Raw genomic sequence first — 57,671 nt, forward strand, 5'->3', positions numbered from 1 at the left:
TCAGGGCCCTTGCCAGTGATTTTGCAATAGACGTCTTACCTGTTCCCGGCGGTCCTGCCAGACATAAGATCGGGCTTTCCCCCTTCTTCGTGAGAGATCTCACTGCAAGGAATTCCAGAATCCTCTCTTTTACCTGATTCAGCCCATAATGGTCCTCGTCCAGCACCTTCTGTGCAAACTCAATGTTATTACTGTCTTTTACTGCTTTATTCCAAGGCATTTCTAACAGCGTCTCGATATAGGTCCTGATCACACCGCTCTCGGCAGGGCTGTTCAGGGAGCTTTTGAAACGGCCGATCTCCTTCTCCAGCTTTTCCTTTACTTCCTTCGGCGCCTTCAGCGCTTTTGCCGCTTTTTCAAATTCTTCTGCATCGGATATCGTTGTATCCTCGCCGAGTTCCTCACGGATTAGTTTTAACTGTTCCCTCAGAATATATTCCCTCTGGTGTTTATCGACCCTTTCCTTTACTTTCATCTGGATCTCTTCTTTGATATCCATGATCTGGACTTCATTTACCAGTTTGAATGCAAGCGCCTCATACCGTTTCCAGAAATCCGTCTCGTTCAGGATTTCCTGCAGGTCTGTATAATAAAGGGGAGTGTTTGCAGCAATTTCATCTACAAGCTTCTTCAGTCCCTGTATCTCCAGCACCTGTGCCACAGCCTCCTTGGACATCTTTCCGTTCTTTGCCGCAAAGTCAACAAACATATCCTTCAGTCCGCGCTCCATCGCCTGTCCATTCAGGTCCTCGGGAATCGTGATGTCAGATTCATCAATGACATCCACCTCGGCACGCATATACGGATCCTCATACTCGATTGTGCTTAGTATGCCCCTTGTCTCTCCGGAAACAAGTACTCTTACAATATGCTTGGGCAGCTTGATGATCTGCTTGATCGTCCCCACTGTCCCCACTTCGAACAGGTCCTCCTTTTTGGGATTCTCTGTCTCTATATCCTTCTGTGTTACCATAAATATCTTCTGGTCTTCTACCATAGCCTCCTGAATAGCTGCTATGGAACGCTGGCGGCTCACATCAAAGTGAACAATCATCTCCGGCATAATTGTCATGCCGCGCAGCGCAACCATCGGAAGGCTTCGCCTCTCACTTTTCATTACGTCTCCTCCTGCCTGTATGTCTTTTCTTAATGTTTCAATAGCTTTCCGCCTTTTTATCAGACATGCTAAAAGGGCGGATACATGGTCATTCCATTGCACCCGCCCGAATCTTTACGCGCTCACTGAGTTCAGGAACGATCTGCGTTCTTCTCCATCGCATTCATACAATGGCCTTCCCGTTCCTTTTACTACTTCTTTTGTTATCCGGCATCCCTTGATCGTATCATCAGACGGCACCTTAAACATCGTATCCATCATGATGTTCTCCATAATCGCCCTGAGACCTCTGGCCCCGGTCTTTCTGGCAAGAGATGTCTCTGCGATTGCATACAGGGCTTCTTTATCAAATTCAAGTCTTACCCCGTCTAATTCAAGCAGTTTCTGATACTGCTTCACAATCGCACTCTTCGGTTCTGTCAGGATTCTGATCAATGCTTCCTCGTCGAGCATATCCAGTGAAACATTCACCGGCAGACGGCCTACAAGCTCCGGGATCAGGCCATATTTGACCAGATCCTGCGGAAGTACCTGATGAAGCAGTACATCTACATCATATTCATGTTTGGAAGCGATCTCCGCATTAAAACCGATTGACTTCTTGTCGAGACGTGTCTCGATGATCTTGTCAATCCCCTCAAAAGCACCACCGCAGATAAACAGGATATTCGTCGTGTCTATCTGGATCAGTTCCTGATGAGGATGCTTCCTGCCGCCCTGTGGCGGAACAGAAGCCACGGTTCCCTCAACAATCTTTAAAAGAGCCTGCTGTACACCTTCCCCTGATACATCACGGGTGATGGACGGGTTCTCTGATTTTCTCGTAATCTTATCAATCTCGTCTATATAAATGATTCCATGCTCCGCACGTTCAATGTCCCCGTCCGCAGCCTGAATCACCTTCAGCAGGATATTCTCAACATCCTCGCCTACATAGCCTGCTTCCGTAAGCGCCGTCGCATCTGCGATGGCAAACGGCACATTCAGAATCTTGGCCAGTGTCTGGGCAAGCAGCGTTTTACCGCAGCCGGTCGGTCCCAGCATCAATATATTACTCTTCTGCAGTTCAACCCCTAAGTCCTGTTCTGCCATAATCCGCTTGTAATGATTATATACAGCGACTGAAAGTACCTTTTTGGCTTCATCCTGTCCGATCACATATTCATCAAGGAATGTCTTCATCTCTTCCGGTGTCAGAAGATTGATGTCATCGAACTCTTTTCTTTCGTCATATTCGAATTCTTCCTCAATAATCTCAGCACACACATCGATGCATTCGTCGCAGATATATGCCCCGTTAGGGCCCGCAATCAGCTTGCGGACCTGTGACTGGGTCTTATTGCAGAAGGAACATCTTACTGTATCATCACTTACTTTTCCTGCCATATTACATTTCACCTCATATTGCCATTAGTGTCTGGCAAGTATTTCATCAATTAATCCATATTCCTTTGCCTCTTGGGCGGACATAAAGTTATCTCTCTCTGTATCGCGCCTGATCACTTCCAGGCTCTGTCCTGTATTCTCTGCCAGAATCGTGTTCAATTTTTCACGGGTCTTCAGGATATGCTCTGCAACAATCTTGATTTCTGTAGCCTGACCCTGTGCACCGCCTGAAGGCTGGTGGATCATAATCTCTGCATTCGGAAGTGCAAAGCGTTTGCCCTTCTGGCCGCCTGAAAGCAGGAATGCCCCCATGCTGGCCGCCATTCCGACACATACTGTAGATACATCGCACTTGATGTACTGCATTGTATCATAAATCCCCATGCCTGCTGTTACAGAACCTCCCGGACTGTTTATATACAGCTGTATATCCTTATCCGGATCATCTGCCTCGAGGAAAAGAAGCTGTGCAATAATGACACTTGCTGAAACATCATTCACTTCTTCTCCAAGGAATATAATTCTCTCTTTTAATAATCTTGAATAAATGTCGTAGGAGCGTTCTCCACGGCTCGTCTGTTCAATGACGTAAGGTACTAAACTCATCGATGTCCCTCCTAATTAATTTGAATCAAATCTGCCACACCTGTGCAGCAGTCTCACCGGGTTATCTCCCCTCAAACCTGAATTCCGTTAAAAGGATTATGCCTCAACTGCTGCCTCGGCAATCAGTGTAACTGCTTCCTGTACAGCGATGTCTTCCTTCATCTGGTTCTTCTCATTCTCTCCCATAAACTCTTTCAGTTTATCAACTTCCATCTGGTATGACTCAGCCATCTTCTGGAGTTCTTCTTCCAGACGTTCATCTGATACTTCAATGTTCTCAGCTTTTACAACAGCCTCAAGTACAAGTCTTGTCTTGATGCGTTTCTCAGCCTGTGGCTTCAGTTCTTCCATCATCTTCTCTTCTGTCATTCCTGTGAACTGGAAGTACTGCTCAACAGACAGGCCCTGCTGCTGGATACGGCGTGCAAAGTCATCTGCCATCTGTCTTACCTGCATATCAATCATAGCTTCCGGAATGTCCATCTGTGCATTCTCGATCGCTTTATCTACTGCCTGGTTCTCTTTTTGTTCTTTTCCTTCACGCTCTTTGCGCTCTTTGATGTTCTTCTTTACTTCTGCCTTGTAATCATCCAGTGTCTCGCACTCAGATACTTCAGATGCAAATTCATCATCTAATTCAGGCATCTCTTTTGCCTTAATAGAATGTACGGTACATTTGAAAACAGCTTCTTTCCCTGCCAGTTCTTTTGCCTGGTAATCTTCCGGGAATGTCACCTTTACTTCTGTTTCCTTGTCAATCTCAGCGCCGATCAGCTGCTCTTCGAATCCCGGGATAAAAGAACCGGAACCGATTGTCAGCGGGTAATCCTCACCCTTTCCGCCTTCGAATGCTTCTCCGTCAACGAATCCCTCAAAGTCCAGTGTTACCTGATCCTTGTCTTCAACTGCACGGTCTGTTACATCAACAGTTCTTGCATTGCGTTCGCGTTCTTTCTCGATCTCTTCGTCAACTTCTTTTGCTGTAACCCTTGTAGATACCTTATCTACTGTCAGTCCTTTATATTCACCAAGAGTCACTTCCGGCTTCACTGCTACTTCTGCTGTGAAGATAAACGGCTTGCCCTTCTCTAACTGGACAACGTCGATCTGAGGCTGGGAAACCAGCTCCAGTTCACACTCGTCATAAGCTTTTGAGTATGCTTCCGGGATCATCTTGTTGGCTGCTTCATCATAGAACACTTCCGGTCCGTACATCTTCTCAATCATCTGTCTCGGGACTTTCCCTTTACGGAAACCAGGCAAGTTAATCTGCTTGCGCTGTTTTAAGTATGCTGCCTGGAGTGCTTTCTCCACATCTTCTGCCGGAACTTCAATTGTAAGTTTCGCCATATTATGTTCTAAATTCTCTACCTGTAAACTCATTTTTTATTTTCCTCCTTGATTCGTACCATTCAAACGCTAATCCGTATCTTCCAGAATTTCTTCTTCTGAAAATATACCCTCGCAGTCATTGAAACAGTATAGCACATAAGTTCGTAAATTTCCAGTACTTTTTACGGGTTCTTGGGCTTTTTAAGGCTCCTTATGCTATTTTACTTTCATATCTGTCACTTTTTTGTCATGATTCTGCTGTTTTATACTGGCATCCGTCTTTTTTTACGGCAGATACCGGCGTCTTTATATGCTATGCCGTGCTTTTTTATGCATATATGACTGATTCACTTACTTCATCTGCTTTCTCCTGTCCGCATAGTATGGAGATCAGCGTGAGTGCAAAAGGAATGGCAGTCCCCATCCCACGGCTTGTTATAATATGACCATCCACTGCCACAGATTCTCTCACCACATCCGCACCTGTGAGTGTCCCCTCCATAGAAGGATAGGAGCATGCGGTACGGCCTTTCAGGAATCCCAATGCCCCAAGTATGCTCGGTGCGGCACAAATAGCTGCGATATATGCCTGTTTCTCATAAAATTCTTTCAGCAGCTCTTCGAGTCCTGCGTGTTCCTGCAGGTGAACCGTTCCCGGCATCCCGCCCGGAAGTACAAGCATATCCACGTCGGAAAAATCCATATTCCCAAACAGTACATCCGCATTCACACCAATCCCGTGGGCGCCATGTATAACGAGGCTGCCTGATACAGATACTGTATCCACATGCACTCCCGCCCTTCTCAGTAAATCAACAACCGTAAGACCTTCAATCTCTTCAAAACCATCTGCAAGAAAAACACTGACACGCTTCATTATAAAAACTCCTCCTTTGACGACCAAGATAAATGGGCTTTGATACCTACTGAACAACAGTGTAACAAAAGCAGGGAGAAAATGCAATTACCGGTGTTTAAAAATGCAGCGGGCCAATGATTTACTTTTAGACGGCAGTGTATTATGATGAAGCTGTATAAATCTGGAAACTACAGATAAAATAATTTTTAGGAAAGGATTATTATAATGGAAATTGAACGCAAGTATTTAATAGAAGAAAAGGACCTCCCCTCCGGATTTTCCTCATATCCCTGCCGGCACATTGAGCAGGGATATCTCTGCCGGGAACCTGTCGTGAGGGTACGGCGGGATAATGATCGTTATTTTCTCACTTACAAGTCCAAGGGGCACATGGTCCGGGAGGAGTATAATCTCCCCCTTACGGCTGAGGCTTATGAACATCTTAAGGAAAAGACCGACGGACGGCTGATCGTAAAGGACCGTTATATGATTCCACTGGAAGGAGATCTTACAATCGAATTGGATATCTTTGGCGGGGATCTGGCCCCCCTGATTCTGGCGGAAGTAGAATTTCCGGATACTGAATCAGCAGAAACCTTCCAACCGCCTTTGTGGTTCGGGGAGGATGTCACATTCTCTTCCCAGTATCATAACAGTACGCTTAGCATTTGCAACTAAACGTGGCATTGTGTCATTTTGATTCGTTTTGCGGCATAGAATATCCATTTACAGGGAAACGTTATATAATTTACAAAGAATTTTCAATCCCTGTAAATGGAGGTGCGGCTTTGGCAAACATACAGCTTGTGAAAAACATGAAGACACTGAGAAAAAAATACAATCTTACACAGCAGGAGCTTGCTGACCGCCTCAATATCTCCAGACAGGCGTACTCCAATTATGAAACGAATAAACGGGAACCTGAGATGAGTATCGTCATACGGTTTGCAGAACTTTTCCATGTTTCCTTAGATATGCTGTTCCTTCAGACGATCTCGCCTTACGATGACGATATTATCCGTGAGCGAAAAGGTCCCTACATAACGGCAACTGAAGCTGATACGAAGGATACACTCTATCTGACTTCCGGGGAAGTCGATGTGATACTGAAATACAGACAATTGACAAGCGATAACAAGAGGCTTGTAGATAAAATTCTGGAAAATTAGACTATTCCTGTATTCCTTTTACAAGTTCCAGAGTAAACCAGAATTCCACGCCGTCTTCCTTGTTCTGCGCCCCATATTCTCCGCCAAGTGTCTCCGTAATCGTCTTTACAATAGCCAGTCCTATTCCCGCATGGCCGGCATCCCGGGTGCGCGCCCTGTCCTGTTTGTAAAACTCAATCCAGATATCCTCTAATTCACTCTCCGGTATCCGGCTGCCGGTATTAAATATGGATACACGGATGAAATCTCCAGCATTTTCTGCCTGAATCCGGATTTCCTTCTCTCCTTCTGCATATTGGATTGCATTGGACAAATATTGCCGGACTACCTCTTCCACCTTATCCGGATCACTTCTCACATACACAGGCCCATCTGGAGCAAAAAGAATCTTTGCCTCCCTTATGGCAGCCTCCGGACCCTGTTCTGCTATCGCTTTATAGACAAGTCCTGCCACATCAAATGTCTCATATTTTATGTCATCATGTTCCAGCTGGTTCATCTGAAACAGACGTTTCAGTATACGGTCAGTCTTTTGCACCTCGTCTGCTATGATCTCACAGTACATATCACAGGCTTCCGGGTCCTCTTTTACAAGCGCTGAAATCCCTTCTGTATAACCCTGGATCAATGCCAGCGGAGTTTTCAATTCGTGGGAAATATCCGTGACCAGACGCCTCCTGCGCTCTTCTTCCTGCGTTTTAAACATCAGATATTCCTGAAGCTTAATATTTGATTCTCTCAGTTGTTCCAGCGTCTTCTTCAGGGTCCCCGTCATCCTGTTCAGATTCTCCCCGAGTACATCTAGTTCATTATTGCATTGTCCGAGGTACATCCGTTCAAAATCCAGAGATGCCGCATGCTGTGACACGTCAACAAGTTCCATAATCGGCTGTGTCTTAACCTTCAGAACTTTATTAATAAAGATTAGGCTGAGCAGGCAGATAACACCGCCCACAGCAATATAAAACCGGTTGGCAAGAGACACGCTTTCCCTCATACTCTCAAGCGGGCTCTGAATAATCACACCCAAAATCAGAAACAGAACCTGCCTCTTAAACCGCCCTCGTATCCGTCCCATACACTATCAACCCTTATCCTAAAAAATATAGAATCATATGCTGTTTTGACAGCATCACCAAGTTATCTGGTTTAACTATAGCAAAACATTGTGTTCAATCCATGTAAATTCTGTGACGGGGTTCCTGTACGCCGCTGCAATGCGCAAAAATCGCCGGGGTTCCCTTAAGTAGGTACTCCCGGCGATTCGCTCTTAACATTTTCCAATTAGTCAGCCAGACCAAATCCGTCATGTACTGCAATCATGGCTCTTTCTACATCTTTTTCATCGATCAGTACTGTAATACGTACTTCCGAGGTCGCAATCATATTGATATTCACACCCGCATTAAACAAGGCCTCAAACATTTTTGCAGCAACACCCGGATTGCTCATCATGCCTGCACCTACGATAGAAATTTTAGCGACTGTATCCTGATGCGTTATTTCCTTAATCGTCAGTGCCTCTTTGTTTTCCTCCAGAATCTCCATCGCATGTTTCAGGTCATCCTGGGCAACCGTAAATGAGATATCCTTCGTTCCTTCACGTCCGACAGACTGCAGGATAATATCCACATTGATTCCTTTTTTTGCCAGTGTATTGAATATTTTAAATGCAACGCCCGGTTTGTCATCCACACCGATCACAGAAACTCTGGATGTGTTTTTATCAGATGCAACCCCGCTGATCAACATTTTTTCCAATTTAACTACCTCCTTGACTACCGTTCCTTCTTCTCTGTTCAGGCTGGAGCGTACTACCAGCTGTACCCCGTATTTCTTTGCCATCTCCACGGAGCGGTTGTGCAGGACCCTTGCCCCCAGTGACGCAAGTTCCAGCATTTCGTCATAGCTGATGGCATCCAGTTTTCTCGCATTTGGTACGATTCTCGGATCGGCCGTATATACGCCGTCCACATCCGTGTATATTTCACAGGCGTCCGCATGAAGTGCCGCGGCAATTGCCACGGCCGTCGTGTCGGAGCCGCCCCTGCCCAGAGTCGCATAATCATCATATTTATTGATTCCCTGAAATCCGGTAACAATAACAATCTTTTTGTAGTCCAGTTCATGGCGGATACGCTCCGCATCCACCCGCTTAAAACGGGCGTTGCCATATGTGGATGTACAGTGCATTGCAACCTGAAAGGCATTCAGGGATACTGCGGGTACTCCCATCGAATTAATCGCCATCGCCATGAGTGATACGGAAACCTGTTCTCCGGTTGTGAGGAGCATATCCATCTCCCGTTTGGACGGTTCCGGCGTAATCATCTTCGCCTTCTCGATCAGTTCATCTGTTGTATCGCCCATTGCCGACAATACTACGATGATGTCATTTCCCTTTCTATAATCCTCAATGCAGCGTTCTGCCACCCGGAAAATACATTCCTTGTCAGCAACTGAACTGCCCCCAAATTTCTTAACTATCAGCATGTTATCCTCCTAGTTCCTATGTCTTCCAAGCTCAATGAAGATGTATTACCTTTTTTCAAAGAGATGGTCAATGAGCGTATATCCTTCGTCCTCACGGATTCCGGTTTCGGAAGCCTCTGCTTCATTATATGCATCTGCCGTATGTTCCGCCTTTCTGCTGTCATAAAGCATATAAGGCACCGGATCTGATGTATGGGTCCGCACCCTGATTGGCGTCGGGTGGTCCGGCAGGACGAGCATACGGAAGTCTTCTCCCGCATCTTCCAGCATACCGGCGGCCGGCCCTATGATATCATGATCTATCTTTTCAATGGAAAGAATCTTATTAGCCAGATTTCCCTGGTGACCCATCTCATCTGGTGCTTCTATATGAATATATGCAAAATCATAACCGTCCTGAATCAGCGCATCAGCCGCTGCCTTCGCCTTTCCTGCATAATTTGTGTTAAGGCCGCCATTGGCCCCTTCCACAGAAATATTGTGCATAGATGCCCCGACTGCGATGCCTTTCAGAAGGTCTACTGCCGATATCATAACACCCTTCTTCCCGTTTTTTTCCTCAAAAGAACGGAGCATCGGTCTTGTTCCGGCCCCCCAGAACCATGCGGAATTTGCCGGATTCAGCCCTTTTCGTTTTCTTTCCAGATTCAGCGGGTGGACGGAGAGAATCTCATAGCTTTTCTCCATCATTTCCCTCAGGACCTGATTCTGGGGCAGATAGTCCCCGATTCTCCTTGTCAGAATATCATGGGGCGGCGTCAGTTCCACTACCTGGCCATTTTTCCAGATGAGGAGATGCCGGTAGCTCGTTCCTGCATAGAATTCGTATCCTTCTCTTTTCAGGCCTTCCTTGAGCGCCTCAACAAGCACGGCTGCATCTTCCGTGCTGATTTCTCCTGAACTATGGTCAACAATCACTCTGTCCTCATAACGCTCCTGCTCTTCTGTCAGGGTCACGATATTACAGCGGAAAGAAACATCCGTCTGTTCCATATCCACACCGATGCTCAATGCCTCCAATGGAGACCTTCCGGTATAATATTCACGCGGATTGTATCCGATGACAGACAAATTCGCCGTGTCGCTTCCGGGAGACATTCCCTCAGGCACGGTCCGGACCATACCGATCTCGGACAAAGGCGCCAGTCTGTCCATATTAGGTGTTGCAGCTGTTTCAAGCGGAGTCTTTCCGCCCAGTTCTTCCATCGGCTCATCTGCCATGCCGTCACACAATACGATTACATATTTCATGTCTTTATTCAACCTTCTTTTTTAGCCCTCTACGCGTATCATATGCAGAATACTCGGAAACTCTCCCGCATTTCTTTCATAAGTACCTTCTGTCATCGTCTCAGTCAGGAAGCCGAATTCACCTTCCAGCCCTTCTGCCTTTACGATTTCTATAGGTCCGAATTTACTCTCCAGATGTGCCTTCATCGCATCGGCATCACCCTTTATTCTTACGAAATAACGCTTGCTTGTATCTGCGATCGGCTGCAGTTTTAACTTGTCACTCTTCCACATAGTCATGATATTGCGGTTCAGGTGCTTTGCCTCGTCTACCACATCCGCAACGACTGCACTGGCTGTCGGCAGTTTTCCTGCCCCACTTCCGTAAAACATGGCATCCCCCAGTACATTCCCATGTACGAAAATTGCGTTGAATACATCATTTACATTGTAAAGAGGATGTTCTTTCTGGAGCATATACGGCGCAACAATTGCATGAAGATTATCCCCGTCACGTTTGCTGGAGGCTAAAAGTTTAATCGTCATGCCGAGTGATTTGGCATACATCATATCTTCTTTTGTAATCTTTGTGATACCTTCTGTATAAATGTCCTCGAAATCAACCTGCTGCCCCGAGATCAGGGAGGATAGGATCGCGATCTTCCTGCATGCGTCAAATCCTTCCACATCCGCCTCCGGATTGCGCTCCGCATACCCTTTGTCCTGCGCCTCTTTGAGCACCTCATCATAATCGGCGCCTTCATAGAACATCTTACTAAGCATATAGTTGGTCGTTCCATTTAAAATTCCTGTGATTTCCTCGATCTCATCTGCTGTCATGGAAGAATTCAGAGGCCTGATAATCGGTATCCCGCCTCCCACACTTGCTTCAAACAGGAAATTGATATTATTGTCTCTTGCGATGGACAAAAGCTCTGCCCCGTGTTTTGCCACGAGGGCCTTGTTGGATGTAGCCACACTCTTTCCAGCCTGAAGGCAGCGCTTCACAAATGTGTATGCAGGCTCGATGCCCCCCATGACTTCCACGACGATCTGCACGTCCGGGTCATTTACGATTGTATCAAAATCATGGACCAGCTTCTCCTGGACTGGGTCTCCCGGGAACTCTCTCAAATCCAATACATATTTAATATTTAATTCGTCCCCGATTCTCTGGTTGATGCGCTCACCGTTCGTATTAATAACCTCAACGACTCCCGAACCAACTGTACCGTATCCCATAACCGCTATATTTACCATGTCTTCCTCCTTTTCCCTCCTGAACACTCACTCAGATATGCATTGATAAACGGGTCTATATTCCCGTCAAGCACACCGCTTACATTGCTGATTTCTGTATTTGTACGGTGGTCTTTTACCAGCGTATACGGCTGCATAACATAGGACCTGATCTGGCTCCCGAAGCCAATCTCCTTCATCTCACCGCGGATATCAGAAACCTTTTCCGCCTGCTCCTGCTCTTTTAAAAGATACAGCTTTGCCTTTAACATCTGCATTGCCTTATCCTTGTTCATGTGCTGGGAGCGCTCGTTCTGGCACTGTACTACAATCCCGGTCGGCAGATGTGTAATCCTGACGGCAGATGATGTCTTATTGACATGCTGTCCGCCCGCACCGCCGGAACGGTATGTGTCAATCCGCAGATCCTCGTCATTGATCTCGATATCAATCTCATCCTCTATATCCGGAATCACATCACAAGACGCAAACGACGTCTGGCGCTTTCCGGCCGCATTAAACGGGGAAATCCGTACCAGACGGTGCACACCCTTCTCAGAGCGCAGATACCCATATGCATTCTCTCCCTCTACCTCAAAGGTTACGCCTTTGATGCCTGCCACGTCACCGTCCAGATAGTCAAGTACTTCAAGAGAAAATCCCTTTTTCTCGGCCCACCTGCTGTACATCCGGTACAGCATGCCTGCCCAGTCGCATGACTCCGTCCCGCCTGCCCCGGCATGAAGCGTCACAATTGCACTGCTTTTATCATACTCACCGGTAAGAAGTGTCTGGATACGCAGCTCCTCGAACTCTTCTTCAAACTGCCCGAGTTCCTCCTCGATCCCTTTCACGGTCTCATTGTCCGCATCCTCTTCACTCATCTCGATGAGCAGCCCAAGATCCTCATAATCCGCATACAGCTTTTCTATCTGTTTGACTGAATCCTGAAGCCCCTTTAAATGCTTCATTGTATGGCTTGATTTCTCAGGGTTATCCCAGAATCCAGGTTCTTCAATCTTTCGTTCCAGTTCTTCGATCCGCTCTTTCTTTGACGCTAAGTCAAAGTGAATCCCTCAAATCTTTCAGCGGTTCTTCATAAGCACTCAGTCTTGTTTTCAGTTCGTCTAACAAAACCACCTTTATCACCTCTTTCTTACTTAAATGAGAATCTGTAAACACAGATTCTCTTATATTAACTGATTCATAAATTGATTTTCTTATTACCTTCGTCCGCAGCACTGTTTGTACTTTTTACCGCTTCCGCACGGGCATGGGTCATTCGGGTAAATCTTCTTCTCTTCCCTCTTCTTCGGGGCACGTACAGCGCTTTCGTCCTTGTTCGTGCCTGTTGCCTTGGCAACCTGTTCTCTCTCAACCTTCTGCTCGACACGGATGTGGAACAGGGTACGTATCGTTGTCTCGGCGATGGAATTCGTCATCTCACCGAACATATCATATCCCATCATCTTATACTCTACAAGGGGGTCCCTCTGCCCGTAAGCCTGGAGTCCAATTCCCTGACGGAGCTGGTCCATATCATCAATATGGTCCATCCACCTTCCGTCAATAACTTTCAGAAGAACCACACGCTCGATCTCACGCAGATGCTCTGCCTCCGGGAATTCTGCCTCTTTTGCCTCGTAAGCTTTGACAGCTCTTTCCTTCAGAAGGTGCTTCAATTCCTTCTGCTGCATCTCGTGGGCTTCCTCTGCTGAAGGCAGCTGAAGCTGCGGGATCACATCGTGGAGCACAACATCAAGTTCTTTCAAATCCCATTCTTCCGGATCTACATCGGGCGAGATAAAACGGTCAACAGAATTCTCAACATATTCCGTGATCATATTATAGATTGTATCCCGCATGCTTTCCCCATCCAGTACACGGCGTCTCTCACTGTAAATGATCTCACGCTGCTCGTTCATAACCTGGTCATATTCCAACAGGTTTTTACGGATACCAAAGTTGTTATTCTCTATCTTCTTCTGTGCCTTTTCGATAGCACTGGAAAGCATCTTATGTTCGATCTGCTCCCCTTCTTCCACGCCGAGGGTGCTGAACACACTCATCAGCTTCTCCGAACCAAACAGGCGCATGAGGTCGTCCTGCAGGGAAATATAGAAACGGGATTCTCCCGGGTCTCCCTGACGTCCGGAACGTCCGCGCAGCTGGTTGTCAATACGTCTGGACTCATGGCGTTCCGTTCCGATGATCTTCAGTCCACCCGCTTCCCTCGCTTTGTCGTCCAGCTTAATATCGGTACCACGTCCTGCCATGTTTGTCGCAATGGTCACCGCACCGTGTACACCGGCATCTGCCACGATCTCAGCCTCGAGTTCATGGTATTTGGCGTTCAGAACTTTATGCTGGATGCCTTCTTTTTTCAGCATCTTGCTGAGCAGTTCCGAAATCTCAATTGTAATTGTACCGACCAGTACCGGCTGTCCTGTCGCATGTGCTTTTTTCACTTCTTCGACAACTGCCTTGAATTTCTCTTTCTCCGTACTATAAACGGCATCTTCCAGATCCACTCTCTGAACAGGTTCGTTGGTCGGGATTTCGATAACATCCATCCCGTAAATATCACGGAACTCCTTCTCCTCTGTGAGGGCCGTACCTGTCATACCGCTCTTCTTTTCATACTTATTAAACAGATTCTGGAATGTAATAGTTGCAAGGGTCTTGCTCTCTCTTCTTACCTTCACATGTTCCTTTGCCTCAATTGCCTGATGCAGTCCGTCTGAGTAACGGCGTCCCGGCATAATACGTCCGGTAAACTCATCAACAATCATAACCTCGCCCTCAGGTGTCACAACATAGTCCTGATCACGGAACATCAGGTTATGTGCGCGCAGTGCAAGGATGATGTTATGCTGGATCTCAAGGTTGTCCGGGTCTGCCAGGTTCTCAATGTGGAAGAAATTCTCTACCTTCTTCACACCGTCTTCTGTCAGGTTCACGGCTTTTTCTTTTTCATTAACAATGAAATCCCCAGTCTCTTCGATGTCCTCTCCCATGATGGCATTCATCTTGGAAAATTCACCGCTTGCCTCACCACGTTCAAGCTGGCGTGCCAGAATATCGCATGCCTCATACAGTTTGGTAGACTTGCTGCTCTGGCCCGATATAATCAGAGGTGTTCTGGCCTCATCAATCAGAACCGAGTCGACCTCATCGATGATGGCAAAATGAAGGCCGCGCTGAACGAGCTGTTCCTTATAAATAACCATGTTATCACGCAGATAGTCGAAACCAAGTTCATTATTCGTTACGTAAGTGATATCGCAGTTGTATGCCGCACGGCGCTCATCATTATCCATAGAATTCAGGACAACTCCCACCGTCAGTCCAAGGAATTCATGAACCTTTCCCATCCATTCAGCATCACGTTTTGCAAGATAGTCATTGACTGTTACGATATGCACGCCTTTCCCAACCAGGGCGTTCAGATATGCAGGAAGCGTTGAAACCAGTGTCTTACCTTCACCGGTCTTCATCTCAGAAATACGCCCCTGATGCAGAATGATACCGCCGATAAGCTGTACGCGGTAATGACGCATTCCGAGGCTTCTCTTTGCAGCTTCTCTTACAACCGCATAAGCCTCCGGGAGGATATCATCGGTTGTCTCTCCATCTTCAAGACGTTTCTTGAATTCTCTGGTCTTATCTTTTAATTCTGCATCGGACAGTGCCTCCATCTCTGGCTCTAATGACTCTATCCGGTCCACAATCGGGTAAACACGCTTTAATTCATTTTCGCTGTGTGTTCCGAAAATTTTCTCTATTAAGCTCATAATCCGTAATTTACTCCTTGTCTAAATTTACTCTAAGCTTCATTCTAACACTATCTTCCAGTGAATTCAACAAATTAATGATTTGTTCAATTTGTTCATAACTTATTCATACCTTTACCAGTGTATCGTACGGAATCTTTCCGCCGAACAGGTCCAGCGCGCTTCCGATCGTAAAATCAAGTTTTCCCCCGCAGGCTGAGCGGAATTGCCCAAGATCCTCCATACTGCCGATGCCCCCTGCGTAGGTAACCGGTATTTTCGCCCATTGTCCAAGCATACGTACGAGATTCATCTCGACCCCCGATGATTTTCCCTCCACATCGACGCCGTGTACAAGAAACTCATCACAGTATTCAGACAGTTCTTCCAGAACCTCAGGCGTCAGGCACACATCCGTGAATGTCTGCCAGCGGTTTGTCACTATATAATAGGAAGTATCTTTCCTGCGGCAGCTTACATCCAGAACAACATGTTCCTTTCCCACTGCCGATACCAGTTTTTTCAGATTCTCCCTGTGGAACTGCCCGTCCTGGAATACATAAGATGTCACGATCACATGGCTGGCACCGGCACGGAGATACTCCGCCGCATTCTCAGCCGTAATCCCCCCGCCGATCTGCATCCCTCCCGGATACGCTTCCAACGCACTAAGCGCCTGTTTCTTCGTCGCCTCGTAATACTCGGAAGACGCAGGATTCAGCAGAATAATATGTCCGCCTTTCAGTCCGTCCTTCTCATAAAGCTTTGCATACCATGCCGCATCCAGTTCAGAAGCAAAATTCGTCACGGCCCGGTCCCCCTGGTCCTTCAGGCTGCCCCCTACAATCTGTTTTACTTTCCCATTGTGAATGTCAATACAAGGTCTGAATTTCATAACAATCCTTTCATTTCTTCAAAGGGGTCAGACCCCTTTGAAGCTGCTTGTTAAGTATTTATCAATATCTGTTGTCGAATATCCTCGTGGATTTCTTTTCACTCCGCGGCAGGTCCCCGATCGATACCGGCATGACGTTGACCGTGATTCCGATTTTGGCCTTGAACGCCTTTTTCACAGCGTCCTCTGCCTGCTTTTTATCTACGTTTTTGTTGATCTCTACAAACAGGGTACAGACATCTTTTCCATTCATATGATCCAGCATAAACTGGTACTCGCTGGACGCCTCCGGAACATCCTTTAACATCTCTTCGATCTGGCTCGGGAATATATTGACACCCTTGACTTTTACCATATCATCTGTTCTTCCGATCAGGGTATCGATCCTCGGGAATCTGGAACCGCATTTGCAGTCTCCCGGAATGAAGCGGGTCAGGTCATGGGTACGGTAGCGCACAAGCGGGGCGCCCTGCTTGCGCAGTGTTGTAATCGCCAGTTCTCCAATTTCCCCATCAGGCACATTTTTCCCAGTCTTTGGGTCCACGATTTCAAAGTAAAGGTAATCATCCCAGTAATGCATCCCGCATTCGTAATCACAGCTCATGGCGATTCCCGGTCCATAGACCTCAGTCAGGCCGTAAATGTCATACAGTTGTACACCCAGCTCTGCCGCGATGCGTTTTCTCATCTTCTCGCCCCAGCGTTCGGAACCGATCACACCTTTTTTCAAGTGTATTTTATCCGAAATCCCTTTTTTTGCGATCTCTTCCGCAAGAAGCAGTGCATAGGAGGATGTGGCACATAAGACGGTCGCCTTCATATCCTTCATCATCCGGAGCTGCTTTTCTGTGTTGCCCGGGCCCATTGGGATCGTCATGGCTCCCAGATATTCCGCACCTGCCTGAAACCCGATCCCTGCCGTCCACAAACCATACCCCGGTGTAATCTGGATTCTGTCGAGTGCCGTAATCCCAGCCATCTCATAACAGCGTGCAAACATTTTTGCCCAGTCTTCTACGTCCTTTTTTGTATAAGGAATGATAACCGGTGTGCCGGTTGTTCCTGAAGAAGAATGTATCCGCACGATTTCCTCATCCGGCACCGCCTGGAGCCCAAGCGGGTATGCCTCACGAAGATCTCCCTTCCATGTAAAAGGCAGTGTTTCAAAATCCTCCTGTGTCTGGATTTTGGAAATGTCGATCTCCTTAAACTTTTCTTTATAAAAGCAGTCCTTCGATGTCAGCTGCTTCAGATTCTCTCTAATCAGCTCAAGCTGTAATTCTGTCATTCTCATGTCTGTTCTCCTTTATAGCCTGTCAGCATGTTCGTACGCCGCTTTTCCAAGTGCCAGTGCCTTTTTGTTCATCTCCAGGAAACGCTCCTTAACATTGCTGGTGACCGCCTTTTCCATTTCTTCCGAAGAAATATCTAATGCCCCGCTTGCAGCAGCGGCCCCAAGCAGCGCGACATTCAGTACCTTTGCGGAACCTGCCTGAAGGCAGAGTTCTTCCCCATCCAGTATCGCCAGATTACTTACGTTTTTCTTCAGATACTGAATCATGTCTTCCCCTTCATATGTACTTCCGCCCAGTGTATCTGTAACCGGCTTTACTGCCTTACTGCTTACAATCACTGTGCCGCCTTCTTTCAGGTAAGGAAGGCAGCGCACCGCTTCTGCAGGTTCAAAAGCCAGCAGTATATCCGCAGTTTTCATTGGGATCAGGGGAGAGTGGATTTCCCCGCCCATCCGCACATGGCTTACGACTGAGCCCCCGCGCTGTGCCATTCCGATCGTCTCGGTTGTACGCACGAACTTTCCCTGCTCCATAGCCGCAAAGGCAATCAGTTTGGAAGCCAGAACAACGCCCTGTCCTCCGACTCCGCATAATAAACAGCTTTTATTCATCACATTCTACCTCCCCAATCGCACCAGACGGACATACCTGACTGCACAGGCCGCATCCATAGCACAGTGACGGTTCAATCACGACCACGCCATCATTCACTGCAATTGCCGGGCAGCCCAGCTGTGTGATACAAACCTTGCATTTCGTACAGGCATCCTGTTTCACTTCATATAACGTTCCGGGCCTTGACACGGCAATGCACGGTGACTTGAATATGATGGCACGCACACCTTTTTCTCCGGCAGAACGTTTCACGGCATCCACCGCTTTATCCAGATCAAGCGGATCAACCGTCTCGATCCATGTCAGTCCGATACCTCTTAAAATATTTTCAATGCTGATCTTCGCCGCAACGTCTCCCATCATCGTCACTCCGGTTCCCGGATGGGGCTGGTGTCCGGTCATGGCCGTTGTGGAATTATCCAGTACAACCAGCACGATATCTGTCTGGTTATAAACCGCATTCACGACTCCTGTGATTCCGGAGGCAAAGAATGTAGAGTCCCCGATAAACGAGAAATTCACTGCATCCGGTTCTATAATGTGCAGCCCTTGGGCGATCGTCACATCTGCACCCATGCACAGGCATGTATCTACCATATCAAGGGGCTTCGCATTTCCAAGCGTATAGCAGCCGATATCTCCACTGAATACGGCCTTTTTGCCCCGCATCGCTTTCTTAACGGCATAGAAAGAGGCTCTGTGGGGACACCCTGCACACAATACAGGCGGTCTCACCGGCAGTGCCGGGGCCCTGTCAAGTTCCTCGCCCCCCTCTGTCTTATCATCCTCAATCCCCAGAAAACGATTCAGGTCACCGCGGATACTTTCTACACTGTTTTCCCCTGCATTCTTCGTATCATGGGTGAGTTTTCCACATATTTTTACATCCAGATGGTACTTACCCGCAATCTGGAGAAGTTCTTTCTCGATTACCGGGTCCAGTTCTTCCAGTACAAGCACTTCATCCAAATCCTCCAGAAACTCCTTCGCGAGCCGTTCCGGGAACGGATGAGGTGTACCGATCTTCAAAAACGGAATATTCCCGTCTATCACTTCACTCGTATAAGCATATGACACACCGCCTGATACAACGCCCTTTCTTCCGCTTCCTTTTCTCAGCCGGTTCATCGGATAGGAAGAGAATACTTCTGACAGTTCCACGTTCCTTGCTTCTATTTTAATATGGTTCTGATAAGAAAGCCGCGGGAAGATGACCCAGCGCATCGTATCCTTGATAAACCCTTCGGGCTTTGGCACTTCTATTTTCGGAAGAAGTTCAATACTCACACAGGCATGGCAGATTCTCGTTGTCGGGCGGAACAGAACCGGTGTCTGGTACTTCTCGGAATACTCGAAAGCATCCGCTATCATCAGATAGGCCTCCTCCGGTGAAGATGGGTCGAATACAGGCAGTTTTGAAAACTGTGCAAAATGTCTCGTATCCTGTTCCGTCTGGGAGGAAATCGGTCCCGGATCATCGGCAGACACGATGACCATGCCGCCCTTAACCCCCACATAGGCGAGGCTCATCAGTGGATCAGATGCTACATTTAAGCCGACCTGCTTCATCGTAACAAGAGTCCTCGCACCCGCATATGCGGCCCCTGCCCCGACTTCCATCGCCGCCTTTTCATTCGTAGACCATTCTACATGGATACTTCCGTCATTCTGCTTTGCGATCGTCTCCAGAATCTCGGTGGAAGGCGTTCCCGGATAACCGGTTACCATCCTGACACCGGCCCGGACAGCACCCAGACCGATCGCCTCATTGCCCATAACAAGCTTTTTCTCAGTACTCATACTATGTATTACTCCTTTGCTTTATCAAACGTCTCATTTTGATATTTTACCACATTAAAGTTGAAAAATCCATATGTAAGTAGTTCGGGTATAAACTAACAGCAGGACTTACGCCCTGCTGTTAACCCTGCAGACTCATTCCGTCCCTGCGGGACAGGGGTCTGCTTTCTCTATCGGTTATTTGTTGTATCGTCTGCTTTGTTGTCGTCATTTACATTTTTGTCGTTTGTGTTTCTGTCATTTAAGTTATCCTTTTCAGGACCGTTGTTATCTGTCAGATCATCTGCTGCATTGTCAACGCCGTCTGTGATATCGTCTACTGCATCATCAACAACTCCATCACCGTTTTTATCCCTTGTTCCAGTACCATCGGTAGCATCATTTGTGTCACTGCTGTTTGTTGTATTGTTTGCGCCATCATTTGTATTCTTGTCTGTACCACATGCAGTAACACCGCAGAGAACTCCTGCACACATCATTAATAATAAAAACTTTTTAATTTTTTTCATTTTGTTTCTCCCTTTCCACAAATATTCTTGTGTTAGTAATATTTGCAATTTCGGGATCTTTATGTGTGGGAAAAATTTCTATATTTTTATTTTCTTCTGATAAATTCATAAAATGCAAAGATGATTGATACTACAGTCAGCACAGATACAATCAGTTCTGACATATTATTTGCATAATCAGTCATTTGGGGCTGCACAGCTCCTAGAATAAAAAAGTATACGGTCCAGATCAGTCCCAATACTAAGATCAGCAGTGTGAAAAATGTTAAAAAACGTGAGCCTGCTTTCCATAATTTCTGATATAATAATTTCTGCTTCTCCGTATATTCCTTTTTCCTTATCCGGCTCTTAATTGCACCACATATGACTCCTGCTATTGTACCGACAGACAGGCAGACACATAATAAATATATTTTATGCATTATTTCCTGCCGCCTCCCGCAGTTTCTGCATGGCGCGCTCTTCTATCTGGCGGATGCGTTCTCTGGTAACATTCATCATTCCGCCGACATCCTCCAGTGTATGGGCCTTTCCGTCCTCAAGACCGAATCTCAGGCGGATGACTTTCTGCTCTTTTTCACTGAGTTTTTCCAAAAGCTGTGCCACTTCTTCCTTGCGGATCAGGGATGCGACCGCATCCTCGGGCGTATTTTCTTCCTCATCCTCTATGAAATCCTCAAGGCTGGATTCACCATCCTCGCCGACCGGAGTTTCCAGAGACAGGGGGTTTTTAAGCAGTGCCTGTATATTCTCTACTTCTTCTGCCGTCCTATCCCCAAGTCTTTTAGCGATCTCTCCTGAAGTCGCATCTCTTCCAAGTTCCTGCTTTAATAACTGAGCCGTCTTCTGGACTTTTCTCATATTTTCTGCCACATGGACCGGAACCCGGATCTCATGGGACTGTTCATCTATCGCACGCATAATGGCTTCCTTGATCCACCACGACGCATAGGTGGAGAAACGGTTCCCCTTCGTGTAGTCAAACTTCTCGACCGCACGCATCAAACCGATATTACCTTCCTGGATCAGGTCCATAAACTGCATGCCTCTCCCAGAATAATGTCTGGCTATGGATACGACAAGACGCAGATTCGCCTCCTCCAGCTGCCGTCTCGCATCCGGGTCGCCTTTTGCGATCCGTTTTCCCAGTTCCTGCTCCTGTCCGGCATCCAGAAGTGGTATCTGCCCGATCTCTTTTAAATAAATCTTCAGCGGCTCTGTTGCCTCCACATCTTCCGGAATGGATAAATCATCTGTCAAAAATTCTTCGTTATTCTCCATACTGTCCCTAATACCTTTCGCCTATATCTTTTCGATAATCTCACCGCTTCGGTAAGCAGCCAGAAGACGTTCCAGATCTTCCACCTGTTCTTTTAAATCTTTTCCGATATCCGTATCTCCTACAAGCCGCCGTTCCATAACTCTTTTGACAACCATATATTCCGAATGAATATCACTTTCCTTCTGGATCGCCGCCTCCGTTGATTCAAACGGCTCATGCGCAACTAAAAGCAGTCCATAGGAATTGTAAATCAGAGTGTAGCCGGCAATGCCGGTCTCCTGCTGGTATGCCTTGGAAAATCCGCCGTCAATTACCAGCACCTTGCCGTCACATTTGATCGGACTTTCACCGTTCTTGCGCTTCACCGGGACATGTCCGTTCACGATGTGGCCGCCGTCCGGGTCAAGGCCAAATTCTTTCATAATATTATCCACAACCTCTTCCTTCTCCAGAAGGAAGTAGTAAGGATTTTTTTTCTCTATATGTGTCTCTTTCTCCGCAAGGAAGTATCTCTCAAAAGTCGCCATCTTATCCTTCCCAAACAGTGGTGAATTGGGATGGAGCCAGATGTACCACATCATATCCCTGCCGTTATCCCTGTCCTCCTCGTCAAGTGCAAAAAATCCTTTTCTGAGGTAACGGTCCAGGGCATCATAAAGCGTACGCCCTTTAAACTTTCTTCCGAACAATTCTACTTCCTTTAAGCTGCCGTCATCGTTCAGCGGCACGCATCCATGATACAGGAGGTTATTATTATATACCTTGTAAAGGCCGCCCTTGGCAAGCAGAAAACGCATGTGCTCCTGAAGCTTTTCGCACCCAAGGAAGGCGCGTTCCAGACGTTCCATGACTTCTTCCTCTTCCGCCGAAAGTTTATATGGGTCCTTCGGGTCTATCGTCGGAAAATTCGTATCAAGAAGCTGGTATTCCTTCCCGTTCAGGGTGATGGTTCCCTTTTCATAATCGATCCGGTGCAGAAGCGCCCGGTCATCCAGATGGAAATCCTTCTGCCTCTTAATAATCTGTCCTTCCACCTTGAACTGCAGGATAGAAATTGCCTTGTGCATGCGCAGGTCCATCTCCATCTCGGCCTTGTTCGCCTTCTCCTGTCCCTTCAAAGTAAAGCAGGTACACGGGTCATCACCATAGGTACGGATTGCAAACGTGGCCAGTGGCAGAAGGTTAATCCCGTAACCATCCTCCAGAATATCCAGATTCCCATATCTGGCACAGATCCGGATGACATTGGCGATACATCCGCGCTGTCCTGTCGCAGCCCCCATCCAGAGTACATCGTGGTTCCCCCACTGGATATCAATAGAATGATAACTCATCAGTTTATCCATGATAATATGGGGGCCCGGCCCTCTGTCATAAATGTCTCCCACGATATGTAAGTGGTCCACGACAAGCCGCTGGATTAGTTCAGATATTGCAACGATAAATTCTTCCGCACGTCCGATTCTTATGATGGTCATAATAATTTCATTATAGTAAGATTCCTTATCACTGAGTTCCCCCTTCTCCGTGATCAGTTCCTCGATGACATAGGCAAAATCTTTCGGCAGGGCCTTACGCACTTTCGAACGGGTATACTTGCTCGCCGCACGCTTGCTCACCTCGATAAGACGGTACAGATTGATCTTGTACCAGTCCTCCATATTGCTCTCCACCTTCTTTACCTGTGCCATCTTATCCTTCGGATAATAGATCAGCGTAGCCAGAGACTGCTTGTCCCTTGAACTTAAGGTATTGCCGAACACGTCGTCAATCTTTCTTCTTACAGAACCTGAACCGTTCTTCAGCACATGGGAAAATGCCTCGTATTCCCCGTGGATATCCGTCAGGAAATGCTCGGTCCCCTTTGGCAGGTTCAGGATCGCCTGCAGATTAATAATCTCCGTCGATGCCGCAGCGATCGTCGGATACAAATCAGAAAGACGCTCCAGATATCTTGTCTCCAGATTTTTCATAATACTTCCTCCTAAATCCCCCGTGTGATTAAAACTGAATCACATCACTCATATCATACATGCCAGCCGGCTGCCCTGCCAGGAATTTAGCCGCCTCAACAGCACCTTTTCCGAAAACACTTCTGGAATATGCGGTATGTCTGAACTCGATCACCTCATCCGGTCCGGCAAAAATCACTTCATGATCCCCGACAATGGTTCCTCCGCGTACCGCCGAGATTCCCATCTCTTTTGCATCTCTTTTTCTGCGTACCTGGCTGCGGTCATATACATAAGTATACTCCCCGTTTAATGCTTCATTCATGGAATCTGCCAGAGCCAGGGCTGTTCCGCTCGGTGCGTCGAGTTTCTGGTTGTGGTGCCGCTCCACCAGTTCGATGTCATACCCTGCGGGTCCGAGCACCTTGGCCGCATCTTTCAGCAGTTTCAAAAGGAGGTTGATTCCCACCGACATATTTGCAGACTTCAGAACCGCTACTTTTTTAGAAACTTCTTCCACTTTCCTGAGCTGCTCTTCTGAAAGGCCCGTTGTACAGAGTACGACCGGCACCTGCTTTTCCACGCAGTAATCAAGCAGGGCATCGACTGCCCCTGCGTTTGAAAAGTCAATTGCAACATCCACATCCACGTCACACGCACTGATACTTTCGAAAACCGGATAGTCATTGGCAGTCCCGGTATACGCATCCACACCCGCGGCAATCTCCAGCTTCTCGTCCTCTTTGACCAGCCCTGTGATCATCCGCCCCATTTTCCCATTACATCCATGCATTAAAACTTTAATCATTTTTAACTCCTCCTGTGTATTTTCATGTTTTTTTCACATTAGATTGCTTCTGATATAAAAAAGGATACCACATTTGAGTACTTTACTCAACTTATGATATCCCTTTAACAAACATAAATTTCCTTTAATTAAGCAAGCTTCAGTCCGAAATCAGCCATTGCTTTTGCAAGTTTTGCTGCATTGGCTTCTGTCATTTCTGTGAGAGGCATTCTCACACCTCCGACTTCCATTCCCATCAGGTTCGCAGCCTTTTTAACCGGAATCGGATTCACTTCGCTGAACAGCTGGTTGATGAGCGGCAATGCTTTCAACTGTAAAGCCCGGCTTCCCTCAATATCCCCTTTGAAGAACATCTCACAGATATCATGTGTCTCCTGAGGTGCGACATTAGATAATACAGAGATTACACCTTTTCCACCAAGGGAAAGCAGTGGCACAATCTGGTCATCATTGCCTGAGTACAGGTCAATGTTACCGTCTGTCATCTGCATAATCTTTGCAATCTGTCCGATATCCCCGGAAGCTTCCTTGATACCGACGATATTGTCAACTTCGCTTACCAGCTGTGCCACAGTAGCCGGTTCGATGTTCATCCCGGTCCTGCTCTTAACACTGTATAAGATAATCGGAGCCTTCGCCTCAGCCGCAATCGCCTTATAATGTGCCACCAGGCCTGCCTGAGTTGCTTTATTATAATAAGGAGTCACAAGGAGCAGTCCGTCCGCACCTGCTTTAGCTGCATCTTTTGACATCTCAATTGCTGTGCGCGTACAGTTGGAACCTGTTCCGGCAATTACCGGAATACGCTTCTTTGTGCGCTCTATTGTAAACTTAATACATTCCATATGTTCTTCTTCTGTTAACGTAGAAGATTCACCTGTCGTGCCACAAATGACAATACTGTCTGTGCCGTTCTCGCAGTGAAAATCAATCAGTTCATCAAGCTTATCGTAGTTAACGCTTCCATCCTCGTGAAATGGTGTGATGATCGCCACTCCGGCTCCTTTAAAAATTGACATATACATCCTCCTAATCTTAAACACTTATCTTTCCAAAGTTTAACATTAAATGCACCTAATGTCAACGTACAGAATGTGCAAAGAGGATTTCCAGAACATACATTTTACTTATTCTTCCATACACTCCAGCTTGCTCACAGAAACCTCATAAGCAATCCGTGTCTGCGTTTCTGTCTCGGATAATTTTTTTACATATTCCCGGCTCTGGATTCTTCCAAGGATCTGTACATGTTCACCTACCTCAAATCCGGATGCATAGCGGGCATTTCTCCCCCAGCAGATGCATGGGATATAATCGGACTTTCCATAGGGCCTGTTCACTGCCAGCAAAAGATCTGCGATTTCTCTTCCAAGCGGCGTTTTGCGGTAAACGGGTCTCTTACAGATATAGCCTTCCAGAAGGATATGGTTCGTTTTTGCCCCGTCCAACTCCTCATCAATAAATTCAACCTCACGTACAAAAACAGATAAAACAAGCCTGTTCTTCTGCTCTTCATGACGGTTGTAAGAACGGAACTGTCCGGAAACCATGATGAATTCCCCTGTGTAATCCTGAGTCACATCAATCAGTCTCTCTGATATCATAAGGGGGATCCGGTCATCGGAATTGCTGAGCCTCTTTACCAGCACATCTACCATATAGAATCCTTCTCCAAAAACCTCGTGGCTGTATGTAAACTTAGATGCCACCTCTCCCATGATTGTTACCTGATTGTTTTCAATAATCTTATCTGACATAATTTTTAGTACTCCCTTCCTCTGAGTGGTATTTTTGAGTCAATACTAAGTCTATGAACATGATATAGGCATTAGACTAAAATTCCCACCTAATTCGTTCGACAAAATATGATAGCGCGGTACAGCGGTACAGCGGGTTTGCGAGTGAAAATGCCCTCCACAAAGAGCAGCTTTTAAAGGCAGGCATGACCTGTTTGCTTTTTCACTTCTGCAAGGCTTTTATGCAGATTAAAAAGACCGGATAAAGGGAATGAATCTGATACTTTTTTTCTGGTTTTTTTATTGTTTTAAACACTTCGAAAAGTGGCGATTCCTTTATATTACTGTAAGATTTTGTCGGGAAGTTTTTATATAAATCCAGGAATCCTGGGAATACTTTTTAAGCCGTGCCGCCTCCGAAGTCTGACATATCCCCTTCCCATATGGAAAGTTTTGTGATAGAATAAAAAAGTTGTAACCACATATTATAGTAGAAAGAGTGTTGAAATTATGAAAACAAAGCGTGAAGATGTTAGAAATATTGCGATTATCGCCCATGTTGACCACGGCAAAACCACACTGGTCGATGAACTTTTGAAACAAAGCGGTGTATTCCGTGAGAATCAGGAAGTGGCAGAACGTGTCATGGACTCCAATGATATCGAGAGGGAAAGAGGTATTACGATCCTTTCTAAAAATACTGCCGTATATTATAAAGGTACAAAGATCAATATCATCGATACACCGGGACATGCCGATTTCGGTGGTGAAGTAGAACGTGTTCTGAAGATGGTGAACGGGGTTATCCTCGTTGTCGATGCCTTTGAAGGCGCCATGCCACAGACTAAGTTCGTCCTGAGGAAAGCATTGGAGCTGGACCTGCCGGTTATCGTATGTATCAATAAGATTGACCGTCCGGAAGCAAGGCCGGATGAAGTCATTGACGAAGTGCTCGAGCTGTTCATGGATCTGGAGGCTTCCGACGACCAGTTAGACTGCCCGTTCGTATATGCCTCTGCAAAATCAGGTATCGCCGTACTCGACCTGACGGATGATGAGAGGGACATGCAGCCTTTATTTGAAACAATCCTGGATTATATCCCGGCGCCGGAAGGTGACCCGGAGGCCCCGACCCAGGTTCTGATCAGTACCATTGACTACAATGAGTATGTCGGACGTATCGGAGTCGGTAAAGTAGATAACGGCAGGATTGCCGTGAATCAGGAAATGGTGCTTCTGAATCACCATGATCCTGACAAGCAGCAGAAAGTTAAGATCAGCAAGTTATATGAGTTTGACGGGCTGAATAAAGTAGAAGTCAAGGAAGCTTCCATCGGTTCTATCGTTGCAATCTCCGGTATCTCTTCTATTTCAATCGGGGACACACTGTGCTCACCGGAAAACCCGACTGCTATCCCGTTCCAGAAGATTTCCGAGCCGACGATTTCGATGCAGTTTGTTGTAAATGACAGCCCGTTTGCAGGACAGGAAGGAAAGTTCGTGACTTCCCGCCATCTGCGTGACAGACTGTTCCGTGAACTCAACACCGATGTCAGCCTCCGTGTGGAGGAGACAGACAGCGCCGACAGCTTTAAGGTTTCCGGGCGCGGTGAGCTCCACCTTTCTGTTCTCGTTGAAAATATGAGGCGTGAAGGTTATGAATTTGCAGTCAGCAAGGCCGAGGTCCTCTATAAGACAGACGAAAACGGCAAGAAACTGGAACCTATGGAGATTGCGTATGTAGATGTTCCGGATGAATTCACCGGTACTGTCATCGACAAACTCAGCCAGCGTAAAGGGGAACTCCAGAACATGGGAACATCCAACGGCGGCTATACAAGACTCGAGTTTTCAATCCCGTCCAGAGGGCTGATCGGATACCGCGGCGAGTTCATGACAGATACGAAGGGCAACGGAATCCTCAACACAAGCTTCGACGGATTTGCTCCATATAAAGGTGATATCCAGTATAGAAAGCAGGGCTCACTGATTTCATTCGAGACAGGTGAATCTGTCACTTACGGATTATACGGCGCCCAGGAACGCGGAACATTATTCATCGGAGCCGGGGAAAAGGTATATGCCGGTATGGTTATCGGACAGAATGGAAAGGCCGAAGACATCGAGCTCAATGTCTGCAAGACAAAGCATCTGACGAATACCCGTTCTTCCGGTGCAGATGATGCACTGAAGCTTTCCACACCGCGCATTTTAAGTCTCGAAGAGGCACTGGATTTCATCGATACAGACGAACTTCTGGAAGTTACCCCGAAGTCACTGCGTATCCGCAAGAAAATTCTGGATGCAAGAATGCGTAAAAGAAGTAATTTAAAATAGTCAGCCACGATTCTGAACAGTTACAATTTGATAGACCACAGGTTCAAATAAGACAGTCCAATAGGAGAAGAACACATGAAAAAATATGCAAATGCGTTTCTAAAAAGCTTGACAACTGCCTTGGAATTAATCATTGCCGCACTGCTGGCCGCCGGTATTATTATCATGACCGTGCAGCTCATCATGTCTTTCGGCAATCTGACAGACCTGAATGCTTATCCAAATTATGATGATCTATTGACAACATGTTTTAACCTGATCATCGGCGTGGAGATGATCCGTATGTTATATCTCCATACGCCGATGACCGTTTTCGAAGTACTGCTGTTTGCCATTGCGAGGCAGGTCATAATCGACCACTCCTCCCCTATCAACAGCCTCCTCGGTGTCATCGCTATTGCAATTTTATTTGCAACAAGGAAATTTTTATTCGTAGCCTTCGATGAATCTGAGCGAATTATCTTCCGGTCCAGCCAGAAGGTCCGCCATGTAAACCGCCTCATCCATGCAAACATCCCATATGAGGACGATGAGACTCTTCTGGAGGTAATGATGAAGAAAATGAAAGCCGATGAAGTAGAAGCAGGTGTCGGCGCATGTATCTATTTCCAGAAATTCGGACTCCGCATTGCCAAAATCACAGATGGAAAAATTACCAGAATTGAAGTGATTCGTTCTATACAATAAAGTTTTTCCATGCTATAATATTTACATAATACAGGCGGGATATTATAATTCGTCTGTATAATATGAACAAAAGGAGTTGAGCACATGAATTTTATTATTAGTGGAAAGAACATCGACGTAACACCAGGCTTGAAGAACACTATCGAAGAAAAGTTAGGAAAACTCGAAAGGTATTTCACTCCTGAAACAGAAATCATCGTAACACTCAGCGTGGAGAAAGAAAGGCAGAAAATTGAAGTAACCATCCCGGTAAAGGGAAATATTATCCGTTCCGAACAGACAAGCACCGATATGTATGTATCCATCGACCTTGTTGAGGAAGTCATTGAACGTCAGCTTCGCAAGTATAAAAATAAACTGGTCGCAAAGAGCCAGGGGCACCCGACGGCAGCATCCAGCGGAAGCAACTTCAAGAAGGAGTTCTTCGAATCTGATGACGAAGGACAGGCAGACGACGATATCCGTATCGTAAGGACCAAGCGTTTCGGAATCAAACCAATGTATCCGGAAGATGCATGTATCCAGATGGATCTGGTTGGACATTCTTTCTTCGTATTCTGCAATGCAGAGACTGATGAAGTAAACGTAGTTTATAAGAGAAAAGACGGCTCTTTTGGATTGATCGAGCCAGAATTCGATTAAATGAATTGATAAGAACGCGAAGGTATCCGGCTGCAGCCGGGTACCTTCTTTATTCTTGTTTTCTTTTTTATTCCTGTTCCCAGACCTTGATTTCGTTATCTATTTCTGCAAACCAGCAGGTTCCTTCTCTCCGGATAATGCTTTTTCCATTTGTCCCTTCTGTGATTTTTGCAGCCACCATTTTCTCTTCCTTTTCCGGAACCAGTACCGTCAGCTCTACAGAATCTGTGTAGGCCGTGTCTGTAATATGCAGGCCTGCCTGTCCGAGTATATACTGGATTTTGCCAAGCCCTGTATAATCGGTCTGTATTTTCAGTTTAAAACCGTAAATTCTGGTTATAATCGTACTATGGGCAAGGCCTTCACGGGATGCGGACGTATATGCCCTGACAAGTCCTCCTGTGCCAAGCAGGGTGCCTCCGAAATAGCGTGTAACGATAATCAGCACATTTTCAAGCTTTGCACCCTTTATAACGTCTAAAATAGGCTTGCCAGCCGTGCCGCCCGGTTCTCCGTCGTCGCTTAAGCGTTCCAGTGTCCTGTCCGCCCGGATTACATAGGCCCAGCAGTGGTGTCTGGCATCCCAATACTGCTTTTTTATCTTTTCCAGATACTCCATTGCTTCTTCTTCCGAAGAAACAGGAAATATACTGGATATGAAACGGGACTTTTTTTCGACAATTTCCGCGCCGGCGCCCTGATATACTGTTTGATAATCCATAGTTTTCTACCTCTGTCAATGATTTTTCCGCAAAATAGTTATGCTTATGAATATAGGATATAACAAATCAGTAGAAAACCACAAGAAATTATTAAGATTTTTTTAGAAATATGAACTTTTACCGTTTTTTCTTTATTTAGAGAAGTAAATTTGATATAATGAGTGGAATGAATAAAGGAGGATATTATTCATGAATTACGGAAAAGAGAATCTCGATAAGAGAAAGAAGAATATTTCATCAAAAAAGAACATGAAAAAGAAGCGGGTCGGGGTCCGCTTTTTTAAGGCTCTCCTTATCTGTATACTACTTATTGCAGTTATCGGGGCCGGCGGGGTTGGCCTGTTTGTTAAGAAGATTGTCGACGACGCCCCTAAGGTTACTCCTGCAAATGTCAAGCCGTCCGATGAGACATCCTTTGCTTATACAGAGGACGGAAAGTTTCTGGACTCCTTTGTACAAAAAGGTTCTAACAGGGTTTACAAAAACTATGATGAGATACCTGTCAACCTGACTCATGCATTTGTTGCCATTGAGGACGAGCGTTTTTATAAGCATAACGGAATTGACCTTCAGGGAATCCTAAGGGCCGGTGTTGTCGGACTTACTTCCGGAGGTAACTTCTCAGAGGGTGCAAGTACCCTGACACAGCAATTGATTAAGAATAACGTGTTTCCTGAGTTTACTGAGGAAAAGACATTCTATGACAGGCTGAAGCGTAAACTTCAGGAGCAGTATCTGGCAGTAGAGATTGAAAAGCAGATGAGTAAGGAAGAGATTGTCGAGGCTTATATGAATACGATCAACCTCGGCCAGAACTGTCTCGGGGTACAGACAGCCGCACAGCGCTATTTTGGCAAGGACGTCTCAGACCTGTCACTTTCCGAAAGTGCTGTCATCGCCGGCATCACGCAGAGCCCGTCCGACTATGACCCGGTCCTGCATCCGGAGGCAAATGAAAAGAGACGGAACAAGGTTTTGAAAAACATGCTGGATCAGAACTATATTACACAGGCTGAGTATGAGGAAGCCAAGGCAGACAACGTTTATGAAAGAATCCAGCAGACCGTGGCTGCAACACCGGAGGACAAGCCGAACTCTTATTTCATAGACAGGCTCTCCCAACAGATCATAAAAGATCTGATTAACCGGAAGCAGTATACAGAGACGCAGGCATACAATGCACTGTACAGCGGCGGACTCACCATCACGGCAACACAGGACCTGAATATCCAGCAGATCTGTGACGAAGAGGTAGCGAATCCGAACAATTATCCATATAACGTGGAGTATGGTCTCGAATATGCATTGACCGTGACACATCCTGACGGCACGTCCGACAATTACAGCAAAGAGATGCTGGCTAAGTATATTAAAGATACACGCGGCGACCAGTACCCACTTGTATTCTCATCGGAAGATGCAGCCAATCAGGCGATCGCAGAGTACAAGAGCACTCTCGGCATTACGGAACAGGATACGATAGCGGAAAATATCGATATCACACCTCAGCCGCAGACATCTGTCGTTGTAATGGACCAGTATACAGGCAAGGTCAAGGCCATTGTCGGAGGACGCGGCGAGAAGAAGACAAGCCTTTCCCTGAACCGTGCAACAGACTCCCCGAGACAGCCGGGTTCCTGTTTCAAAATACTTTCCACTTATGCGCCCGCACTTGATTCTGCCGGATATACTCTGGCATCAACAATCGACGATGACGCGCCGTTCCAGTATGAGAACAGCACACAGTATGTGGAAAACTGGGACAAGAAATATATCGGCATGACACGTGTCCGTTACGCTATTGAGCATTCCATGAATGTATGCGCAGTCAAGACACTGACAGATATCGGTACACAGACCGGATATGATTCACTCATAAACTTCGGATTCACAACACTTGTTAACTTTGACGGCGACTTTCCTGAATATACAGATGTGGCACAGGCTACTGCTTTGGGTGGTATCACACAGGGTGTCTATAATCTGGAAATGACAGCTGCCTATGCAGCAATTGCAAACGGCGGTGTATACACAGAACCAATTCTGTACACAAAGGTTTTAGACCATGACGGCAATGTCCTTCTGGACAATACCGAACCGGCTACACACCAGGTGATTAAAGATTCCACTGCCGCCCTCCTTACAAGCGCAATGGAAGATGTTATAAACAAGGGAACCGGAACGGCTGCCAGACTGAACAACATGGCTGCGGCAGGTAAGACAGGTACGACAGAGAACAGTACCGACCTCTGGCTCTCCGCATATACTCCTTATTATACATGCAGTGTATGGGGCGGGTATGATTCCAACAAGCCGATGGACAATATGGACCAGGCATGGCATGAAGTCCTCTGGAAGAACATCATGGACCGTGTCCATGCAGACCTTCCTTATAAAGCATTTACAATGCCGACTTCCGTAGAACAGAAAACAATCTGCACACAGACCGGCCTGCTTGCAACTTCTACCTGTCCCCCGCTGACAGAATATTTTGCAAAGGGAACTGCACCGACGCAGAGCTGTCCCGGACATTATGTTCCGAAGAAGGAAGACGAAAAGAAAGACGATGAGAAGAAGGATGATGACAAGAAGGATAACACCGAGAATCCTGATGACGGTGGCAATACCGAAAATCCTGACAATGGAGGCGGTACCGAGAACCCAGACGAAGGCGGTGGAGAGGTTCCGACACCTGATCCGGGTACTGATGGAGGCGGCGGAGAGACCACTCCTCCGGCCTGATCGGCTTTAGAAATGAATACAGGCAGGTTAAGAACCTGCCTGTACAAGCAAAACAGCAGAGACGATAAGAGCAATTCCTTATCTTCTCTGCTGTTTTATAATTCATAAACACTTGTGAATAGATCTAAACGACTTTACAGTACAAGCTTGGCTGCCCCACATATCCCTGCATCATTTCCCAGTGTTGCCAGTGTAAATTTCACTTCTTTATTTGCAAATAGTGCAGACTCCATATAAGGCTTCTCAATATAAGGGATCAGAACTTCTCCCGCTTTGGACACTCCTCCACCGATTACAAATACAGCAGGATCCGTGACCGCTGCAAGATTTGCGAGTGCACGGCCAAGATAAATACCGAATTCCTCTGCCACCTCGGCGGCAACGAGATCTCCGGCTTTTACCGCATCAAACACGTCCTTCGCTGTCACAGTGTCCCTTACAAGCATCGTATCACGGGTCTCATTCTCAAGCTTTCTTTTAGCCAGACGAACAATCCCTGTCGCAGATGTATACTGCTCCAGACAACCGCGTTTTCCACATCCGCACACTTCCGTCTCGTCATAATTCACACAGATGTGGCCGATCTCTCCGCCGGCTCCATGCGCCCCTGTCACGACTCTGCCTGCAATGATCACGCCGCCGCCAACTCCGGTGCCAAGGGTAACCATGATCATATTCTTCTGGCCTGCCCCGCCGCCTTTCCACATCTCACCCAGAGCGGCTACATTCGCATCATTATTGATCTCTGCACGCAGTCCGGTCAATTCTTCCATCTCTTTTTTCACTTCTTTATAGTTCCATCCAAGATTAGCACTGCCATTGACAATTCCGTCTTCTGTCACTGGTGCAGGTACTCCGACTCCTGCCCCAAGCACATCTTCTTTGTGAATCTGCTTCTCCTCAAGCTTTGCAAGGATGGTTTGTGCGATATCCGGCAGGATCGCCTTTCCTTCCTCTTCCGTGTGGGTCTTGATCTCCCATTTGTCAAGAATCTCCCCTGTTTCCTCAAACAGACCCAGTTTTACTGTAGTTCCTCCGATATCAACGCCAAAACAATACTTCATGATTCTTCTCCTATCTGCCTTTTATGTTCGTTAAACCTATCTGTTCTTTGCCAGATTCTCCTGCACACGCTTATATAATTCCTGTGCAGCATTATATCCCATCTGTTTCTGTCTGTGGTTGACAGCCGCTGATTCTACGATAATCGCAAGATTACGTCCCGGACGGATCGGAATGCTGTGGCAGACAACACGGTTGCCCAGAAACTCTGTATAATTCTCTTCCAGCCCCAGTCTGTCATATTCCTTGTCCCGGTTCCAGTCTTCCAGAGTAATAACCAGATCGATATTCTGTGTCTCTCTGACGCTCTGCACACCGAACATCGACTTTACGTCAACAATGCCAATGCCCCGAAGCTCTATAAAATGTCTCGTAATATCTGGCGCAGCTCCCACTAATGTATCATCGCTTACTTTTCTGATCTCTACAACATCGTCCGTAACAAGACGGTGTCCTCTCTTAATCAGTTCAAGGGCCGCCTCACTCTTACCAATCCCGCTCTCGCCCATAATCAGAACACCAACACCATAAACATCCACCAGTACCCCGTGTATGGAAATGCACGGAGCCAGCTTCACATTCAGCCAGCGGATGATCTCACCCATAAATGAGGAGGTAGATTTCGATGTTGTAAAAATCGGCACCTGATGCTCTACGGCCTTGATAAGCAGTTCCGGGTCAGGCTCCATATCTCTGCTGAAAACAATACAGGGGACCTGATGGCTCAAAAGCTCATCATATATCTGGTGCTTTCTTTCCTCACTCAAAGTCTCAAGATATGCATACTCCACATATCCAATCATCTGTACCCTGTCCGAGTCAAAATGATCAAAAAACCCAGTCAGCTGAAGTGCAGGTCTGTTAATATCCGGCACATTCACCTCACGTCCGATCAGTTCAACATCAGGAGTCAGATTCTTTAAATCCATCTTTTCAACAATTTCGCTTAACTTTACTCCTTGTCCCATAATAATCTCCTTTATCATTATCACTTTCAACACAAATTCTTTATCCATTATACCATAAATACTAAACTCGTGAAATACCTCGTTAAGTATTTAGGTGTATGTCTTACTAGGCTCGGAAATACCTCGCCAAGTGCGGGCATTATACCATATCAGACCGCCTTATTCTCCGTGAAAAAACTTATACACTGCCTCCGCCGATTTTTCATTCATGGACGGAACGGCCGACAGTTCTTCCACCGTTGCAGCCTTGATCGCATCCAGGCTCAGATAATGGCGCATGAGTGCCTTTCTTCTGGCTGGCCCGATGCCGTCTATATCATCCAGAATTGAATGTACCTGTCCCTTTGACCGAAGCTGCCTGTGGTACTCTATGGCAAAGCGGTGGGCCTCGTCCTGAATCCTTGTAATCAGCCGGAAGGCCTCGGAGGATTTGTCGATCGCAATCTCCTCATTGTGGTAGTAAAGCCCCCTCGTCCTGTGGAAATCATCCTTTACCATGCCGCAGACAGGAATATTGAGACGCAGTTCATCCAGAACTTCCAGTGCGACATTCACCTGTCCTTTTCCGCCATCCATGAGGATCAGGTCCGGGAATGAAGTGAAACCGCCGAGTTCTTTACTCTCCTCACGCTCCCTGAGGCCATGTGTGAAACGTCTTGTCAGGACTTCCCTCATACTTCCGTAGTCATCCGCGCCCTGGATCCCTTTGATCTTAAACTTTCTGTAATCATTACGCTTTGGTTTCCCGCGCTCATATACGACCATCGAACCAACGGACTCAAATCCATTTGTATTCGAAATATCATATGCCTCCATGCGGCTGACGCCGTCCAGATCAAGCATTTTTGCGATTTCCCTGACCGCACCGATCGTCCTGCCCTCTTCCCTCTTTAAGCGCTCTTTATCCTTATTCAAAACGAGCGAAGCATTATTGGCAGCCAGTTCCACCAGCTTTTCTTTTGTTCCTTTTTTAGGGACCCTGATGCTTACTTTCCCGCCCCGTTTTGTACCCAGCCATTCTTCCAGCAGGTGCATGTCTTCCAGTTCTTCCGGAAGCATCAGCTCACCCGGGATAAACGGTGTTCCCGCATAATACTGCTTAATAAAGCTGTCCAACACCTCACTGTGCGGCTCGTCCTTTGAAATGCGCAGGTAAAAATGGTCCCGCCCGATCAGCCTTCCGCCGCGGATAAAGAAGACCTGCACCACAGCATCCTCTTCCTCTGAAGCCACCGCCAGCACGTCACGATCCTCGCCGCTGCTGTCTGTTATCTTCTGCTTCTGTGCGACCTTCTTCACACTGTTCAGCAATTCCCGGTATTCAATCGCCTTCTCGAACTCAAGTGCCTCAGAAGCGGCATCCATCTTTTCCTGCAGTTCCTTTAAGATTACGTCAAAATTCCCGTTCAGGAAGCGGATTACCTCTTGAACCGCTTTTGCATACTCTTCCTTGGAAATATACCCCTGGCAGGGAGCGTCACACTGCTTAATATGGTAATTCAGGCACGGACGTTCCTTCCCGATATCCTTCGGCAGGCTCCTGTTACAGCTGCGTATATGGTACAGCTTGTGGAGCAGGTCGATCGTATCGCGCACCGCCTGTGCACTCGTATACGGGCCGAAATACCGGGCCTTATCCTTGAGCATCTTTCTTGCAAGCATGACCCTCGGGAACGGCTCATTTGTCGTGACCTTAATGAAAGGATAGGCCTTGTCATCCATCAGCATGGTGTTATACTTCGGCCTGTGCTCCTTAATCAGGTTACACTCCAGAACAAGCGCCTCCAGTTCCGAATCTGTCACGATATACTCAAACCTCCGTATATGCGTAACCATCTGCTCGATCTTAACCCCCTTATTCCTGCTGCTCTGGAAATACTGCCGTACCCGGTTCTTCAGGCTGATGGCCTTGCCCACATATATGATATTGTCCTTCTCGTCATGCATAATATAAACTCCTGGCTTGCCCGGGAGCTTTTTCAATTCTTCCTGTATATCAAAATTATTATTTTCCATGACCTATATTATAATGCCTGTTCGGGTATTTGTGAAGGATTTTTACGAGAAAAGGAAGCGCTAAAGAAAAAAATATTACGGTTTACATGCGCGTACATAACGCACAAACTGAAAAGCCGGACTACGCTTAGCGTCTCCCGGCTTTTCCTGTATTCCTTCTTTATTCCTGGCTGTGATCTGCAGGATAATCCTCGTTCACATGTGCCTCTAAACCTTTTTGGCCGCCTTCTTCCGCCGGCTTCATTGTAACACGGACATCTTTTTTCGGCTCACTTCCCTCTTCCGGCTCCTCGATCCCTTTCACTTCACGGAAGATTCTCATGAATTCTTTTCCGGTGATCGTCTCCTTCTCAATGAGGAATGCGGAAATCTTATCGAGTGCTTCTCTGTTCTCGCTTAAGAGGCGCTTTGCCTCCTCATATGCATTCTTCAGCATAGTCATGACTTCGCCATCTATCTCGGCCGCTGTCGCTTCACCGCAGTTCATAACTGGACGGCCGTCAAGATAACGGTTCTGGATTGATTCCAGACCAATAAGGCCGAACTTCTCAGACATTCCATACTGGGTGATCATGGCTCTGGCAATCTTTGTTGCCTGCTCGATATCATTGGATGCCCCTGTAGTAACGGTGTCAAATACAATCTCCTCCGCAGCACGTCCTGCAAGTGCACCGACCAGCATAGCCTCCAGTTCCTTCTTCGTGTTCAGGAACTTCTCCTCTTCCGGTGTCTGCATGACATATCCAAGAGCCCCCATCGTTCTCGGGACGATCGTGATCTTCTGTACAGGCTCTGCATCCTTCTGGAGCGCGCTGACGAGCGCATGGCCGACCTCATGGTAGGATACGATCTTGCGTTCCTCCTCGCTCATGATGCGGTCTTTCTTCTCTTTACCGACCAGCACAACTTCCACTGCTTCAAATAAATCCTTCTGGCTGACAACCTGTCTGCCATTCTTGACTGCATTAATCGCAGCCTCATTGATCATATTGGCAAGATCTGAACCTACTGCACCTGAGGTAGCCAGTGCAATTGCCTCCAGATCGACTGTCTCATCCATCTTAACATCCTTGGAATGTACCTTCAGGACATCCACACGTCCCTTCAAATCCGGCTTATCCACGATAATACGCCTGTCAAAACGTCCCGGCCTTAAAAGCGCCGGATCCAGTACCTCCGGACGGTTCGTTGCCGCCAGAAGCAGAAGGCCCTTATTCGTGTCAAATCCATCCATCTCAGCCAGCAGCTGGTTCAGGGTCTGTTCACGTTCATCATTCCCGCCCATTGCGGTATCACGTGTCTTACCGATCGCATCAATCTCATCAATAAATACGATACATGGCGCCATCTGCTGTGCCTGCTTGAACAGGTCACGCACACGGGATGCCCCGACGCCGACATACATCTCTACAAACGCCGAACCGGACAAGGAAAAGAACGGCACCTTTGCTTCTCCTGCAACAGCCTTTGCCAACAGGGTCTTACCTGTACCCGGAGGGCCCACGAGCAGGGCTCCCTTCGGAAGCTTAGCACCGATTCCGGTGTATTTTCCCGGGTTATGCAGAAAATCAACAACCTCCTGAAGAGACTCCTTCGCCTCATCCTGGCCTGCCACATCCTGGAATGTGACCCCGGTCTCCTTCTCCACGTATACCTTTGCATTGCTCTTGCCGATTCCCATCATGCCGCCGCCCTTTGACATACGCTTCATGAGGAAATTAAACAGAATTACGAGCAGAAGTATCGGAAGTATCACTGTAATAAATATCTCAAATATCATGGAGGATGCCGTATCCGGTATGTTCTGCTCATACTCTACCCCGGCTTTGTAAAGCCGTTCGGACAGTGTATCATCCCTTACTGCGCCGGTATAGTAATCCGGTGCCTTTTCCTGATCCTCTTTCTTATCCTCCAGCTGGCTGACAATATCAGATGCCGTCTTTGTACCTTCCTTTTTCCTGGCATCATCCTTCAGCGTGATGTACAGCTTCGTTGAATCAATCGTAACTTTTTCAACTTCACCGTCATCCACCATCTTCAGGAATTTATCATAGCTGATCTCCTCAGGATTCTTATCCTGCATCATTGAAACCAGTCCCATTACTATAAAAACAGTCAACAGCGTTGTCACGAGGATGATTCCCCAGCCCTGGCGATTGTTTTTAGGATCTTTGTTATTTCTGTTATTCTGATTATCCATTCTTAAGCCTCCTAAAATCCACTATCCCCATTATAAGTACAGGCTCCCCATAAATCAATAAAAAGATTATGAAAATATTGTAAACACGGGGCATTTTATAGTATACTGGTTACGAAATATGTCATGAGTGAGGAAAGAGAAAATGAAAATAGGATTCGATAATGAAAAATATTTAACCATGCAGTCAGAACATATCCGCGAAAGGATAAACCAGTTTGATAACAAGCTGTATCTTGAATTCGGGGGAAAGTTATTCGACGATTACCATGCAGCCAGAGTCCTGCCGGGCTTTGCACCGGACAGCAAATTAAGGCTTTTGAAGCAGCTCAGCGACCAGGCCGAGATCGTCATCGTCATCAGTGCTCGTGATATTGAGAAAAATAAAGTCCGCGGTGATCTGGGTATTACATACGATTCAGACGTTCTGCGCCTGATGGATTCCTTTGGGGACAACGGCCTGTATGTAGGAAGTGTTGTCATTACCCAGTACTCCGGCCAGGAAAGCGCTCAGCTTTTCAAAAACCGCCTTGAGAATCTCGGCATCCGTGTCTACATCCATTATAATATCGCCGGCTATCCGTCAAATATCCCACTGATTGTAAGTGATGACGGATACGGTAAGAATGAATATATCGAAACGTCCCGCCCACTGGTTATCGTCACAGCCCCGGGACCTGGGAGCGGAAAAATGGCCACATGCCTTTCACAGTTATATCATGAACATAAACGCGGAATTCATGCAGGCTATGCCAAATTTGAAACATTTCCCATCTGGAACCTGCCGCTTAAGCATCCGGTTAATCTGGCATATGAAGCTGCCACGGCCGATTTGAATGATATCAATATGATCGATCCGTTCCACTTAGAAGCATATGGCAAGACAACGGTAAATTATAACCGCGACGTGGAGATTTTTCCGGTATTAAATACCATTTTTGAAAAAATTTACGGGAAAAGCCCGTACAAGTCTCCGACAGACATGGGTGTCAACATGGCCGGCAACTGTATCTGCAACGATGAAGCCTGCCGCGAAGCATCCCGTCAGGAGATTGTCCGCAGATATTTTGCCTCCCTGAACTCCCTTGTACAGGGTACAAGCTCAGAGGAAGAGGCCCAGAAGATCGAGATTCTCATGAATCAGGCCAACGTGACCGTACAGGACAGGAAGGTCGTGGAAAAGGCCCGTGAACGCTCCGAAGAGACACAGGGCCCTGCTGCTGCCCTCGAACTGGACGACGGCAGGCTCATAACCGGAAAGACAACGAACCTGCTCGGAGCTTCCGCAGCTCTCCTGCTGAATGTCATCAAAGAACTGGCCGGGATTGACCACGAACTGCATGTCATCTCTCCGGAATCCATTGAGCCTATCCAGAAGCTGAAGGTAGACTACTTAAAGAGCAAGAACCCTCGCCTCCACACCGACGAGGTGCTCATCGCCCTCTCCGCCAGCGCCGCCAACAGCAGCCTCGCAAGAAAAGCACTGGAACAGCTCCCCAAACTGGACGGCTGCCAGGCACATACCTCCGTCATGCTGTCAGACGTAGATATCAAAACATTCAAAAAACTAGGCGTACAACTCACCTGCGAGGCAGTTTATGAGACTGATCATATTTACCACTAGATAGGATGAGGGACGCTAAGTAAGAGGCGGGGGAGGGCGCCGTGTGGCTGTGTGGTGCCGGTTCAAAGCCTGTCCGCTTACTTAGCTGCGTTCATCCAGTCAGCAGTGACAAATATAATCAGGAAGCTCATTGCCAAATGAAGCGTATTGGTATCGGCAAAACAGAACTTTATTCCTCCCCTATACGAATCATAAAAATGTCCTCGCAGCCAACTCCAGTTGCGTATTGGCGAGAAACCCACCGGGGTATGAGTTTTTTGTGGGTGGATGCGCCTAGCTTGAAATGAGGATGGGACAGAGGACTGCGCGGGTGCATATGCCAGTTTAGGAGGTGTAAAGGGACCCTTAGCGGGACTTAATAAAAAACCGGCGTATACTCGGAATGAAATTTGTTCTCCAAAACAAATTTCAACAAGGGCCGAACTGCGTTTGCATCGGCAAACGGAGTGAGTCCCTTGGGTTTCCGAGCATACGCCGGGTTTTTATTTAGGCCTGCTTAGGGGAACGTCCAGCCTCAAAAACTGGCATATGCACCCGCGCAGTCCTCTGTCCCATCCTCATTTCAAGCGACCCCTTCCCCCACACAAACTCATTCCAAATTTCTCCTCTTGTAAAAAAAAGCTGTATTTTTTTTGGATTTTGGTATATACTCTTTAAGTATTTTTTTAATGATTCACACAAAGGAGGATTTTATGGCAGTAAAGTATGTATTTGTGACCGGAGGAGTTGTTTCAGGTTTGGGTAAGGGCATCACTGCCGCATCTCTCGGGCGCCTGCTTAAGGCACGGGGGTACACGGTAACGATGCAGAAGTTTGACCCGTACATCAATATTGACCCCGGAACGATGAACCCGGTACAGCACGGTGAAGTATTCGTAACAGACGACGGCGCGGAAACAGACTTGGATTTGGGACATTATGAACGTTTCATAGACGAAAGCCTGACGAAGAATTCCAATGTGACCACCGGTAAGATATACTGGTCGGTTCTGCAGAAGGAACGCCGCGGAGATTTCGGTGGCGGGACCGTACAGGTTATCCCGCATATCACAAACGAGATCAAAAGCAGATTTTACCGCAATCCTGCCGCTTTAGGCACGGAAATCGCAATCATAGAAGTTGGAGGGACCGTTGGCGATATCGAAAGCCAGCCTTTCTTAGAGTCCATCCGGCAGTTCCAGCACGAAAAAGGTCACGAAAACGTGATTCTGATACACGTCACTCTAATTCCCTATTTAAAAGCTTCACAGGAAATGAAAACAAAACCGACCCAGGCAAGTGTCAAGGAACTTCAGGGCATGGGAATCCAGCCGGATATTATTGTATGCCGTTCTGAATTTCCTCTGGATACTGGCATGAAAGACAAGATTTCTCTTTTCTGCAATATTCCGTCAAAACACGTCCTTCAGAATCTGGATGTGGAATACCTGTATGAAGCTCCGCTCGCTATGGAACGCGAGAATCTGGCACAGGTTGTATGCGAGTGCCTGCACCTTGACTGTCCAAAACCGGATCTAAAAGACTGGACCGAGATGGTGGATAACCTGCGTAATCCGACGCAGGAAATCAATATTGCCCTTGTCGGAAAATATATCCAGCTCCACGATGCCTATATCAGCGTGGTAGAGGCGCTGAAACACGGTGGAATCTACAGTCACACTACGGTCAATATTAAATGGGTTGACTCGGAAACCGTTACTGCTGAAAATACAGATGAAATTTTCAAGGATGTCAGCGGCATTTTAGTGCCGGGAGGATTCGGTGACCGCGGTATTGAAGGAAAAATAGAATCCATTAAATATGCACGTACAAATAACATCCCGTTCCTCGGGCTCTGTCTTGGTATGCAGCTCTCCATCGTCGAATTTGCCCGAGATGTACTCGGTTATCATGATGCACACAGTATGGAATTAAAACCGGACACTACGCATCCGGTCATCCATATCATGCCGGACCAGATTGGCGTGGAAGATATCGGCGGCACACTCAGACTTGGCTCTTATCCCTGTGTCCTGAAAAAAGATTCAAAGGCTTACAGCCTGTATGGAGCTGAGGAAATCAAGGAACGCCACCGCCACCGCTACGAAGTAAATAACGATTACCGCGAAGCGCTGGAAGAACACGGCATGATGCTTTCCGGCCTTTCCCCTGACGGGCGAATCATCGAGATGGTAGAAATTCCGGATCACCCGTGGTTCCTTGCGACACAGGCCCATCCCGAGCTGAAGTCGCGTCCCAACAGGCCGCATCCTCTTTTTAAAGGCTTTGTGGAAGCCGCACTCAAATATTCGAGTCAACGTAACGGCAGGCTGGAATAGAGGCCTGATAACAGAACAAGCCCTGAGATGGCAGCGCTATGCTGTCATTTCAGGGCTTGTTTTTCTATAACAACCGGAATCCCGGATTATCATCCTTCTTTTCCCTCTTTCCCGCACTCTTCTGTCCCCGCGGTCCGCTTCTGACTGATATAACCGGACAGCTTCAGGGCTGCCCATGCTGCAAATATGCCGATCAGGAGTCCGGCCAGCACATCCGACGGATAGTGGACCCCGACATAAAGACGTGAAAATGCGATCAGGGACGCCAGAATGACCGCAGGTATTCCCCATTTCCGCGGCGCCATTTTGTAATACACAAGGGCTGCGGCAAAGGAAGCACAAGTATGCCCCGACGGGAACGAATAATCACGCTGCCTTTCTATCAGGAGCCTCAGGCCGTCCACCACCTCATACGGCCGTATCCTCGCAACCAGGTTTTTCAGCGCCACATTCGTTATCAGGGCGCCTATCGCTAATGCTATAATAGCCGTAATCCCTATTTTCCTTGTTCTTTTAAACAGCAGCAGCACAATAGAGAGTACAATCCAAAACCATCCAGCATTCCCCAGAGATGTAATAAACTTCCAGAAAGGGGTCATCCAGTCATGCCGCAGATACTGCTGTATAAAAAGCAAAATATCACCATCTAACTGTAACAGATAACTCATCATTCATTTACCCGGACCTTTCATTTTAGTCAATATGTTTTATAGTATATCATATTACCAGGGCATTTTAAATGATAGACTATCTTTTCCAAACAAGATATACTATATACAGGTACACCATACCTGTACAGAGATTAAGACGGAGGGATACACATGAAAAAAATGCGTTCACTAATTATCATCATCGCTGCGGCCGCCCTGGTTGCGGTCGGGTTTCTCGGGGCAAAGCTTCTGAATAAAGAGCCCAAAGTTACAGTCAGCGCCGTTTCCATCGAGGAGCGTCTCAGCAAATGCAGTTCACTTACTACTGCCAGACTGGACTACAGAGGCATCATTAAATACTCGGAGGGTGAGATCGATTTTATCAACAAAAAGAGTTTCTCTATGATCTATGATGCACATATTAAAGCGGGCATTGACTTATCACAGGCTGTTGTCGAAGTCTCCGGGAAAAGTATCAGTATCCGGATACCGGCCCCTGAAATACAGGATATTACGATTGATTCCGATACACTCGAATTTTACGATGAAAAGTTTGCACTCTTTAACTGGACAAACAAAGAAGATACGACAAAGGCAATCGCATATGCAAAGAATGATGCCGAAGCGAAAGCGGGACAGACGGACATTCTTGAACAGGCCAGAGAACAGGCCGCAGCCGTCATCGAAACGCTGATACAGCCGATTACTGAAGACAATACCAATTCATATGAACTCACCGTTACTTATGCGGAATAAATGCACCGGGGGTAAAAGATCATTCCATGACATGCAGATATGTATGGAATGACCTTTTGCCCCCGTTATCATATAATAAAGAGACATCATAAACAGGAGTAACAACATGCCACTGAACAACATCGGAAATATTATCCGGTTTGGAAATATGATGCAGGCCAGTAATGCACTTGTGGAAGAAGTTTTCCTGCAGACCCGTACAACTGGATCTGTAACAATATCATACTCCTCCAAAACTCCGGACGGAATTACTTTTATCAATCTATTGCAGCTAAACGTGCACCGTAATACTGTGATTCTCAACTCGCTGGGCAGAACCATGTGTTTATGTGATATTCACAAGGGAATGTGGGTGGATGCTATCTTTTCGCCAATTACAACCAGAAGCATTCCGCCCCAGTCGAATGCCTTTCTGCTGTTGGTACGCAGCGGGAGCCGTCCTTCAAGCACCACGTCCACCGGCAGGATCGTCAGCGTAGATACCAGCAACCGTTCTATTACAACCGGCGTTCCAGGTGACATAAACAGGCAGACAGTATTTATCATCACGGATAATACCATTATAAGAAACCGCGCAGGCAGCCCGGTCAGACTTTCTAATCTGCGCCCCGGGCAAACGGTCCGGATCGTCCACTCAAATGCGCAGACAGCCAGTATACCCCCTCAGACTACGGCTTTTTACGTGCAGGTTATTTAAAAGATTGAATGCAGAGTTCACTTTACTGCGAAGGAACCCGGCTTATGCCGTACACTTCGCAGCAGAACCCTGCTGACAGCCCCTACCCATCGATTTCCAGTATTTCCTTTTTTGTCAGTGGATTTACATGCACCATGCAGTGTTTTACCTCTGGAAATTGTTCCTCCACTCTGGTATGTACTTCCTCTGCTATCCCGTGCGCCTCGCGCAGTGTCAGGTTCTCATCCGCGGCGATTTCAATATCCACATAGGCCCTTGCCCCGAACATTCTTGTACGGATAGTATCAATCTTTTCCACACCCCTGTTTTCCAACACCGCCTGGCGGATTTGCTGGATCGTCCGGTCATCACAGGACTTATCCACCATCTTATTCATCGCATCCTGAAAAATGTCCCACGCCGCCTTTCCTATGAATACACAGATAACAACACTTGCAAGCGGATCAAGTACAGGAAATCCAAGCCGCGCACCGAATATTCCGGCAAACGCCCCGATGGAAGACAGCGCGTCGGAACGATGGTGCCATGCGTCAGCCATCAGTGCCCCGGAATTTATTTTTTTAGCAGCCGCCCTAGTATACCAGTACATCCACTCCTTAACCAGAATGGATATGACTGCTGCAATCAGTGCCATCCGGCCCGGAACCGAAGCCGATTCCAGATTACCTGATGCTATCTTCTGTATCCCGCTTATTCCTATTCCTGCACCGGTCGCAAACAATACAACTGCCAGCAGGATCGATGCCACACACTCCATTCTTTCATGGCCGTAAGGATGTTCCTTGTCAGACTTTTTCCCCGAGATTGTAACCCCTATCATGACAATGACCGTACTGAATACATCCGACGCCGAATGTATCGCGTCTGACAGCATTGCCCCGGAATGTGCAATCAGCCCGGCAGCCAGTTTAAATGCCGACAGTGCTATATTCACCCCAATACTGACCTTGGATACGCGCATTGCAATCTTTGTTCCCTCTGTTTGTATGTTTTCTGTGTTTTGTGCCATTATGATGTCCTCCTTCTCATTTAGCTGTCTGAACAGTATTATCTGGTTCACTTCAATGCACATCCTGTCCGGAGGTTCCTGCAAGCGGATTTTTAACTCCGTTTACACAAAAAGAACCTGTGGAACATTCGTAGTAAACTGTCCCACAGATTCTTCCTGTTCATCTGCTGCCGCGTCCGCGGCCCGGCCCCATTCATACTGAGTATCACCCCTGTATGGATCGCCTGCTCAGTTTGTACTGTAGAATAAATATGCAGTGCAAAGAGTTTCCTTTTATAATATGCAATCCGCCCTTTTTTGTCAATCATTATTTTTCATAACGAGAATTTTTCTCTGTATGTAATCTTCCATAAATAGATGCGGCTGTTACAGAAATTAGATTTCGATAACAGCCGCATCTCTATGAGGGGGGGCAAATTCGTCAATTTGTCAAATCACATGTTTGCCTTGATCCTGGTCTTTTTTTCCTTCCTGATGTATTCTGTGTCCCTGCTTTTCCCTTCTTTGTCTGCTGCTTCCATGATACGGGGACCCCGCTGGCTCTCTGTCGGTACGCTTCCCATCTCTTCCTCCAGACGCATCCTCCGGAAATCTTTTTTATGGTTCACGCCTCCGCAGAAATCTTCAAAAGCGAATGCCATTCTATCCAGGATGCCAAGGCTGGATATCTTTTCTACTGAAAGCTTCCTAACAGAGCGGAGCCAGTACTCTGCGAGCATCCAGCAGACAATTAAAAGTGCCAGCGCCGAGATTAAAATAATAAATAATTTTTCTAACATAGGTTCCACTCCCTTCGTCTTTCTTGTTATCTTTATATTAGCTCGTACGCTTCGATTAGTCAATATTTTAATTATATTTTTATAATTATTTCTGTCTTTAATTTTAATTATCCATTATTTTTTATTTATTTTAGTTTTGTTCATTACTTTTTAGATATTTTTCTGCCGCCGGGTCCTTCATACTATATTTCCGGTACCACTCTTTGCTGGCATCATTTCTTACCACTTCTGAGCGGTTCTGTGAAAGGAACCTCACAAGAGGGTACACATCCACCCATATTTCATGATTTCCCTCCCTCTGGCTTTCATCGAAAATCAGCTGCAGTCCAAAATGAAGGTGGTAGGTGTCAATGTTATTTACATTTTCCGTTGTACTGTACCCGGTCCTGCCCATATAGCCGATTACATCCCCCGCCTGTACGACGTCGCCTTCTTCCAGTGATTCTGCAAACGGGATATTCTGCCGCAGATGTGCATAATAATAGTAGCGTTTCCCGTCAAAACTATTGATCCCGATGCGCCAGCCTCCGTACTGGTTCCATCCCATTACGGCCACATAGCCGGACTCGGAAGCAACAATCGGGGTTCCCACCTGTCCCATCATGTCATGCCCTAAGTGGTTGCGCCTGTAGCCATAGCTTCTGGACACCCCGAAATCATCATAATCTGTATAGGGAAATGTCTTTGCGATTGGAGAATATGCCTTCAGCCCGTAAAATTTCTTCCATACCTTTTTATCCGAATCTTCACTTTCCGGTTTCTCAATCTCATATTCCCCCACCATACCGTCCAGAACGGCACCATAAGCCTCACGGTAATAGCCGTAATACTCCATATCGGCCGTCATCTCCTCGATCGTCGACCCTCCCGTGAGAAGCTTTTCTGCCGCCTGGGTCATGTCAGCTTCCTGATATCTTGTAAAATCCCCGCCGTATCTGGCCCCAAGATACGCCAGCAGTTCCACCCAGTTTAAATGGACGTCCTCCTGATATGTTTCTACGTCATATGTATAGGCGCGGTTTAATGCTTCATAAGAAACATTAAATTCCACCCATTTGATATACTCTGCCTTCTCTCCACCGCCGCTGCCGGCTGCATCACTGTTTTCTTCCGCAATCCCGCGTGCACCGGCAGAAACAGCTGTTTCCTGATCTGCTGACTGATTCTGCCCGCTCCCCTGCCAGACACAAAACACAAGGAGAAGCAGCAGGATTTCGGCCGCAATTCCTGCCGGGAAAAATAATCGTTTTCGCATGTACATGCTCCTGCCATAAACTCTTAATAGTCTATGCGGCATGAACGCAACAAATTCTTCTGAATATACTGAATACAAACAACATTTATGGTGTCAGGAGCAGACCATGCATCTTATATCATCACTTTTATTCGCTCTTTCCGCTAATATAGACAGCTTCATTGTCGGAATGTCCTACGGGATTAAGAAATCGAACATTGATCTTTTAAAGAGCACCATTATCAGCCTCGTCACGCTGGCAGGTACTATCGTCGCGATCCTTATGGGCACAGAAATCTCACAGTTTCTTCCGGCTTCCTCTACCCAGGCCATCGGCTGCGCCCTTTTAATCGGGCTGGGGCTGTACTATATACTGAAGTCTCTCTTCGGCTTTCTCAGTAAGAAATGTAAAAAAACAGAAGTAAAATCAAATGAACTCTCAGCCAGTTCTTCTAAAAAAGAGCCAGCCGAAGCAACCCTGCTTACGCTAAAAGAAGGATTATTTCTGGGGCTCGCTCTCTCTATTAATAACTTCGGCATGGGGATCGGCGCCAGTATTACGGGACTGAAGCTCGTACCCACTGCAATCATGTCACTGATCGTATCCGTCGTCTTTCTGTATGCCGGAAACTTCATTGGAAAGACAAAGGTTCCCCGGATCTCAGACCAGCTGGCAGATGTGATCTCCGGACTGATACTGGTCGGGCTCGGGGCATATGAACTGTTTTTCTAACATGCTGTTTTTACAGCATGAAAAAAACAGCACCGGAATGGGTAATCATCCACATCCCGGTGCTGTTTTTCATACAATTTCCTGTTCGCTAAACAGTGCTTCTACCGCCTTTTCATAGACCGTAAGCTTCTCTGATTTTCTAATCTTCTTCGCATATTTCTCATAATTCGTAAACAAAGGCGCCATATAGAACCACAGCTCCTTCATTTTAAACAGGATTGTCCGGTCACCGCTTAAGACCTTCTGGTAATCTACATAGATCCGGTCATGAAAGGCCTTCAGGGTCGATTTCTCAAGTGGTGTATGATTTTTGATCTCACAGACCAGTCCCGGATTCGAAAGAATTCCACGGCCCAGCATCACACAGCCCACATCCGGGAAAGCCTCCTCAAACCGCCGGTAATCCTGAACGGAAAAAATATCCCCGTTATAGCAGATATTGCAGCCGCATGAGCCAACTGCCCTGCCAAACACTTCCCAGTCCGGTGTATTTTTATAAATATCCGTCTGGAGCCTTGGATGGATGATCAGCTCGGCTAACGGGTACTTCTGGTATATTTCCAGCAGATGGTCAAATTCTTCCGGGCTCTCTTTTCCAATTCTTGTCTTGATTGAGATACGGATATCCGCCGCCGAAAAGATTTCTTCCAGAAAATGGTCCAGTTTATCGGGGAATGCAAGAAACCCCGAGCCCCTTCCTTTTGTGACAACAGTTCTTGAAGGACAGCCCAGATTCAGGTTCACTTCTCTGTACCCGTATGTCTTAAGCTTCCTTGCCGTGCGGATGAAATCGTCTGCCGAATTCGTCAGTATCTGCGGGACGGCAGCCATCCCTTCATTGTGCTCAGGCAGGATATCATTCTTCTCTTTCGAACTGAGGTGCCCGAACTGGTTCGGCATAATAAACGGAATAAAATACTTGTCAATCTCTCCAAAATATGTATGGTATGCATTGCGGTATATGTAACCGCTGATCCCTTCAAGAGGGGCGAAATAAAATCTCATAGTGCAGACTCCCGTTCCTTTCTAAACTCTATCTTTCCTTCTGACAGAATCAGCCCCGCCAGTGTAAGTCCCGCGCCTAAAGCCGCTGTCCCTGTGATCTTCTCATGCAGGATCAGCACGGATGTAACAATCGTTACGACCGGGACGATGTAAATATAGACACTTGTGCGGACTGCACCCAGTATCTGTACGGCCATGTTCCATGTTACGAAGCAAAGTGCAGATGCCCCCGCCCCAAGGAAAAGGATATTCAGAAGATTCACAGGATCCGCCAGTCTTGACAGTCCCAGACGGAAGTCAAATGCTACTGCCGCCGGTATCATGAACAGAATCCCGTAGCCGAACATATGTCTTGTATTCTGAATTGTAGAATATCCATATCCGCTGATTTTCTTCGTCAGGACAGAATAGCATGCCCATACAAAAGCGGCAGCCAGAGCCAGAATGTCCCCCTTCGGATTCAGCTTCAAGGTTTCACTCCCGCTGAAACTCATCATACAGATTCCCACGATCGCTACCGCAAACCCCAGAAAAAATGATACACGCATATGTCCGTCTTCTTTTAAAAAAATCTTGCTTAAAATAGCCGTGAAAAACGGAGCCGCTGAAATAATCACTCCCACATTAGAGGCAAGTGTGTATGTCAGGGCAATATTTTCCAGAAGATAATACAGGCAGATCCCACAGAGTCCTGCCGCTGCAAATACCCATTCCTGCTTCCTGTCTGTCAGCCTTATGAGTCCCGGTTTTGCCAGAAAAAGCAGAATATAGCCGATCACAAAGCGGATAATCAGTATTTCCACAGGCTGGAAATTCCGAAGCAGAACCTTTGTAGAAATAAAAGTAGTACCCCACACTACAATCGTAAATAATGCCGCCAGATGTCCCATCCCGTTTTTATCCTTCATCACGTCTGCCCCCTGTCCATGTCTCTTTTTTCATAAATTTAATCACCTCACGGGCATTATTATACTATATCTGCACCTTTCAGGCTTGTAAAATATCTTCATTTATTCAGTTTCAAATAAAATTGAAGCCATTTTCTGCTGCCATGCACCTTCACGCAGGCTGTTAATTCCCCTCCCATATTTTCCGCCAGATATCTGGCAATCGGAAGCCCCAGCCCGGTACTGCCTTCGCTTCTGGAATGGTCAGCAGTATAAAACCTGTCAAACAGAGCATCCACCTCACCGGCATCCAGATGCTCCGTGTCATTTTCCATGAGAACCGTAATCCCGCTTTTCTCTTCCTTCAGGCTGACTCTGAGTATGCTAACCGCATATCTGAGTGCATTCTGAATCAGGTTTGAAAAAATCCTTTCCAGCGCGGCCTCATCCGCCAGTGCGAATACTGCTTCATCCGGTATATCAAGCCGGACATCCAGATTCTTACGGACAAGTTCCTGATAACTCTCCAGTGTGGTTTCCCTTAGGATTCTGCCGGCATCTGCTTTCCCGACTTCCAGCTCATAGTCTCCTGCCGTTAGTCTTGAAAGATCATAAAACTGGGCGGTCAGCCTTTTCATGGAGCGGGCTTTTTTCCTGACAATCTCTAAGGAATCCCTGTCCTCCACCTTAAGGGAACTCTCATCGATCAGGTCCAGAAACCCCAGAATCGATGTCAGCGGGGTCCGCAGGTCGTGGCTGATATTTTCGATCTGGCTTTGCAGCATCTGCTCTTTCTCCTGATAACCCACATGGATTCTTCGGATTTCCTCCAGATTCCGGTTCACTTCTTCCAAAAGTACTTCCATCTCGGCCTGCGGTGATGGCAACTTAACAATGCGGTTTTCTTCCAGATCTTCCGTAATCTCCCGCAGTTCCTGCGCCGCCTCCCCCAACGCCTTTTTCAGCAGGAAAAAGCGTATACAGAAATACATTGCTATAAAACATACTACTGCCAAAATGAGATAGATCATTTCCGCACACGCTCCTTTCCTTATGTCATATCCGCCATGCAATTACCAGCTTCATATCCTCTATGCAATATCCCGTTTTCTGAAGACAACATATCCCGCCACATAGAATACAGCAATTCCTATAACACCGGCGATCAGACATTTTGCCAGTCCCTCCGGCGTATCCCACAGGCACTCGTACTGCGTCATGTTTACAGTGGTTTCAAATTTCAGATAGTTCCAAGGCATCCATTCTGCGGCCCTGTTCAGCCACTCTATCTTGAATCCCACAATGAAGCTGAGCATAGGAATCACCCATATGACGGCCATCCAGCAGATCGTCATAAGGATTTCTTTTTTGATCATACACATGAGTGCCACTGTAAGGATGACGGCTGCAAATGCCATAGGCAGGTTCGCTGCAACACCCCTTAATCTGGCCATGACAGTGATTCCGCCGGGGTCATCTAAGAGCAGGTAGGCACTTCCATAGTAAACCGTCAGTACAACTGCCATACAGACAAGGGATGCCGCCGAGCATACGATACATTTTGCAGTGAAAAACTGCCCTCTTGAGATGCCGAAAGAGACTGCGTTTTTCAATGTCCCGTTTTTGTGCTCTTCTGAGAACACAAAGCTGGTAACAAGCAATCCGCCCAGCAGCAGGGTTGTCATACTGCTGGATAGTATATTTAATGAATATCTTATCGAACCATAGGGGAAATCGAATACAAACCGGTTGAACAGATATAAAATGACGTTCATCAGGACAGTCAGTCCGGATAAGACACCCGTCAGTACATACAGCTCTTTTCCGTGGATCACTCTGTAGCATTCACTCTTCATATAATTTAACATGACAATCTCCCCCTCTCCTTCAGATTCATATAGTATTCTTCCAGCATCATCTGCTTCTGCTCAAGACGCAGCACCCCGATTTTATGTTCCGCCGCCAGCAGGCTGTACGCATCTGCTGTCATCTCAGGGCTCTTGATCCTGAACGATGAATCCGGCAGTACCTTGTAGCTGATACCCTCCCACTTCTTTTCCAGAAGCGCCGCATATTGTTCCGGTTCCGTCACCGCTATATCCAGATAGACCGCGCACTGCTCATGGAGCTGTTCTGCCGTAATCTCATTCAGCAGCCATCCCTGGCTTAAGAATCCATATATGGTCGCGATCTGTTCCAGTTCTGAAAGAATGTGGCTGGAAATAATGATTGTTATGTTTTTTTCCCGATTTAGCTGTAGCAGCAGGTTCCTCATCTCGATGATTCCACTGGGGTCAAGGCCGTTGATAGGCTCGTCGAGTATTAAAAGCTCCGGTTCCCCGAGAAGTGCAATCCCCAGACCGAGCCTCTGCTTCATGCCCATCGAAAGTGTTCCGCCTTTTTTCCTGCGTTTTTCCCACAGACCTACGCTCTTTAAGATCTCTTCTACCTTTCCCTTCCCGGGTATTCCTTTCTGGATACGGTAATATTCCAGATTTCTTTCCACAGAGAGCTTTGGATAGAATCCCGGTGACTCCACAATGGCCCCACTGCGTTTCCTGTTCTTCTGAAGTTCCTTTTCCGGGTAGGCCCCGAAGAGGCGGACTTCCCCGCCTGACGGGTATATCTGCCCGGTCAGCATTTTTAAAAAAGTCGTTTTTCCGGCGCCGTTATCTCCTATCAGGCCGTAAATATCTCCTCTTTTGACAGTAATATCCACGTCCTTAAGTGCCGTTACACTGCCATATTTCTTAGTCAGGCTTCTGGCTTCAATAACATGTTCTCTCATCTTTTATTCCTCCGCATATTTCACTTTGCTGCTTACATGAATGATTGTAACCGGGAGGCTTTTAATAAGTCCTCAAGAAAGTTTAAAGAAATCATAAAGATGCTTTTATGCCATTTTAAAACCGACTCCCCATACGGTCCTGATATACTCTTCCCCTGCATCTGCGCTGGCAAGCTTCTTCCTCAGGTTACTGACATGTACGTTCACGGTGTTGTCCTCCCCGTAATAGCCGCCGTTCCAGACCTGTTCATAAAGCGTTTCCCGGGAATATACCTTCCCCGGGTCCTTGATCAGAAGGTACAGGATGTCATATTCATGCATGGTCAGGGAAATCTCTTTCCCTCCTACAGTCACTTTCCGGGATTTATGCAAAAGATGCAGTTTTTTGTATGTATACTCCTCTGTTTCATTTTCCTCTTTTCCTGAACCGCCTTTCTGCCTCGTCCCGGAGCGCCTCAGGGCGGCATATACTCTTGCCAGAACCTCATCCGCCTCGAATGGTTTTGTCAGGTAATCGTCCGCGCCGCCTCTTAATGCCCGGACTTTCGACTCCAGCGCCGCCTTTGCCGACAATACTATGACCGGGGTATCCAGTTCCATCTCTTCCCTGATCACCGAGATTAGTTCCTCCCCGCTCATTCCGGGGAGCATCAGGTCCAGTAAAATCAAATCAGGCGTTTCCATCTGAAGCAGAAGCTTTGCCTCTGTCCCTGAAAACGCCTGAACCGTATCGTATTCATTCTTTGCCAGAATTTTTTTCAGCAAATGATTGATATCTGTGTCATCCTCTACAATGAGAATCCTGCGTTTATCCATATCCGTTTACCTCCACACGAATATCATTGTACACGATTCCCAGAAAGAAAGGAAGCCCCCTATCCCTGATAATTTCTATATTTGTGGTAGCCTGTCGTTATACATACAACTGTGACTGTCAGTGCGATGAGCAGATGCATAACAGTTACATCCTCTGGAAATGAGAATCCCCAGCCCAGCGGCAGATAAACTGGCTGCGACAGCATGAAATGATTCACAAGCATGGTCCCTTTTCTCCCCAGTATCCACATGGGTGAAAAGATTTTTATCCATGCAACCGGGATTACAAATACGATCATGGAAACAACTACCGCCATAAACGAGTTCCGGCATATTGCTGAGACTGCCAGCACAACCGCCGAAAGCAGGATGATTCCCGCCACTCCCAAAACAAAAATAAATACAAAAAATGCCCCTATTTCTTTCGGGTAAGTCCCGTGGTAAGGCAGTGCCCCGCATAACACCGTGGAGGCATCCAGTCCCTGTGTGCCGAAAACATACCGGTAAGCCAGCCATATATAAAGAGAAGCCAGACAGTACACTGCCGCCGCAAAAAAGACTGCCGCTGATATTTTCATCCATATGGCACTCTTTTTGCCCCTCCTGGTTGTCAAAAGGATGTCTGCCGTCCGAAGTGTATACTCTTCCGCGAAAACAGGCGACAGGCCGATGATCAGAATGACGCTCAGCATCAGCATCATCGTAATCCCATATGTTTCCACCATATCATCCCATCCATAGACATAGTCAAACTGTACATCCCCCTTTAAAAGCGGCGCCGCATTGTTTTCCCACTCTTCGCCCTCCATAAACTGGATCTCATCGGGATTGTCACCCATGAGCTGCCTGTAGTTCGTCATTTTTTCCGTAATATATTTATTGCAGAAGTTCCCTCTAAAATTATCTATCTTTTCATCGTAATAGTAGAACCCAAACCGGTCATAGATTGCCCTGACCTTTTCTTCCGTCAAAGGTCCCGCATATTCTTTTGCCAGTTCCTGATCCTTCCTTATCGCAGTCTTCCCGTAATAGGTCTGCCCGTCAATGGTCACCGCATAATCCTGCTGGATCGTCCACAGCCGGAAAGTCAGGAACGCCAGCAGTACGAGTATACCGCACCAGATGATTTTGCGGGATGCGATTTTATAAATTTCTTCTTTCCAGATTTTCCACATTCTCTGCTGCCTCCTTAAAATGATACAGATATACGTCTTCCAGCCCCGGTTCCGCGTTTACTGCGCCTTCACACGGGCAGCTGTCCGCCACGATCCGTAAATAAACCTGATCCCCTTCATTCTTTAAATTACTAACCGCAAACTGCTCATTCAGCCTCTGCGCCTCTTCAGGTCCGGCCAGATATTCCCATACCCTGCCTTCTGCACTCTTTGTCACTTCCCGGGAAGTTCCCTGCTCCACGATCCGTCCCTGCTTCATCAGAAGGATCTGGTCCGCGATGAACTCTACATCAGACACAATATGCGTAGACAGGATGACGATCCTCCCCTTTGACATCGCGCTTATAATATTTCTAAAACGAATGCGTTCCTTCGGATCCAGCCCGGACGTGGGTTCATCCAGAATCAGGATCTCCGGATCATTGAGCAGTGCCTGCGCGATTCCAAGCCTGCGGATCATCCCGCCGGAAAAGGTTTTAATCTTGTGTTTCTGTTCCCCCGAAAGTCCTACGAGCTGAAGCACCTCCTGTACCTTATCCTTTGCCAGATCCTTCGGCACCGCCTTGCACGCAGCCAGATATTCCAGATATCTTTTTGCCGAAAAATCCGGGTAATACCCAAAATCCTGAGGCAGATATCCCAGCATATGCCGGTATTCTCCGTCCATCCCCCAGATTTGTGCCCCATTGCACAATATTTCTCCCGCTGAAGGCTTTAAAACACCACACAGCATCCGAAGCAGTGTCGTCTTCCCGGCTCCATTCGCACCAAGGAATCCATGTACCCCCTCGGTAAGACGCAGTGAAACCTGGTCCACTGCAATTTTATTCTGAAACTGTTTTGTAACCCTGTCTAATACTAATTCAGGCACAGTCCTTCACCTCCTTCTATTTTTCCAAACAGCCTGCGGATTTCAAGAATCAAGACTCCGACCCCCACCGCCGCTGCGATCCCCCATACCATCAGGTATTCCAAATGATATGATTCTTCCACAAACACAGGAAATACAGCAAGTATTCCACTGAGGACACCCGCGGAAAGCTGTCTGTATCCCCTCAAACCTCCCCTTAAGGCTGTCAGCATATGCAGATAAAGGATATCAGACCATAAAAACGGTACCAGCATATACAGCAGGTATGCCCCCGTCCCTGCCCCGCTCCTGCCGCCACAGAAGATCACGAGCAGGCCCAGCACTGCCAAATCTATCATCCCTGCCAGAAGCATCTGGATACTTACCATCTGCCTCAGGTTCAGGTACAGCGTCTGCTCCAGTTCCGCCATATGCCAGGAAAACAGCCTGCTGACCCCGCTTAAACATACATTGCCGGTCAGGACCATAAAAAGCGAGCATACAGTAATTGATGCCTCCCCATCGCCGCCCGGCAGGTTCAAATACCGGATCAGAACCAAAGCAAGCACCAGCATGCCGCCCTGCAAAACCCAGAAAGACCATGTCTGGTACCGGAGCTGTTCGATCAGACAGGCCAGAAAGGAAGGGTAATACCTGACCTTCTTTTCCTGCACCGCCCTTTTGATCTGAATGAGCCCCTCCTGTTTTCTTGTCTCATCTATTTCAAACCTCCATGATTTCTTTTTCCCGCTACTCATAAAAATCCTCCTTATCCAGCAGGTCCTTTAATTTGTCAATCCCCTGATTAATCCTCGACTTTACCGCAGCATAGGATGCCCCTGTCATACGGGCAATTTCCCGGTTCTTATAACCATAAAAAT

At 47.0% G+C, this 57,671-nt stretch carries 52 protein-coding genes and 1 riboswitch (2 of these 53 cut by a window edge); of the genes, 11 read left to right on the top strand and 41 right to left on the bottom strand.

What is annotated here, in order from left to right:
- The 5 genes from lon to DWX43_RS04925 all read right to left on the bottom strand — a co-directional run.
- Positions 1-1,117, bottom strand: partial view of an endopeptidase La gene (lon, locus tag DWX43_RS04905; protein ID WP_109729506.1) — the beginning only. It extends 1,232 nt beyond the left edge of the window; the window shows 1,117 of its 2,349 coding nt (coding positions 1-1,117); its start codon is at positions 1,115-1,117; the stop codon falls past the left edge of the window.
- A 114-nt stretch (positions 1,118-1,231) separates the two neighbouring features.
- Complete coding sequence (gene clpX / locus DWX43_RS04910) at positions 1,232-2,503, bottom strand: ATP-dependent Clp protease ATP-binding subunit ClpX (protein ID WP_109729507.1); 1,272 nt, start codon at positions 2,501-2,503, stop codon at positions 1,232-1,234.
- A 24-nt stretch (positions 2,504-2,527) separates the two neighbouring features.
- Positions 2,528-3,109, bottom strand: coding sequence for an ATP-dependent Clp endopeptidase proteolytic subunit ClpP (gene clpP, locus DWX43_RS04915; protein ID WP_109729508.1), 582 nt, complete (start codon positions 3,107-3,109; stop codon positions 2,528-2,530).
- 96 nt (positions 3,110-3,205) lie between these two features.
- Positions 3,206-4,492 (bottom strand): trigger factor, encoded by a 1,287-nt coding sequence (gene tig / locus DWX43_RS04920; protein ID WP_109729509.1) that lies wholly within the window; start codon positions 4,490-4,492, stop codon positions 3,206-3,208.
- A 277-nt stretch (positions 4,493-4,769) separates the two neighbouring features.
- The gene (locus tag DWX43_RS04925; protein ID WP_109729510.1) at positions 4,770-5,318 is read right to left on the bottom strand and encodes a DJ-1 family glyoxalase III; all 549 of its coding nucleotides are present in this window, start codon (positions 5,316-5,318) and stop codon (positions 4,770-4,772) included.
- Positions 5,319-5,525: 207 nt separating this feature from the next.
- On the opposite strand from DWX43_RS04925, the gene DWX43_RS04930 reads away from it, so the two are divergent.
- Together DWX43_RS04930 and DWX43_RS04935 are read left to right on the top strand one after the other, a co-directional pair.
- Positions 5,526-5,978 carry a CYTH domain-containing protein gene (locus DWX43_RS04930; protein ID WP_118619185.1) on the top strand — a complete coding sequence of 151 codons (453 nt, stop codon included), beginning with the start codon at positions 5,526-5,528 and terminating at the stop codon, positions 5,976-5,978.
- Between the two features lie 110 nt (positions 5,979-6,088).
- Positions 6,089-6,469 (top strand): helix-turn-helix transcriptional regulator, encoded by a 381-nt coding sequence (locus DWX43_RS04935; RefSeq protein WP_109729512.1) that lies wholly within the window; start codon positions 6,089-6,091, stop codon positions 6,467-6,469.
- A gap of 1 nt (position 6,470) precedes the next feature.
- Here DWX43_RS04935 and DWX43_RS04940 read toward each other — a convergent pair whose 3' ends face one another.
- From DWX43_RS04940 to DWX43_RS05020, 17 genes are all read right to left on the bottom strand, one after another.
- The gene (locus DWX43_RS04940) at positions 6,471-7,547 is read right to left on the bottom strand and encodes a HAMP domain-containing sensor histidine kinase (RefSeq protein ID WP_118619187.1); all 1,077 of its coding nucleotides are present in this window, start codon (positions 7,545-7,547) and stop codon (positions 6,471-6,473) included.
- Positions 7,548-7,753: 206 nt separating this feature from the next.
- Complete coding sequence (locus tag DWX43_RS04945) at positions 7,754-8,962, bottom strand: aspartate kinase (RefSeq protein ID WP_109729514.1); 1,209 nt, start codon at positions 8,960-8,962, stop codon at positions 7,754-7,756.
- A gap of 45 nt (positions 8,963-9,007) precedes the next feature.
- On the bottom strand, positions 9,008-10,213 hold the full coding sequence (locus tag DWX43_RS04950) for a cofactor-independent phosphoglycerate mutase (protein WP_118619189.1): 1,206 nt from the start codon (positions 10,211-10,213) through the stop codon (positions 9,008-9,010).
- A 21-nt stretch (positions 10,214-10,234) separates the two neighbouring features.
- Complete coding sequence (locus tag DWX43_RS04955; protein WP_118619192.1) at positions 10,235-11,452, bottom strand: homoserine dehydrogenase; 1,218 nt, start codon at positions 11,450-11,452, stop codon at positions 10,235-10,237.
- A protein-coding gene (gene prfB, locus DWX43_RS04960) for a peptide chain release factor 2 (protein WP_109729843.1) occupies positions 11,446-12,571 on the bottom strand; the annotation gives its coding sequence in 2 pieces (ribosomal slippage) (positions 11,446-12,495 and positions 12,497-12,571; 1,125 coding nt in all). Before prfB ends, DWX43_RS04955 begins: the two co-directional genes overlap by 7 nt.
- Positions 12,572-12,654: 83 nt before the next feature.
- Positions 12,655-15,225, bottom strand: a complete 2,571-nt coding sequence (gene secA / locus DWX43_RS04965; RefSeq protein WP_109729517.1) for a preprotein translocase subunit SecA — start codon at positions 15,223-15,225, stop codon at positions 12,655-12,657.
- A 106-nt stretch (positions 15,226-15,331) separates the two neighbouring features.
- Positions 15,332-16,099, bottom strand: a complete 768-nt coding sequence (gene hisA, locus DWX43_RS04970; protein WP_118619194.1) for a phosphoribosylformimino-5-aminoimidazole carboxamide ribotide isomerase — start codon at positions 16,097-16,099, stop codon at positions 15,332-15,334.
- A gap of 61 nt (positions 16,100-16,160) precedes the next feature.
- Positions 16,161-17,393 (bottom strand): phenylacetate--CoA ligase, encoded by a 1,233-nt coding sequence (locus DWX43_RS04975; protein WP_109729519.1) that lies wholly within the window; start codon positions 17,391-17,393, stop codon positions 16,161-16,163.
- A 12-nt stretch (positions 17,394-17,405) separates the two neighbouring features.
- Entirely contained in the window at positions 17,406-18,005 is a 600-nt protein-coding gene (locus tag DWX43_RS04980) for an indolepyruvate oxidoreductase subunit beta (RefSeq protein WP_109729520.1), read from the bottom strand.
- Positions 17,998-19,809, bottom strand: coding sequence for an indolepyruvate ferredoxin oxidoreductase subunit alpha (gene iorA / locus DWX43_RS04985; RefSeq protein ID WP_118619198.1), 1,812 nt, complete (start codon positions 19,807-19,809; stop codon positions 17,998-18,000). The genes DWX43_RS04980 and iorA overlap by 8 nt, the downstream gene beginning before the upstream one ends.
- Before the next feature lie 170 nt (positions 19,810-19,979).
- Complete coding sequence (locus DWX43_RS04990; RefSeq protein WP_109729522.1) at positions 19,980-20,318, bottom strand: hypothetical protein; 339 nt, start codon at positions 20,316-20,318, stop codon at positions 19,980-19,982.
- 86 nt (positions 20,319-20,404) lie between these two features.
- A complete protein-coding gene (locus DWX43_RS04995; protein ID WP_109729523.1) occupies positions 20,405-20,740 on the bottom strand; it encodes a transporter in 336 nt (111 codons plus the stop codon).
- Positions 20,733-21,599 (bottom strand): sigma-70 family RNA polymerase sigma factor, encoded by an 867-nt coding sequence (locus DWX43_RS05000; RefSeq protein ID WP_118619200.1) that lies wholly within the window; start codon positions 21,597-21,599, stop codon positions 20,733-20,735. Before DWX43_RS05000 ends, DWX43_RS04995 begins: the two co-directional genes overlap by 8 nt.
- Before the next feature lie 21 nt (positions 21,600-21,620).
- Positions 21,621-23,573, bottom strand: coding sequence for a fructose-1,6-bisphosphatase (locus DWX43_RS05005; protein ID WP_109729525.1), 1,953 nt, complete (start codon positions 23,571-23,573; stop codon positions 21,621-21,623).
- Positions 23,574-23,601: 28 nt separating this feature from the next.
- Positions 23,602-24,360 (bottom strand): 4-hydroxy-tetrahydrodipicolinate reductase, encoded by a 759-nt coding sequence (gene dapB, locus DWX43_RS05010; RefSeq protein WP_109729526.1) that lies wholly within the window; start codon positions 24,358-24,360, stop codon positions 23,602-23,604.
- Positions 24,361-24,488: 128 nt separating this feature from the next.
- The gene (gene dapA, locus DWX43_RS05015; RefSeq protein ID WP_109729527.1) at positions 24,489-25,379 is read right to left on the bottom strand and encodes a 4-hydroxy-tetrahydrodipicolinate synthase; all 891 of its coding nucleotides are present in this window, start codon (positions 25,377-25,379) and stop codon (positions 24,489-24,491) included.
- Between the two features lie 108 nt (positions 25,380-25,487).
- Positions 25,488-26,117 carry a single-stranded DNA-binding protein gene (locus DWX43_RS05020; protein ID WP_109729528.1) on the bottom strand — a complete coding sequence of 210 codons (630 nt, stop codon included), beginning with the start codon at positions 26,115-26,117 and terminating at the stop codon, positions 25,488-25,490.
- 489 nt (positions 26,118-26,606) lie between these two features.
- Between DWX43_RS05020 and typA the strand changes: the two genes are divergently transcribed.
- The 3 genes from typA to raiA all read left to right on the top strand — a co-directional run bounded on the left by typA (position 26,607) and on the right by raiA (position 29,762).
- Positions 26,607-28,433: a translational GTPase TypA gene (gene typA, locus DWX43_RS05025; protein ID WP_109729529.1), complete on the top strand. Its 1,827-nt coding sequence runs from the start codon at positions 26,607-26,609 to the stop codon at positions 28,431-28,433.
- Between the two features lie 75 nt (positions 28,434-28,508).
- Entirely contained in the window at positions 28,509-29,120 is a 612-nt protein-coding gene (locus tag DWX43_RS05030; RefSeq protein WP_109729530.1) for a transporter, read from the top strand.
- A gap of 84 nt (positions 29,121-29,204) precedes the next feature.
- The gene (raiA, locus tag DWX43_RS05035) at positions 29,205-29,762 is read left to right on the top strand and encodes a ribosome-associated translation inhibitor RaiA (RefSeq protein ID WP_109729531.1); all 558 of its coding nucleotides are present in this window, start codon (positions 29,205-29,207) and stop codon (positions 29,760-29,762) included.
- 67 nt (positions 29,763-29,829) lie between these two features.
- Here the strand turns inward: raiA and DWX43_RS05040 are convergent, their stop codons facing one another.
- Positions 29,830-30,483 carry a YigZ family protein gene (locus tag DWX43_RS05040; RefSeq protein ID WP_118619202.1) on the bottom strand — a complete coding sequence of 218 codons (654 nt, stop codon included), beginning with the start codon at positions 30,481-30,483 and terminating at the stop codon, positions 29,830-29,832.
- A gap of 190 nt (positions 30,484-30,673) precedes the next feature.
- On the opposite strand from DWX43_RS05040, the gene DWX43_RS05045 reads away from it, so the two are divergent.
- Positions 30,674-33,226 carry a transglycosylase domain-containing protein gene (locus DWX43_RS05045; protein WP_118619204.1) on the top strand — a complete coding sequence of 851 codons (2,553 nt, stop codon included), beginning with the start codon at positions 30,674-30,676 and terminating at the stop codon, positions 33,224-33,226.
- A 134-nt stretch (positions 33,227-33,360) separates the two neighbouring features.
- Here DWX43_RS05045 and DWX43_RS05050 read toward each other — a convergent pair whose 3' ends face one another.
- The 4 genes from DWX43_RS05050 to ftsH form a co-directional block, all read right to left on the bottom strand.
- Entirely contained in the window at positions 33,361-34,293 is a 933-nt protein-coding gene (locus DWX43_RS05050) for an ROK family glucokinase (RefSeq protein WP_347559298.1), read from the bottom strand.
- A 33-nt stretch (positions 34,294-34,326) separates the two neighbouring features.
- Positions 34,327-35,256: an HPr(Ser) kinase/phosphatase gene (hprK, locus tag DWX43_RS05055; RefSeq protein ID WP_118619206.1), complete on the bottom strand. Its 930-nt coding sequence runs from the start codon at positions 35,254-35,256 to the stop codon at positions 34,327-34,329.
- A 159-nt stretch (positions 35,257-35,415) separates the two neighbouring features.
- Positions 35,416-37,272 (bottom strand): excinuclease ABC subunit UvrC, encoded by a 1,857-nt coding sequence (uvrC, locus tag DWX43_RS05060; protein WP_109729536.1) that lies wholly within the window; start codon positions 37,270-37,272, stop codon positions 35,416-35,418.
- A 160-nt stretch (positions 37,273-37,432) separates the two neighbouring features.
- Positions 37,433-39,472 carry an ATP-dependent zinc metalloprotease FtsH gene (gene ftsH / locus DWX43_RS05065; protein WP_118619208.1) on the bottom strand — a complete coding sequence of 680 codons (2,040 nt, stop codon included), beginning with the start codon at positions 39,470-39,472 and terminating at the stop codon, positions 37,433-37,435.
- Positions 39,473-39,614: 142 nt separating this feature from the next.
- Between ftsH and DWX43_RS05070 the strand changes: the two genes are divergently transcribed.
- Entirely contained in the window at positions 39,615-41,093 is a 1,479-nt protein-coding gene (locus DWX43_RS05070; RefSeq protein ID WP_109729538.1) for a DUF1846 domain-containing protein, read from the top strand.
- A 692-nt stretch (positions 41,094-41,785) separates the two neighbouring features.
- Complete coding sequence (locus tag DWX43_RS05075; RefSeq protein WP_118619209.1) at positions 41,786-43,411, top strand: CTP synthase; 1,626 nt, start codon at positions 41,786-41,788, stop codon at positions 43,409-43,411.
- A gap of 89 nt (positions 43,412-43,500) precedes the next feature.
- Here DWX43_RS05075 and DWX43_RS05080 read toward each other — a convergent pair whose 3' ends face one another.
- Positions 43,501-44,082 (bottom strand): phosphatase PAP2 family protein, encoded by a 582-nt coding sequence (locus DWX43_RS05080; RefSeq protein ID WP_330405224.1) that lies wholly within the window; start codon positions 44,080-44,082, stop codon positions 43,501-43,503.
- A gap of 150 nt (positions 44,083-44,232) precedes the next feature.
- Between DWX43_RS05080 and DWX43_RS05085 the strand changes: the two genes are divergently transcribed.
- Together DWX43_RS05085 and DWX43_RS05090 are read left to right on the top strand one after the other, a co-directional pair.
- Positions 44,233-44,817, top strand: coding sequence for a DUF4230 domain-containing protein (locus tag DWX43_RS05085; RefSeq protein ID WP_207657839.1), 585 nt, complete (start codon positions 44,233-44,235; stop codon positions 44,815-44,817).
- Between the two features lie 106 nt (positions 44,818-44,923).
- Positions 44,924-45,514 carry a hypothetical protein gene (locus tag DWX43_RS05090; RefSeq protein ID WP_118619211.1) on the top strand — a complete coding sequence of 197 codons (591 nt, stop codon included), beginning with the start codon at positions 44,924-44,926 and terminating at the stop codon, positions 45,512-45,514.
- Positions 45,515-45,596: 82 nt separating this feature from the next.
- Here the strand turns inward: DWX43_RS05090 and DWX43_RS05095 are convergent, their stop codons facing one another.
- The 3 genes from DWX43_RS05095 to DWX43_RS05110 all read right to left on the bottom strand — a co-directional run bounded on the left by DWX43_RS05095 (position 45,597) and on the right by DWX43_RS05110 (position 48,557).
- The gene (locus DWX43_RS05095; protein WP_118619213.1) at positions 45,597-46,523 is read right to left on the bottom strand and encodes a cation diffusion facilitator family transporter; all 927 of its coding nucleotides are present in this window, start codon (positions 46,521-46,523) and stop codon (positions 45,597-45,599) included.
- Between the two features lie 136 nt (positions 46,524-46,659).
- A riboswitch (NiCo riboswitch) is annotated at positions 46,660-46,765 on the bottom strand.
- 192 nt (positions 46,766-46,957) lie between these two features.
- Positions 46,958-47,302: a hypothetical protein gene (locus tag DWX43_RS05105; RefSeq protein ID WP_118619217.1), complete on the bottom strand. Its 345-nt coding sequence runs from the start codon at positions 47,300-47,302 to the stop codon at positions 46,958-46,960.
- A gap of 130 nt (positions 47,303-47,432) precedes the next feature.
- A complete protein-coding gene (locus tag DWX43_RS05110; RefSeq protein WP_118619219.1) occupies positions 47,433-48,557 on the bottom strand; it encodes a M23 family metallopeptidase in 1,125 nt (374 codons plus the stop codon).
- Positions 48,558-48,663: 106 nt separating this feature from the next.
- Here DWX43_RS05110 and DWX43_RS05115 point away from each other — a divergent pair, with 106 nt between their 5' ends.
- Positions 48,664-49,269, top strand: a complete 606-nt coding sequence (locus DWX43_RS05115; protein ID WP_181368551.1) for a manganese efflux pump — start codon at positions 48,664-48,666, stop codon at positions 49,267-49,269.
- Between the two features lie 69 nt (positions 49,270-49,338).
- Here DWX43_RS05115 and DWX43_RS05120 read toward each other — a convergent pair whose 3' ends face one another.
- The 10 genes from DWX43_RS05120 to DWX43_RS05165 form a co-directional block, all read right to left on the bottom strand.
- A complete protein-coding gene (locus DWX43_RS05120; protein WP_118619223.1) occupies positions 49,339-50,274 on the bottom strand; it encodes a tRNA-dihydrouridine synthase family protein in 936 nt (311 codons plus the stop codon).
- On the bottom strand, positions 50,271-51,182 hold the full coding sequence (locus DWX43_RS05125; RefSeq protein ID WP_109729548.1) for a DMT family transporter: 912 nt from the start codon (positions 51,180-51,182) through the stop codon (positions 50,271-50,273). Before DWX43_RS05125 ends, DWX43_RS05120 begins: the two co-directional genes overlap by 4 nt.
- A 98-nt stretch (positions 51,183-51,280) precedes the next feature.
- Positions 51,281-52,192 carry a HAMP domain-containing sensor histidine kinase gene (locus DWX43_RS05130; RefSeq protein WP_118619225.1) on the bottom strand — a complete coding sequence of 304 codons (912 nt, stop codon included), beginning with the start codon at positions 52,190-52,192 and terminating at the stop codon, positions 51,281-51,283.
- A 60-nt stretch (positions 52,193-52,252) separates the two neighbouring features.
- Positions 52,253-53,029: an ABC transporter permease subunit gene (locus tag DWX43_RS05135; RefSeq protein WP_118619227.1), complete on the bottom strand. Its 777-nt coding sequence runs from the start codon at positions 53,027-53,029 to the stop codon at positions 52,253-52,255.
- Positions 53,023-53,949, bottom strand: coding sequence for an ABC transporter ATP-binding protein (locus DWX43_RS05140; protein ID WP_118619229.1), 927 nt, complete (start codon positions 53,947-53,949; stop codon positions 53,023-53,025). Before DWX43_RS05140 ends, DWX43_RS05135 begins: the two co-directional genes overlap by 7 nt.
- 105 nt (positions 53,950-54,054) lie before the next feature.
- Complete coding sequence (locus tag DWX43_RS05145; protein WP_109729552.1) at positions 54,055-54,765, bottom strand: response regulator transcription factor; 711 nt, start codon at positions 54,763-54,765, stop codon at positions 54,055-54,057.
- A gap of 59 nt (positions 54,766-54,824) precedes the next feature.
- Positions 54,825-55,940: an ABC transporter permease subunit gene (locus DWX43_RS05150; RefSeq protein WP_118619231.1), complete on the bottom strand. Its 1,116-nt coding sequence runs from the start codon at positions 55,938-55,940 to the stop codon at positions 54,825-54,827.
- Positions 55,909-56,811, bottom strand: a complete 903-nt coding sequence (locus tag DWX43_RS05155) for an ABC transporter ATP-binding protein (protein WP_118619233.1) — start codon at positions 56,809-56,811, stop codon at positions 55,909-55,911. Before DWX43_RS05155 ends, DWX43_RS05150 begins: the two co-directional genes overlap by 32 nt.
- Positions 56,799-57,548 carry a hypothetical protein gene (locus DWX43_RS05160; protein ID WP_118619235.1) on the bottom strand — a complete coding sequence of 250 codons (750 nt, stop codon included), beginning with the start codon at positions 57,546-57,548 and terminating at the stop codon, positions 56,799-56,801. The genes DWX43_RS05155 and DWX43_RS05160 overlap by 13 nt, the downstream gene beginning before the upstream one ends.
- Positions 57,541-57,671, bottom strand: the 3' end of a protein-coding gene (locus DWX43_RS05165; protein WP_118619237.1) for an RNA polymerase sigma factor. The gene runs 424 nt beyond the window's last position; the window shows 131 of its 555 coding nt (coding positions 425-555); its start codon lies off the right edge, out of view; it ends in the stop codon at positions 57,541-57,543. Before DWX43_RS05165 ends, DWX43_RS05160 begins: the two co-directional genes overlap by 8 nt.

The organism is Clostridium sp. AF19-22AC, from assembly GCF_003479085.1.
GTDB lineage: Bacteria > Bacillota > Clostridia > Lachnospirales > Lachnospiraceae > Faecalicatena_A > Faecalicatena_A orotica.

Bases quoted from the DNA above. Each gene is read 5' to 3' on its own strand.
- clpX (WP_109729507.1), bottom strand. From the start codon at position 2,503: ATGGCAGGAAAAGTAAGTGATGATACAGTAAGATGTTCCTTCTGCAAT.
- clpP (WP_109729508.1), bottom strand. From the start codon at position 3,109: ATGAGTTTAGTACCTTACGTCATTGAACAGACGAGCCGTGGAGAACGC.
- tig (WP_109729509.1), bottom strand. From the start codon at position 4,492: ATGAGTTTACAGGTAGAGAATTTAGAACATAATATGGCGAAACTTACA.
- DWX43_RS04925 (WP_109729510.1), bottom strand. From the start codon at position 5,318: ATGAAGCGTGTCAGTGTTTTTCTTGCAGATGGTTTTGAAGAGATTGAA.
- DWX43_RS04930 (WP_118619185.1), top strand. From the start codon at position 5,526: ATGGAAATTGAACGCAAGTATTTAATAGAAGAAAAGGACCTCCCCTCC.
- DWX43_RS04940 (WP_118619187.1), bottom strand. From the start codon at position 7,547: ATGGGACGGATACGAGGGCGGTTTAAGAGGCAGGTTCTGTTTCTGATT.
- DWX43_RS04945 (WP_109729514.1), bottom strand. From the start codon at position 8,962: ATGCTGATAGTTAAGAAATTTGGGGGCAGTTCAGTTGCTGACAAGGAA.
- DWX43_RS04950 (WP_118619189.1), bottom strand. From the start codon at position 10,213: ATGAAATATGTAATCGTATTGTGTGACGGCATGGCAGATGAGCCGATG.
- DWX43_RS04955 (WP_118619192.1), bottom strand. From the start codon at position 11,452: ATGGTAAATATAGCGGTTATGGGATACGGTACAGTTGGTTCGGGAGTC.
- secA (WP_109729517.1), bottom strand. From the start codon at position 15,225: ATGAGCTTAATAGAGAAAATTTTCGGAACACACAGCGAAAATGAATTA.
- hisA (WP_118619194.1), bottom strand. From the start codon at position 16,099: ATGAAATTCAGACCTTGTATTGACATTCACAATGGGAAAGTAAAACAG.
- DWX43_RS04975 (WP_109729519.1), bottom strand. From the start codon at position 17,393: ATGAGAATGACAGAATTACAGCTTGAGCTGATTAGAGAGAATCTGAAG.
- DWX43_RS04980 (WP_109729520.1), bottom strand. From the start codon at position 18,005: ATGAATAAAAGCTGTTTATTATGCGGAGTCGGAGGACAGGGCGTTGTT.
- iorA (WP_118619198.1), bottom strand. From the start codon at position 19,809: ATGAGTACTGAGAAAAAGCTTGTTATGGGCAATGAGGCGATCGGTCTG.
- DWX43_RS04990 (WP_109729522.1), bottom strand. From the start codon at position 20,318: ATGAAAAAAATTAAAAAGTTTTTATTATTAATGATGTGTGCAGGAGTT.
- DWX43_RS04995 (WP_109729523.1), bottom strand. From the start codon at position 20,740: ATGCATAAAATATATTTATTATGTGTCTGCCTGTCTGTCGGTACAATA.
- DWX43_RS05000 (WP_118619200.1), bottom strand. From the start codon at position 21,599: ATGGAGAATAACGAAGAATTTTTGACAGATGATTTATCCATTCCGGAA.
- DWX43_RS05005 (WP_109729525.1), bottom strand. From the start codon at position 23,573: ATGAAAAATCTGGAGACAAGATATCTGGAGCGTCTTTCTGATTTGTAT.
- dapB (WP_109729526.1), bottom strand. From the start codon at position 24,360: ATGATTAAAGTTTTAATGCATGGATGTAATGGGAAAATGGGGCGGATG.
- dapA (WP_109729527.1), bottom strand. From the start codon at position 25,379: ATGTCAATTTTTAAAGGAGCCGGAGTGGCGATCATCACACCATTTCAC.
- DWX43_RS05020 (WP_109729528.1), bottom strand. From the start codon at position 26,117: ATGTCAGATAAGATTATTGAAAACAATCAGGTAACAATCATGGGAGAG.
- typA (WP_109729529.1), top strand. From the start codon at position 26,607: ATGAAAACAAAGCGTGAAGATGTTAGAAATATTGCGATTATCGCCCAT.
- DWX43_RS05030 (WP_109729530.1), top strand. From the start codon at position 28,509: ATGAAAAAATATGCAAATGCGTTTCTAAAAAGCTTGACAACTGCCTTG.
- raiA (WP_109729531.1), top strand. From the start codon at position 29,205: ATGAATTTTATTATTAGTGGAAAGAACATCGACGTAACACCAGGCTTG.
- DWX43_RS05040 (WP_118619202.1), bottom strand. From the start codon at position 30,483: ATGGATTATCAAACAGTATATCAGGGCGCCGGCGCGGAAATTGTCGAA.
- DWX43_RS05045 (WP_118619204.1), top strand. From the start codon at position 30,674: ATGAATTACGGAAAAGAGAATCTCGATAAGAGAAAGAAGAATATTTCA.
- hprK (WP_118619206.1), bottom strand. From the start codon at position 35,256: ATGGGACAAGGAGTAAAGTTAAGCGAAATTGTTGAAAAGATGGATTTA.
- uvrC (WP_109729536.1), bottom strand. From the start codon at position 37,272: ATGGAAAATAATAATTTTGATATACAGGAAGAATTGAAAAAGCTCCCG.
- ftsH (WP_118619208.1), bottom strand. From the start codon at position 39,472: ATGGATAATCAGAATAACAGAAATAACAAAGATCCTAAAAACAATCGC.
- DWX43_RS05070 (WP_109729538.1), top strand. From the start codon at position 39,615: ATGAAAATAGGATTCGATAATGAAAAATATTTAACCATGCAGTCAGAA.
- DWX43_RS05075 (WP_118619209.1), top strand. From the start codon at position 41,786: ATGGCAGTAAAGTATGTATTTGTGACCGGAGGAGTTGTTTCAGGTTTG.
- DWX43_RS05080 (WP_330405224.1), bottom strand. From the start codon at position 44,082: ATGATGAGTTATCTGTTACAGTTAGATGGTGATATTTTGCTTTTTATA.
- DWX43_RS05085 (WP_207657839.1), top strand. From the start codon at position 44,233: ATGAAAAAAATGCGTTCACTAATTATCATCATCGCTGCGGCCGCCCTG.
- DWX43_RS05090 (WP_118619211.1), top strand. From the start codon at position 44,924: ATGCCACTGAACAACATCGGAAATATTATCCGGTTTGGAAATATGATG.
- DWX43_RS05095 (WP_118619213.1), bottom strand. From the start codon at position 46,523: ATGGCACAAAACACAGAAAACATACAAACAGAGGGAACAAAGATTGCA.
- DWX43_RS05105 (WP_118619217.1), bottom strand. From the start codon at position 47,302: ATGTTAGAAAAATTATTTATTATTTTAATCTCGGCGCTGGCACTTTTA.
- DWX43_RS05110 (WP_118619219.1), bottom strand. From the start codon at position 48,557: ATGCGAAAACGATTATTTTTCCCGGCAGGAATTGCGGCCGAAATCCTG.
- DWX43_RS05115 (WP_181368551.1), top strand. From the start codon at position 48,664: ATGCATCTTATATCATCACTTTTATTCGCTCTTTCCGCTAATATAGAC.
- DWX43_RS05120 (WP_118619223.1), bottom strand. From the start codon at position 50,274: ATGAGATTTTATTTCGCCCCTCTTGAAGGGATCAGCGGTTACATATAC.
- DWX43_RS05125 (WP_109729548.1), bottom strand. From the start codon at position 51,182: ATGAAGGATAAAAACGGGATGGGACATCTGGCGGCATTATTTACGATT.
- DWX43_RS05130 (WP_118619225.1), bottom strand. From the start codon at position 52,192: ATGATCTATCTCATTTTGGCAGTAGTATGTTTTATAGCAATGTATTTC.
- DWX43_RS05135 (WP_118619227.1), bottom strand. From the start codon at position 53,029: ATGTTAAATTATATGAAGAGTGAATGCTACAGAGTGATCCACGGAAAA.
- DWX43_RS05140 (WP_118619229.1), bottom strand. From the start codon at position 53,949: ATGAGAGAACATGTTATTGAAGCCAGAAGCCTGACTAAGAAATATGGC.
- DWX43_RS05145 (WP_109729552.1), bottom strand. From the start codon at position 54,765: ATGGATAAACGCAGGATTCTCATTGTAGAGGATGACACAGATATCAAT.
- DWX43_RS05150 (WP_118619231.1), bottom strand. From the start codon at position 55,940: ATGTGGAAAATCTGGAAAGAAGAAATTTATAAAATCGCATCCCGCAAA.
- DWX43_RS05160 (WP_118619235.1), bottom strand. From the start codon at position 57,548: ATGAGTAGCGGGAAAAAGAAATCATGGAGGTTTGAAATAGATGAGACA.